Below are 56,211 nucleotides of genomic sequence, written 5' to 3'. Positions count from 1 at the left end.
ATGGTGACCTCCTTAATATATAAGTAACAACACTCTACTTCGCTTCACCTTAAAATTTTTGACATCCAGTGATGAATAGAAGCAAGAGTCCTTACATTCATCTTGTATCAATTTCTAAGAGTAAACCCACGAAGTTAGATAAAACTTTTTCTATATAAAAATGCAGCACAACTATAAATAGATAAGCAAATAGAATTTTAGCATTTTTTTGGAAGTTTTTCCACAGGCAAATTGTGAATTGTGGAAAAAAAATTCACAGAAGGGTATAAACTTATCCACATAGAGAAATAAAACGGTGGAATTCTCATTGTTTTTTTATTTATCCACAACAGTTTCTGTAAAACAAAATCAAGTAATTCAAGCTTTTTTTAAAGTTATACACAGTCGGAAAATAATTTGTGTATAACTTTTTAACAGCCTGTTTTTTTGTGCAAAACTGCAGAAGAAACTTAAAAAGAAATAGATGTCTCAAAAAAACTATCCACAAGTTATCCCTAAACTTTCCTCTTTTGTGGATAACTTATTTCAATAAGAAGAAAAATTTATTCCAGAAAATTTATTGACAAACCTACCTATTACTAGTTATACTATCAAAGTATGTCTATGTATTGATGGATAGTTACAATTTCAGGAGGTGGAACAAGAGATGAAAAGAACGTATCAACCAAACAAGCGCAAACGTCAAAAAGTTCACGGTTTCCGTAAACGCATGAGCACAAAAAATGGTCGCAACGTATTAGCGAGCAGACGTCGTAAAGGCAGAAAAGTTATTTCAGCATAATCTATGTTGACTTTAAATAACGAATCAAGTTTAAACTAAGAACCCTTTATTATCTTCACAATGTATGTGTGGAAATAATAAAGGGTTCTTTTGTTGTGAATCACTACGATTGGCTTCGCCAGAGTAGGTGATGAACAATACTTGGCGACCTTAGGGAGAGAAGTTATATTACTAGTGAATCACCAAACGCTTAACACCAAAAAAAAGTAGTATAGTAATGAACGAAAAGTAAGAGTATTAATCGAACGAAGATAATAGTTATGTTCTAAATCAAGAAGAACAGAGTGGTCCGTTGATGAACAATACTTGGCGATCAAAGGAAGAGAACTCACTTATTAATAAGTTACCAAACGCTTAATACTAAAAAAAGTAATCCAATATAGTAATAATCATACGAAAATAACAGTCTTATTCTCAATCACGCCATCTTGGTTCGATTTCTCCGATTTTTACAAGCTAAACGCTAAAAATTGAACCCATACTTATCTCAATGTAAACTAACCTCAAAAAATCTCTCAATGCCATAAAATAAAGTGTAAAAAAACAAAAAAAATGATAAGATATAAAATTAGAGTCATTAAGACCAAAATCTCTAGAGATTTTCCCTAAATTTTGAAAAAAAATGACTAAAATATGCTATCATTGTAGAGTGAGTAAAAAAGAAAGATAGAAAGAAACAAAGGGATGCAGATGAAAAAATCCTATAGAGTAAAAAAAGAAAAAGAATTTCAAGCAGTGTTTCAACATAAACAGTCCTGTGCGAACCGAAGATTTGTTGTCTATGTATTAGAAAAACCAGAGCAAAAGCATTTTCGGGTAGGAATTTCCGTAGGTAAAAAAATCGGGAATGCCGTTATGAGGAACGCTGTAAAACGTAAAATTCGTACGTCGATCTACCAACTAAAAGAATCAATCGATCCAACTTGTGATTTTATTATCATCGCAAGACCTGGTGTCGACAAGTTGACTTCTGAAGAAATTCATAGCAACGTAACGCATGTTTTAAAACTTGCCAAAATTTTGAAAATAAGAGAGGAATAGTTTTGTGAAGAAGTATAAACGCCTATTATTGATGGCAGGTTTGATTACACTTGTTTTTGTGTTGTCAGCCTGTGGAACAGCCCCAATTAATGAAAGCAGTACAGGAATTTGGGACCGCTATATTGTCTATTATTTCGCTGAAGCAATTAAATTTTTGTCCATTTCAGCAAATACGGGTATCGGGATCATTCTATTTACATTAGTGATTCGAATTATTTTGTTACCATTGATGCATTTCCAAACGAAAAGTATGCGCAAAACGCAAGAATTACAGCCAAAATTAAAAGCGCTACAAAAACAATATTCTTCAAAAGATCCAGAAACGCAACGTTTATTCCGTGAAGAACAGCAAAAACTATATGCTGAAAACAATGTAAACCCATATGCTGGTTGTTTACCATTATTGATTCAAATGCCAATCATGATGGCGCTATATCAATCAATTTCTCGTGTGCCAGAATTGAAACAAGGAAGTTTTATGTGGTTGAATCTTGGGAAACCAGACCCGTATTTGATTTTACCGATTCTTGCGGCAGTCTTTACATTTGCCAGCACATATTTAACTAGTATGAGTCAAATTGAATCAAATGCGTCATTAAAAATCATGAACTTCGTAATGCCAGTGATGATTTTTGTAATGGGTATGAGTTTAGCTAGTGGACTATCTCTTTACTGGGTAGTTTCAAATGCGTTCCAAGTAGGACAAACATTATTAATCAATAACCCATTTAAAATCCGTAAAGAGCGTGCAGAAGCAGAACGACAAGTGAAAGAACGCGAACGAGCATTGAAGAAAGCAATGAATCCTAAGAAAAAAAATAAGAAAAAATAAAAGGAGGTTTTCCAGATGCCGGTTTATGAGGGAAACACAATTGAAGAAGCAATAACTAAAGGGTTGGACGCACTGAATTTATCAAAAGAAGAAGTAGAGATCAAGGTAATAACAGATGCTAAAAAAGGTTTCTTGGGTTTCGGTAAAAAACGTGCTCAAGTCTCAATCGAGCCTACTGTCAGTGAACAAATCACAGAAGCTGTTGTAGAGACAGTCGAAGATGTCATTGTGGCAGACGAGGAAGTTAAAGTAGAGACAGCTGTTGACGAATTATTGGCCGCTAAAATGCCAGATACCTCTGGACCTAAAGTCTTGGAAAACCTAGAAGATGAAGAAGCGATCACTGAACTAGCGCTGTATTTAACAACTATTTCAAAAGAGTTGAATGCACCTGCTTTAGTTCGTTTAGAGCGTAAAGATGGTTTGTTGGTTTTTCATTTAGAGACAGATAAACAAGGGATTTTGATCGGAAAACACGGAAAAGTTTTAAATGCGCTTCAGTATTTAGCACAAGTTTTCGTCCATCGTGTTGCGGAAAATAAATTGTCTGTGGTAGTAAATGTTGGTGATTACCGTGAAAAACGTCAAGCGATTTTGCAACGCTTAGCAGAAAGAACGGCAGAAAAAGTTAAGCAAACTGGTCGTCCGGTTTTTCTAGAACCAATGCCAGCGTTTGAAAGAAAACAAATCCACTTTACTTTGAGCAAAGATGATCACATCAAAACGCATTCAGAAGGAGACGAACCTTATCGCTATCTGGTTGTTGAACCCGTGAAAAAATAGTATTAAACAATAAGTGCCTCTTTAAAATAAATTTTTTAAAGAGGCATTTATTGTTTAAATCAGATAATTATATAAAAAAAATACATTGACAAATACTACTAAACAAAGTATATTTTAAACGAAATCATTCTTATCAACGTACAAAATACGATGATAAAGTAGTTGGAGCATTCGTGCTTCTTCCAGCCTGATCCTTTTAGGATCAGGTTTTTTCTTTCTAATATTTAACCAATGGTTGTTTGTGTAAATTGAACGACTGTTCCATAAGCAAAAATTTCTACAACCCATTTTCCTTGATACTCTACATATTTCTCTTCAAAATGACAATTGATGACAGCATCAGCTTCGTATTCAAATGCAATCACTTTCAACTGACGATAAACCCCACTGAATACATCATTTGGATTGACATCTGGTGAAAATAAGTCTGTCTCGATTCGATCAGTTGCAAAAACAATATCTCGAACGATATATTTTTTGTTGACATTTCCCGTAGATAATGTGATTCCACTTAAACGATTTTCTAGTTCTTGTTCATTAAATTCATCTTTTTTATCTCGTTTCATCTTAGGAACCTCCTTAATTTATTAGGTTTATTTTAAAGATAAAACGGTAGAAATGCAAAATTTATGAATGATTTCAGTGAATAAACAATGTTGCGAAAAAAACAAAAATATGATATTCTATGTCAAGAAATTAATTGGAATTGATGCAGTGAAAGTGCTAGATCCAACCTGAAAAAATAGGGGTGGAGTGGGCGCTTTTTTTGTAGCCAAAAATAGATGTATACATAAGTAACAAAAGATACGAGTGGTTTAACGTAGTCATTATTACGAAAAAAACGGCTCAATCCATTAACGAAAGGAAGTCAGTCAACCATGCAACAAATTACGCTAGAATTTGATACGATCGCCGCAATTTCAACGCCACCTGGCGAAGGAGCAATCAGCATTGTCCGTTTAAGTGGTGATGAAGCGATTAAAATTGCAAATAAAGTATATCGTTCCGGCAAGAAGCAACTACTAGATGTTCCTACTCACACGATCCATTATGGTCATATCCATGATCCTAAAGACGACAGTTTGTTAGACGAAGTGATGGTTTCAGTCATGCGAGCACCAAAAACGTTTACGAGAGAAGATGTTGTTGAAATCAACTGTCATGGCGGTATCGTGGTCGTTAACCAGTTATTGCAACTATTGTTAAGAGAAGGTGCACGTTTGGCTGAACCTGGTGAATTTACGAAAAGAGCTTTTTTAAATGGTCGAATGGATTTGTCTCAAGCAGAAGCTGTGATGGATTTGATTCGGGCAAAAACGGATCGAGCGATGCACGTGGCGTTGGATCAACTAGATGGAAATTTATCCACTTTGATTCGTTCATTAAGACAAGAGATTTTAGAAACATTAGCCCAAGTTGAAGTTAATATTGATTACCCAGAATACGATGATGTAGAAGAATTAACGACAAAATTACTACTTGAAAAAGCTGGATTTATCAAAGCTCAGATCGAAGGTTTATTGACGACAGCGAAACAAGGAAAAATTTTGCGAGAAGGGCTAAGTACAGCCATTATCGGCCGTCCAAATGTAGGAAAATCGAGTTTACTAAATCATTTATTACGTGAAGAAAAAGCAATTGTAACAGATATAGCGGGAACGACACGAGATGTCATCGAAGAATATGTCAATGTGCGCGGAGTTCCATTGAAATTGATTGATACAGCAGGAATCCGAGAAACAGAAGACATTGTGGAACGAATCGGTGTAGAGCGTAGCCGTAAAGCATTGGCTGAATCAGATTTGATTTTGCTAGTTCTAAATCAACATGAGCCTCTAACAGAAGAAGATCGTCAATTACTAGCCGCAACAGAAGGCTTGAAACGTGTGATCTTATTAAACAAAATGGATTTAACGCCTCAATTAGATCGAGAAGAATTAAACCAACATGTTCATGACGAAGAAATTTTACCAGTATCTGTTTTATCCAATACTGGAATGGAACAATTAGAAATAAAAATCGCTGATCTTTTCTTCGGTGGACAAACAGGAGAAAAAGATGCAACCTACGTATCCAATACCCGTCACATTGCTTTACTGGATCAGGCAGCAATAGCGCTAGATGAAGTGATTAGAGGAATTGAAGCTGGAATGCCGGTTGACCTCGTTCAAATGGATATGACTCGCTGCTGGGACTTTTTAGGTGAAATTGTCGGCGATAGTGTTCAGGACGAGCTGATTACCCAATTATTCAGTCAATTTTGTTTAGGAAAATAGAAAGGAAGAGTCGATGAATCAATTTAAAGCAGAATCTTATGACGTAATCGTAGTCGGAGCAGGTCACGCAGGATCAGAAGCAGCCCTAGCATCCGCTCGTATGGGCAGCAAAACGTTGCTTTTAACAATCAATTTAGATATGGTAGCCTTTATGCCATGTAACCCCTCTGTGGGAGGTCCAGCCAAAGGAGTCGTGGTTCGAGAAATCGATGCGTTGGGCGGTGAAATGGGTCATAATATAGATAAAACATACATCCAAATGCGGATGCTAAACACAGGAAAAGGTCCGGCCGTTCGCGCCTTGCGCGCCCAAGCGGACAAACACGCTTACGCAACAGAAATGAAGCACACTATCGAGCGTACGGACAACTTATCATTACGACAAGGAATCGTGGAACGCTTGATCGTAGAAGGGGGTATTTGTAAAGGGGTTATCACAACAACAGGTGCACAATACCAGAGTAAAGCGGTAATCATTACAGCTGGAACAGCCCTGCGTGGAGAAATCATCATTGGTGAATTAAAATATTCCTCCGGCCCCAATAATTCATTGCCATCCATTGGTTTAGCCGATCACTTGAAGGAATTAGGCCTTGAAATGGATCGTTTCAAAACGGGGACACCACCTCGCGTGAAATCCAGTACGATCGACTATTCTGTTACAGAAGAACAACCTGGTGACGAACAACCAAATCACTTTAGTTTCAGTACGCCGGATGATGCGTATAATTTGGACCAACGTTCTTGCTGGTTGACTTACACGAATGAAGGAACTCATGAAATTATTCAAGATAATTTACACCGAGCACCGATGTTTACAGGAATTGTTGAAGGAGTAGGGGCACGCTATTGTCCATCGATCGAAGACAAAATCGTTCGTTTTTCTGACAAACCTCGCCATCAACTATTTTTGGAGCCAGAAGGATTGAACACTGAAGAGGTTTACGTTCAGGGGCTTTCTACTTCATTACCAGAAGATGTTCAAACTGATATCTTACATTCAATTGCAGGATTAGAAAAAGCTGAAATGATGCGTACAGGATATGCGATCGAGTACGATGTTGTTGTACCACATCAATTACGCCCAACCCTTGAAACGAAAGTAATCGATGGTCTATTTACAGCTGGGCAAACCAATGGTACCAGTGGCTATGAAGAAGCAGCGGGGCAAGGACTGATTGCAGGAATCAACGCGGCACTTAAAGTGCAAGGTAAAGATCCGTTTGTAATGAAACGTAGCGACGGTTATATTGGTGTGATGATCGATGACTTAGTAACAAAAGGAACAAATGAACCGTATCGTTTATTAACATCTAGAGCGGAATATCGCTTGATTTTACGTCATGATAATGCGGATTTACGCTTGACAGAACAAGGGCATGAAATTGGTTTAGTTAAAGAAGACCAATATACTGCCTATCTTGAAAAGAAAAAGGCTGTCGAAGCCGAAATCGCTCGGTTAAACGCAGTCAGAGTGAAGCCTACAGCGGATGTACAAGCATTTTTAGAAGCGAAAGGCTCCGTTCCGTTGAAAGATGGGGTTTTAGCAGGAGACTTCTTAAAACGCCCAGAAATGACCTATCGTGAAGTGATACAATTTATCCCAGCAACAGATGCGAAATTAGATGATAAAGTCATCGAACAAGTAGAAATTCAACTTAAATATGAAGGCTATATCAAAAAAGCCTTGGAAAAAGTCGACAAACTAAAACGCATGGAAGCCAAACGAATCCCAGAAAATATCGATTACGAAGCAATCAATGGATTAGCGACAGAAGCAAAACAAAAATTACAAAAAATCCAACCAGAAACAATTGCTCAAGCCAGTCGAATCAGCGGTGTGAATCCTGCTGATGTTTCGATTTTGATGGTTTATATCGAACAAGGCAAGATAGCAAAGGTGAAGACAGAAAAGGCTTGATACTAAGCCTTTTTTTGTTTCATGTGAAACATTTAGAACTCATTGAATGCTATATTGAATGCCATTTGTTTAAAAAGCCATATATTTTGAGAAATTAGCAACAGTCTCAGTTTGTTTAGTAGGTGTGACTTTAACATAAATATCAGTTGTTGTTTTTGTAGATTTATGACCTAAAATTTGTGCCACATCTTTTATACTTGCTCCACTCTCAAATAGTAAAGATGCATTTGTTTTTCTAAAATCATGTACTTTTATTATTTTCATATCTGGAAAGTGTTTCTGTACTTTTGCCATTACATGATTGGGGTAAGATTTTCCAAGATATTGTTTTTCTCTATAAAGTACCGATTGGCTAAAGACTACATTGTCTTCAAAATTATCATTTCTAATGCCCAGAGAGAGTTTACGTTGGAGGATGTTGTTTTTCCATTCTTTTAAGATAGATGCTGTACGATCGTCTATTCTAATTGTTCGATTAGATGAATCAGTCTTTGTAGACTGCACAAGTAGTTTGCCGCTCTGTAACTCCACAAGCGTTTTATCAATAGAGATTACTTGATTTTTGAAATCAATGTCTTTCCATTGTAAAGCCATAGCTTCACCTTTTCTTAAGCCTAAGAATGCTAATACTCTAAAGAAAGTAAAAGCTCGTTTGTCTTCTAACCTTTCTAGGCAGTCAAAAAATTCTTTTAATTCGTCTTTTGTGTAAAAGCTCTCGGCTTCATCTTTGTGGATCTTCAATCTTGATTTAGGTGTAACAGTTCTTATCATAGGATTATCCTTAACAACACCAATAAGTATGCCATATTTGAATACCATGTTTACATAGGTTCGTAATTGCTTGTAAGTAGCAAGTTGCGAAGCCCATTTGTTTAATACTTTTTGGCAATATAATGGTTCAATAGAATTTATTGAAAGTTCACCAAATTTAGGAAGTATGTGTTTATCAAAATGTATTCTAATTCGTTGTTGGGTGGTAGCTTTAATGTCTAATGAATGTTGATGAAACCAAATTTCGTAAAGCTGCTTAAATGTTTTAATCTTAGTAGAAGAATCATTATACTTTTTTGTTTCAAATTCATTGAGAATCTTATTGAGAACTTTTTTAGCCTCTTTTTTCGTTTTGAAGTCTCTTCTAGTAGTCTTTACGGACTTTCTAGTCGTTGGATCAATACCTAAATATGCTTGAAACATCCAACGTACAGAGCCATCCTTTTTTTTATATTGTTTAATAGTTGCCATATCTCTGTATCCCTTCTCTAGTTTAGTTTGACGTAGATGGTAATGATTCACTAGAGAGAAAACTATAACTATAGTAACTATGTTTTAAACATTAATCAATCATTGTTATAGCTTCACATCTCTAAAACTACCTTGTTTATGAATTGTTTTTTTTATTCTATATTGTTAAGCATAAAACGTTCTAATTCTTTTTTCTGATAATAGACACTGCCATCTTCTATCGGTTTGCATCTTTTTAAACCGTGTTGTTCATACTTATGCAATGTATTGATACTTATTCCATCATAATAATTTTCGACATTTTTTTGTTTAATAAATTCTGGTAAATTATTAGCTTGCATTTCGGCTCTTCGTAGCATGTCCATATGCACTTGTTTAATGTAATTAAACAGTTTTTGTTCAAATTCTGAACTAAACATAATTTTGTTCCTCCTTTTGTATGTTATAGTAATAATTTTTTTAAATTTGTTCGAACCAAATTTGTAAAAATATGATAACATGGAGAAAACGGTTGCAATACAAAAAATCATAAAAGAAAGCATTCTTTTTGCATTTAGGTAGTTTAAACCTTGTAACAAAGGTGTTTTAGCTTAAAAATTTTTTTATTTTGACGGTATATGTTTGTGAAATGAATATTTAAAAGTAATTTATACCATTCATTTTGAGTTTTTTTGTTTTGTTACCCAGATTTGTAATTAGAAGTTATATTTTATTTGTATATACTTTCCTTTCTGTTGTTATGAGATCAGATTAATCACATTGTCTACCGAGTTCTTAGTGGGAACCATTCTAAAACTATTAGAAATTGTTTACTGGTCTGTTCTCATTTTCAAAGTGTTTTTTCAACACAGGCAACACTTCTTACCATGATTGCAGTTGTTCCCATACATCATAAAGCGCATAAATATCTTGGTGACTAATTTCTTTAAGGGGTTGCTTATTTTCTATTTGAATTATTTTTTCACTCCTTCAATTTTTTAATACACGAAAAAACGGTATCAGTGGTTATTTCCTCACTAATACCGTTTCAATAACTTTTACATTTTCTAGTTGAAATGATTGTACACTCAAGAAACGGTCAAAAAGACTAGAAAAGTTCTTTGAATTTTTGTACAATAAATACAGCTAGCTTTCTGTTAGCTATTGGCAACTTGATTAGTGAGCTTGGACTTACTATTCAAGGCTCTATTTTCTCGATTCCCGTCGAGTAGTAGAGTGCCTTTTTTATTTATTAATCCTTTAAATATGATTTAACTATACTTTTTGATGCTGGAATTAAATCATCTTCAATATCAACATGCTTACCATTAATACCAGTGTATAAGCATTCATCACAAAATTTAATAATTTGACTTGTTTTACTAGCTGTTATGGTTAAACGCAAGTTACTATCATGACAACTGGGGCATTCCTCATCTGTCATATATGCACTTAAATCCCAAATAAGCGAAGCAACTTGATTAGATAGTTCTTCTTCATTTAAACCTTTGTTAATTTGATTCATATAGAATGGTATTGCAATCTCAAAATTGTCATCCGAGTGTCCTAAAATTAAATTTTTTGAATCCAATTTTTTAATTCCATCTAAATATTCTAAAGAAGTATATTTTAAAAAGATTGAATCATATTTATTAACATAGCTTATCAATTCATCAAAAAAAGTATCTAGATTATTAATAGAAAAATTGTTATAAATTCTTAAAATTTCTTCTTCCATATATCCTCCTATGGTTTTGGTATAGGATAAGTTGTAATTATATTACCTGCTTTATCCGTTATAATTTTTATCCATGTAGTAGGTTCTCCACCTAAGCTAGGTTTAACTGTTCCAACATTTCTTCCTACATCTACTATCCTTTCAAATCCCCCAGACTCTATTTGTTTCACAGGTGTATTTATAACAGGTTTTGACTGTAGAATATTCTTCAAATCTGTTTCAGGAATAGTAAACTGTCCAGCATTTTTTGATGGGTTAAAATGCCTATCTCTAACATGTTTCATTCCAGCATTTTTTGATGGACTAAATCTCGTTGGATTTTCTGCTACATTAATTCTTGACTGAACAACTCCCACATTCGGTTTCGGAACATCAGACCCACTGGCTTTCTTATTAGTATTTCTAGGTTTAACATTTTGCGTTTTCCCTACATTAACTACGCCTTTGACCATCACACCGATTGTAATCATGCTATTCGCTAACAAGGAAGCTTTTCCAAGCATTTCCGATTGAGTTAATTTCTTCCCTGTCACACTATCAATCCCCGTAGCTAATTCTTTTATCAAGGTCGCATTTTGTTCATAAAATAATTCATCTACACCTTTTTGACGATCGCCTTGAATGAAACTTAAGCCATATTTATCAATCATTCGGCTAAGCCATTTATTATAGGCAAGAGTTACATCAATATCTGCGGCTGTAGCGGAAGTCTTTCCTTTTTTCACCCACATCCACATTTTACCATACCCTAAATCAATTAATCTGTATTCTCGATCGCCTACATCTGGTTGTCTATCCTCATCGAGATCCTTTTCTTTCAATTGATTAAACCAGCTACTATCTACACCTGTAGGTAATTGATACGTCCCGTCACGATTAACAACTGTATTATTTAGTATCATGACACCTTGCATGGCAATCTTCATATCATTTAAGCTAGTGGCAAAAAGACTATTCGTTTGCGAAGAGAACTGATGTAGTTTTTCTAACTTTTTCTGTAATTCTCGGATATCCTCTTCAAACGTATTCGACATCCGATTCAAATTGTTTTGAACATCTAACAAGGCATCCAAGATTTTCGCAACAGGATTATTTCTCGACAACGCTCTAGCAACTGCTGCAGAAGCGTCAACAGACGCTTTCATTGCTTTTTTTGTCGCAATTTGTTGATTCAGCTTATCTTCGTCTAGCGTTCCTTCACTTGATATGTTCTGATCAGCGTTAGTATATGTTTGTAGCTCTTGCTCAATACGATCCATCGCTGATGTTACTTTACTAATAGTCGGTAAAACTAAGTCACTAAAGAGACCTTTTCCTGCGGTATAAGCAGCACCAGAGAGCGTTTTGCCATCTACTGCAGCAATCACTTTTTGACTACCTGCTTTTAGTTGTTGAGAAGCCTCTTTCCCACTTTGGAGATTCTTTTTTAATGCACTGATTAATTGTGCTGAGTCCGAGCTAGAATAAATTAATCCCAAGGAATTTCACCTCTTTTTCTATAGAGCTCTTCGGTTTCATCATCGAGAACTTTTCTTTGTTTCGTATAACTTTCAGAGAGTTCTTCCAAAGCTTCGCTTAATTGACGTTTAAAAAAGTGTTCTTGTTCTTCGGTTTTTCTTTGTAATCGAAGGTTTTCTGGGTTTTCACGAAACTCTTCATCATTTAGCATGCTAAGTGTGCGATACCCTCTCTGTAAATCATCTTGCAACTGTTGTAAACTATCTTCTATTTTTCGTTGGTCATTTTTTAAGTCATCAACGCTGTTTTCCTTCTCGATGATTAAACGATTATATGTTGCTCGTTCTTGTTCATTCTTATCCATGGTACAACCCCTTAAAACTTGATCTTACTATCTTCAATTGCCATGATTTCAGCTATCTTCGGAAATTTCTGACTCTGTTCTTTCACGCAATCAACTAGCTGCGATAAATCCGATAGTAATTGATTCGTCACTTCTGTTCCTTTTTTCATACTACTGATGTTGCTTTTACCTAGAGAAACGTGAGTTCCTTTATTCACGGATACAGCGTTAATTCCTGTGGTTGCTCTAGTAGCAGCTCCAACATCTGAAGCAATATTCACCATTCGTTCCCTCCTTAATCTTGAGCGTAGTTCAAGTTAATTTTACCATATAATCAAGATATCTGACATTCGTTAGAAAATTTTTTTACTTATTTCATTCATTTTTCTTAAGATAGTTGATAATTTTACTCTGTTTGTAGATTATATTAGAATTATCAGTTTAATTGTTCATACTACAGTTTTTTATTAATCTCCTAAACTCACATTTGCTTGTATTAAATAGCTTCTAAAATTATTTTGATTGCTTTATATTAATCAACACATTAATTTGTTGTACTACCAAAAATAAAACACCTAAAAGATATCCTTTAATAGGAACATCCTTTAGGTGTTCTTTTACTCAGCCGATGATGCAGTGCTACAAGCACTCATCTTTTAGAATTTTTAACTCTCTAATCAACCTCAGTAATTCTTTATACTCTTTGGCATTTAATTGCTTCTTTTGAAATGGTTTGCTTTTCTCTACGAGAGTCAGAAACTTATCTATTAGCTTCTGAAGGTTTTCTAATTCTTCAATCACAGGCCTCTTGTATTTTTCTCTCTCAAGTGAAGGGATATACTTTTTAGCTTCTCCATTCTCTTGTTGTACTACCTCTAAACTTTTACTCACCTGAATATAATTCTTCTTCGTGTTTCGACTATTTCGGTATTTGGAAGCAGTCTTTGTGCTAATGGATAGGTCATGTGCAATAGTTTTCAGTGTTACATTACTTTTAGCATACTTTCTTTGTAATAATTTCAGCAAAAAGCCTACTACAGAACGAAGTTTTCTATTCTTTATATACTTGATTGCTTTTCTGGTTTCATATACATCTTCATCTGTTAAGTACCTAAACATGCTTTGCTCTGTAGGTGTTACCTCTAATTTTTCTACTACATTTTTCCGTTTTGGAAAGGACAATGGTGCTTTATAATTTTTTATATACGCTACTTCTATATCCGGTAAAGGTTCAGAAAACACTTTTTGGTTTAAATAATCCAATGTTTCGTCAGAGCTCATTAGTTGTTTTAAAATAAACAACATATGATTACGGTGACCAATATCTACTCCTGTTTTTGCTCGATACTTCATTAAGTCTACTAAATCAGTTTTTAAATACTGTGCATAGTTACCTGGTTTATATTGTACCTTCTGTCTACTAATTTTTTTAGTATCTTTTTTAGTAATATGAAATTCACTAGGTTTCCGATCTTTGTATGTACCTAAAGCACGAGCAACATCAAATAAATCAAATCGATTCTCTGGGTTAAATGTAATGAACTCACACTTACTATTTGATTTAGGATTCCAACTACCAGGTAAACGCATTAATCGAGCATGATCTATTACTTTAGGGTCTCCACCTAAATCATCTTTTAGTTTTCTCATTGTTTTCTTCCACAAATTCAAACATTTAGATACCTTATGCTTATATTGTAGTATCCAATAGATATGAACTCCTCCTCCTGAGCGAATAATTGCTGTAGGATGTTGAAGCTCATCAGGCAGTTTATTCAGCCTAGGAAGTACTTGTTCAGTCATACAATTATCTATGTCTACATACAAAGCAGTCAAATGGAGAGAGCTTTTTTGCTCTCTCTTATAGACACTGTAAATGAATGGACTAAAAAATACATCCGAATATCGTTCTTTCCTATCTTTTTCAAGGTATTCACTTTTAAAATAGTTCTCTTCTTTCACCTCAAAATAGCGATGATAAGGAACTCTTTCTATTTTTGTAACAGGTTTTCCCTGTGTCAAAACATCGTCTTCTTCAATTCCAATTACTTCTTCTGTTAAAAACTGAACGATGACTACATAACCGTAAGTTAACCCATTTTTGAATAAGCTTAAAAACTCATTAGTCATGCTATCATCTGATTTATCATTAATCATATGAATACATCCCCTATTAATTTCGTTTTATAGCAAATTCGTGCGCACTTATTTAACTATAGATATATCATATCACGGATTTTAGGCCCTTTTACACTTTTGTAGATTTTTTTAAATTTACAAGTTGGAAGATTAAATAATAAATTTTAAATTGCATTAAGATTAGTTATTTTGTTCTGTATCTACATAACAATAGTACATATAATTACTAATCAATCTGATATAATCAAGTCGTCATCCGAAAAGCATTTTAAAGAAGCATATTTATCTCTCACAATATAGTAAATTTTCTCTCCCCGTTTATGTACACTATAATTCTCTACTTCCAACTGCTCTTTAATATAATAATACTATAATAGACAAGAAGTTCTTATATACTACCTGACTACGCTGCCTATAACATTATTCTATCAACACTTTCTTATATCTATTTACTATTTACTTATTAGTTACAAGATTTCCTGAAAATTATGTTATTCCCCTTCTAAAAGATAGCTTATCCAATGACTCGCTTTAAAGATGATGTAAGCTATCTAAAAAGTATAATTCTCCCTATAATATAAAAAACAGAAAACTGAAAATCCTTTTTACGAATTTTAGTCTTCTGTTCTATGTTTCTTAGGACTTACATCCCAAGTTCATTATAAGTTATGTTCAATAGCTTGTTTTAAATCTTTTGAAGATTTTCCTAACACAATTATATCCTTACCAAATTAGCTACAACTTCTCCAGCTTCTTGAAGTAAAATAGCTGGTTGTAATTTTTGAGTAGGTTCAACATATTCATAATCAACCCCTGCAAATGTCTTTAAAATAGCCATCATAATATGTCTCAGCCCTTCTGGGGGAATAGCCATCCCAATTTGCTTTCGAACACTTTCTTTCCCACCTTGGAAGTGGTAATGATCAGGAAAAGTTTGAAGACGAGCACGCTCACGATTCGTTAACGCTCGATTCTCAGTCCAATGGTACATATGCGTTCCTCCTCCACCAGAACCCGTTACCGTATATGAGGGTGTGTTTCTATTTAATCTTTTATATATATTACTCAATTTAGCACCTTTTACATTTAGACGATATTCTTCTGGAATATCTTCCACCCAAGCATTTCCTCCTTCTGGTATATAAGAAAGCATATTAACCGTTCTCGGATTATGGTTGGTAAATTCATGATTGAATGCATCGTTTGGTATTGGAGGCTCCAATATTGCTTCCAAGGAAGTCCTATATTGTTCAGGATAAGGAGTAGTGGGTGCAGGTACTTTAAACTCAACTCCCGCAATGGCTAAATCATTCCTGATACCAACAATAATAATACGATGGCGTGCCTGAGGGACACCATATTGTTCAAATTTATAAAAATGAGGTGTAAGCGTATAACCTGTTTCTTGTAATTCACGTACTATTTGAATAAATGCTTCACCTTCATTGGCGGATGAAAGACCGCCAACATTTTCTGCAATAAAGACTCTTGGTTGAAATTCTCGAAGCGCTTCTACACCATATTGATATAGTGGGCCGTAACTTCCATCAAGTCCTTTTTGCTCTCCAACCAATGAGTAATCATTACATGGAAAACCAAAAATCAAAGCATCAATATCTCCTAGAATATTGCGATCATGCAAATCGAACCCCCTAACATCTCTACAATAAACAGATGTGGCGTTTGGATCTTGTAATATATTTAATTTGTATGTTTCAACAGTATCGGGGTCATATTCATTGGCCCACTCGTGTGCGAACCCCCATTCTTCACCATTTTCATCTACAAATCGTGAAGTCATAGCTGCATACGCACCACCACCAGGGCCTGCAAACAGTTCTCCTGTATTAAATATCATTGTCGTCCTCCTTATATGCGAACGTAAGTTTTAGCATATGCTTATTAATATACTATACCTTAATCAAAAGAAGTGCAACAAAATTTAACTATTTTTCTTATGGGGGTGGATAAAAAGGTGCAAACAAGCTATCATTAATATATAAATATATGACTAACAAAATGAAAGGATTGATTGCATGGAAATTCTTTATTCAAATATACCTCCCATCACTATTGGACAGAATCAGAAAACTCTTGCAAATGAGATTAAAGCTAGCATAGCACTTTCAGATAAAATTGTTTTCGCTGTTGGTTATGTCTCGAGAAGTAGCTTAATTGAACTTGACCATTTAGTAGAAAAGTATGGGTTAAAAAATGTCACTTTGATTGCTGGTATGTATGCTACAGATGGAATCCCGGAAAGCATATATATTGAGATTACTAGATTGCATAATAAATGGACCCGTAACAATATAGGAAACATCCATTTGGTTAACAATATGAGTTACCATGGAAAGTTATATACTTTTTGGAAAAATGGAAGCATATTTAGAACAATTGAAGGGTCTGCAAATCTCAGTGTACTTGCTCCTACAGGAACAACATTACGTCAGTACGAGATATCTACTTCTATCAGCGATTCTCAAAAAAATATTGAATTTGGTAAACATATTGACATGTTGCAGAGTTCTTGCACATCTTTAGCATCAGATTTAGAAGGATTCCGAATTGTTCATGAACCAATTGAATTGTTGAATGGAATCGAAAATGTAACTGATCTTAAGGAAAGTGCTGTCAAGTCTTATCAAAGACTAGAAACAAATGTTACTGTTCGATTTCCAATCAAAGCTCCTTTCTTTGATAAACGTTTCAGCAATAATGGAAATGATTTTGCAAAGTCTAATATCAATGTTTGCTATGGTGCAGGTAGAAAAAACTCTAATGGCACATATAATCGACGTAATTGGTATGAAACTCAATTAACTGTTTCAAAAGATGTTTGGAGTTTACCTTCATATCCCACTGGCAAACCCTTCTTCGTCGTTACAGATGATGGTTATCATTTCGAAGCCCATACTACAAGTGCCAATCATAAGCAATTTACAGCTTATGATAGCGATCGTATTTTAGGCCGATGGATTAAAGGACGGCTTGTAGCTAATGGGTTGCTTTCTCCTATTGATGATGTAAACAAAGATAAGGATCTTTTGGGTGTTGTTACTTCAGAAATGCTTCAACAAGCTAGTATGAAAGTATTAGTCTTGACTAAAACAAATCGCCAAGAACTAGGGCGTGTATATGAAAGAAAAGTTAATGGTCGTTTGGATAAGAGTCAGTGGCATTATGAACCACTTGATGTATGGACCATAAAATTTGATAATGATGGAGGGAACAATCGATGACTTTTTTAGAAACTTATGTACAAAGTATTAGAGACAATAATCAAGATGAATTATCAGATTCTGTAAAGAAGACGGCTAATGATGTTGGTAATATGTATCTATCTAAATTCGATTATAGATCAAATCAGATAGGTATGTTACTTGGTAATGTTCAATCTGGAAAGACTGGGCAAGTCTTTGCTATAGCATGTGAAGCAGCCGACCAAGGTTTCCCTTTTTTTATTTTACTAACTACTGATAATACACGCCTACAGCAACAAACTTTTGAACGAACACAACAGGATTTAACTGAATTTGTTGTTTGCGACGAAAAAGAAGAACAAAAATTTAAAAACGCAAACGGAAAACCCGCAATACTTGTTTTAAAGAAAAATACTCGTATATTAAGAGAATGGGCAAACATCTTAAAAAACATGCAAAGTTTCAAGGGTAATCCACTGTTTATCATCGATGATGAAGCAGATGCAGCCTCTTTAAATACTAAAGTAAATCAGAATGATGTATCTACAATTAACAAATATTTAACTGAAATTCGTGATACAGCTATTGCAAGTATCTATCTTCAGGTAACTGGTACACCTCAAGCTTTACTGCTCCAATCGTTAAACACTGAATGGCATCCAACCTTTACTTACTATTTTGAACCAGGAAAAGGATACCTAGGGGGAAACTTTTTCTTCCCACCTTCAGGAGAGGTACCAAACTATATAAGATTTGTTGATAGTAAAACTCCAAAGGAGTGTATGAAAGAAGTCATAATCCGTCATCTAGTTGTGACAGCTCAATCTTTCTTAAGTGGTGAGAATGTATCTAATTGTCTGATGCATCCAGGTATTCGACAAACTTCCCACAAAAAGGCAAAAAGTGAATTGGAAGAGATGCTTTTATATCTGAAAACACATATTAATAATGTTGAAATCACCAAAATGATTGAATCTGAATATAATTTAATTAACCCCAAAAAAAGCTCTAAAGTTCTCTTTTCTGATTTAATTGATAAAATCCAAGTATTGTTAGACTCTTCTAATTATCAGATATTAACCCTGAATGGAACTAGTACCGATACCAGTTCTGATTACGAAACCGGGTGTAACTTTATTATTGGCGGAAATACACTTGGACGAGGTATAACTTTCAATCGATTAAACACATTTTATTATATTCGTACTAGTAAAAACCCTCAGGCTGATACAATGTGGCAACATAACCGTATGTTTGGTTATGATAGAGATCCTGGATTGGTTAGTTTGTATTGTACACAGGAGTTGTATCAGTTATTTAACGATATAAATGAAACTAACAATCACATCATTGATCAAGTAAAAAGAGGGGCAAAGTTCACTATTGCCTATCCAAACGGTCTTAACCCCACACGAAACAACGTATTGGATAAATCTATATTAGATATTGTGGTCGGAGGTTCTAATCATTTTCCACTTGAACCAGAAAACCATTCTTTCGAAGATATTACTGCAATGGTTAATAAATTTAAAGATGATGATGCTTCTATAAATGTTAGTTTAGGCTTAGTTATTCAGCTCCTGAAATGCTTCAAAACTGAGGAATCATTCAATTTAAAAGGTTATATCAATATTATTGAATCTTTATTTAAAAACAAACCCACAACTCAGGGTCGTTTGTTAGTTAGAAGAGATAGAGATATCACTCGTGCAACACGAGCATTACTTTCTTCTAATGACTGGAATGAAACAAATCAATATGAAGATCAATTTGTTTTAACATTGTATTGTGTAAAAGGTCAAAAAGAAAAAGGTTGGGGAGGGCATCCCCTGTGGGTACCCAATATCAAATTTCCAAAATCAAAAAACTTTTATATTATCGAATAAATTATTTTCAGTTAAACAAGAGAACGTTAACTCCAGTATGGTTTAACGTTCTTTTTCATAAACTAAACGCACTTAAAAATTTAACTTATGTACCCAACTGGCTTCCTCCATAATTGAATATTTTGATTTATCCATTTTATCTCTTTTTCATTTAGGCCTCTAGTTTTACCTGTCTCCTCATCCAACCCTAGTAAAAGCACTTTTCCTGCAAATTTATATTCATTACCAATAATATTTAACCCTATAAGATAATTTCCTTTTTTTAAAGCTCCGATATCATCTACCCACGCATCAATAGAAGATGTCAGTGACTGTACATCCACAGAATCTACATTCAAGCTTTTTTGAATAACATCTAAATCATTCTCATCATTCCATTTAATTTTGTGTGAAACTACCAGATCATTGCTTATATCAATTTTTATTGCATAAGACATTTTGCACCCCTCGATTCTAATAAATTCAAATAGTTGTAATTAATTTTATCACAAATCGATACGTACTAATCATCATTTTGACTAGCCGCTTCAATTCTACGTTTTACTCTTTGAATTGTACTCACACTCAATTTTGTCCTTTTTGAAACCTCGTTATAGCTCAAACCACTTCGCAACAACTCATAAGCATGACGTTTATCATCCGTTATTTGAGCTTTAGGGCGTCCTTCACGAAAGTTTGGATTATTTCTCTTAGCAAATGCTTTCCCCTCTTGTGTACGTTCTACAATCATATCACGTTCCATTTCGGCGACCGATAAAAGTGTACGCATAATCATTCGTCCAATTGCTGTATTTTCAATGGTTCCCAGATTAAGAACTTTAATCGTAATGTTCCTTTCCAGTAATGGCTCGATTATTTCTAATGCTTCTTTTGTATTTCGAGCAAATCGATCTAGCTTTGTTACCACAACTGTATCATTATCTTCTAAAGCTAATAATAATTTAGTAAACTCAGGACGATTAGTTTTAGTTCCTGTGAATTTTTCTTTGTAGATAGTTTCTTGTTTCACTCCTGATAGCTTTAATTGCTCCAATTGTTCATGTAATGATTGAGCAGTTGTACTTACTCGCGCATACCCAAAAATCATTGAAAACTCCCCTTTTTTCAAATTAGTTTCTGACCTAAGTTAATGACTAGTGATTAAGCTTGATGCTTCAATAAACAATTCGTTGGTCAAAAACTATTAAGTTTGTGACCATAGCTTTTCCGTTCAAGAATTACATACTAGTCATTTTTTGTTCTTCGAATTGAAATTACATATTACTAAAATTTTTATTAGGTGAGTTTGGGGTGAGTTTTGACCTGTTTCCTTTTTTTATTTCAAAATCCCTTATTTATCTAGCCATTTTTCGTCATTTATGCATTTCCCATTAAAACTCACCATCAACTCACATCTGCTTCCTCTTTAGGTTTAGAGATATTATGTTAAATTTATGTGTGTTTCCCCTTCTACAATGTAATTTCGAACCGAAGAGTTCTCAAAACTATCTTCTATAATGTAATTATCGTCCTCAAGATTTTATTCATTTTTATTATTATTTCTCTAAAATGTAATTCGTTCCCTCAACGTTTTAAATAATCTTCTTACAATGTAATTTTGATTCTCATACTTTTAGCGATTTTTTAATGCTGAACATGAATTTTTCTACTTCAGCATCCAGCAATATAATTTTTCTATTTATTTTTGATAGGAGATAATTCTACATGCACTTTATTTTGTATGTCACAATCTCTAAAACCTCATAAAGTAGCTCGATAGTCATATTCTAATTTCTGACAAGTTAAAGAGTTGCTTCAATAGTTCCATTGCAGATTGTTGATGGTATTCATCTTTCGTTTTTAGTACATATAAACAAATTCCATCTTTTTCCAACTGTAGTAGCTGTCCTCTTCATATACCACGAGCTGAAGTTTTTGATTGCGTAACGCTTGTTGAATTATCACTAGTTCATGCCATTCCTTTTCTTAAAATACAGGCTCTGAGAATGCTTTATACTTTCTTCTAATCGTTTCTGCATCTAGTTGATCGTCTATTACGTACCGTGGAAACAAAGCAACTAAATATAACAACAAACTTTCGATTTCTTCTGAACTAGTTAAATCAATTTCCATTAGTTTTTGTTGCTTCAAATATAGGTCTACAAAATATCCACCAACATGTGGAATAACAAATCGAATTTTTTGATCCCCGTATAGCAAGCGATAACTCGCTAATTGGTCTAATACCTGTTTATCCATAAACTCGTTTACTTTCATCTTACCACCTCTTACGATTCATTCTACCGCCATCTTTGAGTTACGACAGCCCCCTAAATATAATTCATATAAAAAAGTAGTAGCTTATCCGTTCTAAGCTACTACTCCCAAGTTTTCTGTTTGTCATATGTATTCTTTTGATACTCTTCTTTTTCTTTCTTTTTTGCAATCCGTAAGCGTTCTTGAGTTTGTTTTCTTTGTGCCCTAACTATTTTTGTCCGTTGTCTTTCTTCTTGACTAAAGAACTCACTATGTATCGATTTGCCCGTCCTCATGAACAGGTATATAGCTAAGCCAATAATTGCTAGACATGTAAGCCCAACTAGTAGTAGTCCTAAAATAATCTCCCTATAGATAATGAACACGATGAGTATAAAACTCCCTGTAATGAGCATTTTTTTGTTAGTTACCATGACTTTACTCCTCAATGTTAAAATGACTTTTGATAAGAAGTTCTGTTTCTGACCATAAATGATCGGATACGTAGAAGCCTTTTCCGATAAGTGCGATTTCACCTAAAGATAACCAGTAGTGAGCTAGCCCACCAGATAGTCTACGTTGAACGGTCAACTGAACTGGATGTCCTGCTGCAACCTCTTTTGCTTCCATTAATTTAATCCATTCATCCCTCGTAAAACAGTCCTTAAAGCTTGTCATTTTCGTTCCCCTCTCATATAGCTTAGAAGGACAAAGCAACCTTTGTCCTTCCTTTTTATCCCTTATTAATAAAACAGTGCAATCCAACCGTAACCGTTGTGTGTCATAGAATAGTTTTCTGTCCATGTCCCATTTTCAATATTCGCTGTCCAGTTCGCTTCAATGTATGCAATCATTGCATTCTTATCTGTCCAAGTACCTACAGCTCCATTATCTACTCCTGGAATCATGTCACCAGCATATACTTTTTCAGGTTCAACGGGTTTGCCTGGCTCTACCGGCTTCTCTCCACCATCAGTACCATTGTTTCCTTCTGGATTTATAGGTGTTTCTGGAGTTGTTGGTTGTGTTGACGTGTCAGTTTCCTCACCAGTGTTTGTTTCTGGTGTTCTAGTCGATTCATCAATAGAGGGATCGACTACTTCACCCGGATTTTGATTCGGATTTACTTTTTGCTGATCTGTAATAATCGTTTCGCTAACAACATCGCCAGCTCCATTTTTTACAGTTACCTTATCCTCATTAAAATAAATTGTTCGACCTACGGGTAATTTGTATTGCTCACCTAGAGATAGGTTAACGCTATTAATATCTGCTAAAGTTTGAACAGTCAAATTTGTACGCTGAGAGATCGCCCACAGTGTATCACCTAAGACCATCGTATAGCTTGTTTGTCCTTCAACTAGTTGAATAGTGTTTGGTAAGTTTGCTGTCCAACTCGTTGCCTCTGACGTCTGGCCAAATAAAAGACCTCCTCCTAATATAGCTGTACTTACTAAACTAGTAACAAGTGTTTTCTTCATTTACTTGTTTCCTCCTTTTATTATTCTTTACAAAAATATTATACTGCCTATTTTAATAAAAAGATACCATTAATTGTCATTTTAATTAAAATGACAATTATAATGAATGGCAGTTCATCTTTGTATCCCTGATAATTTCACTAAATAACCGAAAACAAGAGGTAGATATCATGGATGAAGAACAGGTAAAAGCTGTTGCTAATGAAGAGGCTAATCGATTAATCCAACAAATTACTTACTTAAGAAAGAAGCAAGGACTTACACAAGAAAAGCTTGCCGAGAGAGCAGGTATTAGCCGTAATACAGTAGTACAAATCGAACGAGGAAATGTAAAGGTATCTTTGGTCACATTTTGTGCTCTTCTAGAGGGGCTACAAATGACTTATTTAGATTTTTTTGGCGCTATTGAGGACGAGAAAGAGTTTGATAAACCTGAATCTAAGGAAGTTATCGACTTAGTTAAACAACTAGATATTCATCCTAACCGCTTAGAATATCTCTCTATACTTCGAACATTAATCAATATCAAATAGAAATCAAAACATTCCCTCATAGCTTTGTATGAAGGAATGTTTTTGAGTATTGAGCTTTCAATTTATTAATCTTGAGCTACCATCTACTGTATAAATTGAATGCTATATTGAATGCCATTGCAATAAAACTTATCGAATTATACTGCAATAAGAAACACAAAATTACCTAGTTTTCTCTGCTTAATGAAACACACTGAAGCGTAATGAAATCCTATTAATCGACTATATCGAACAAGGCAAGATAGCAAAGATAAAACCAGAAAATACTTAAGAAGTAAAAAATAAACTGAAATTAATAGATATAGTGAAAAGCTTGGGACCTGCATCTCAAGCTTTTTTTGTTTCATGTGAAACATTCTCAATTTACCAGCCTTAAATCAGAAGTTTGGGAGATTTTTAACAGTAAAGTAACAGTCGATTACCTTAAATATAGAGTAAGATCAACCTATCAATAAAAATCAAAACAAAGGAGTAAAATCAGTGCGGACAATAAAGACAATCAGCGATTTTTGGGAAGTAATCGATGAAATAAGAATAAAAAAAGAACTGAATTGGACAGAATTAGTTGGAGGAAAAGCGAACTTAGCTGCTAGTCAACATTGGAATCCTCCGTTGACGTATATTCTTCAAATACAAAAAAAGCTAGATATAGATATCCTGAATACGTTTGTTTATGAATTAGTTGAATCGGAACAATTAATTGGTAAAGACCCAGAAACGCCAAATAAAATGAAGTTGATTCACCAGTGGATTCAGTCTGACAATTGGATGGAGGATGAAGAAATCATCCAAAAAGTTCAAGAAGTTGCTAAAACGATTCTATAAAAAAATTAAAGGAGTAAGAAGATGGCTAATACAGAAAATATGATTAAATGGATGACAGACCGTAAAGGAACCGTCACGTACTCAATGAATGCAAGGCTAGGCCCTAATAGCTACGATTGTTCAAGTGCGGTTTACTTCGCTTTGATCAGCGGTGGTTTTTTTACTAGTGGAATGATAGGCAATACAGATACTCTGTTCTCACATTTGGAAAAAACTGGCTGGATACAAGTCCAAGAAGATGCCTCAGGAAATTATCCTGCTAAAAAAGGAGATATTTTTATCTGGGGAAATCGAGGAGCATCAGGTGGAGAGGCAGGACATACAGGCATTTTTTTAGATGATCAAGATCAGATCATTCATTGTAATTATGGCTATAATGGTATTACAGTCAACGATCACGATACGATTTGGGAAATAAACGGCTGCCCTACCTTAACTGTATATCGTTATGGAAAACCCGGAAACAGTCAAATAAAACCACAACCAAATCCTTCACAACCAATTTCTGTGACGAAAGAACAACAAACCGGCTTGATTTCAATGTCAGGTACATTTTATCCAGATAGAAAATTAGCAGTAAGTCAAGACACAGAACCAGATGAGGTGATAAGCCCCGCACTAGATTATTATTTACCTGGTATGGCAGTCCACTATGATTACTATCTTCATAGTAATGGCTATGTTTGGATCAGCTATATCAGTCAAGGAGGTGCTCGGCGCTATATTGCCGTTGGGCCAGATGATGGGCAGACCAATACAACTTGGGGAACAGGTTTTTTTAATTGATTAAAAGGTCTGTCAAAAGTAACCTTGCTATAATGATGGAAACGTCACGATAGATGGAGAGATAGTTAATGAAAACTAATTTTATAGAGAGTGAATTTGCTCCATTAAAAAGAGTTGTTTTAGCACAATCACAATTTTATTTGCCTGAAGAGGAGGACGAGTTAGATACAAGCTTTCTATCAGAAACAAACATAAAACTTTTCAAGAATAAAGTTGGTGATATAGGTGATCTTTACCCAGATATGCAGAAAAAATGGGAAAAAGAGCAGATGCTTCAATTGTTAGCCTCGTATGTTGTAGAAGTTATCAGGCGCGGAGGTTGACAACTTATGAAAAGACATTAGGAAAAGAGAGTGGACATAGCTATGCTAATTTTTTTTCCAGAGATCCGTTTTTCACACTTGGTAATTTCATCATTGAAGGCAACTTGAGGTTTGCTCACCGACGTTTGGAAATCTCGCCGATACGAGCTATTCTAAAGGAAGAATCCAAGTATGCAGAACACACCACAACCAGATATTTCCGAAGGATCAGAAAGTGAAACAGGGCCATTTCTAGAAGGCAAGCGATGTTTTGGTTTATGGCAAAAAATTATTTGTTGGATATTCAGGTTTGGCCAGCAATCAAAATGGAATCAATTGGCTGAAGACACTGTTAGCTCACTGGGACTATGAGGTTATACCAGTACGTTTGCATCCAGATATACTGCACCTAGATTGTGCTCTAAGCATGGTTACAGACGGGGTGATGATTTACTGCGAAGAAGCTTTTTTAGATCAGTTACCCAATGTGCTAGACAACTGGGATAAGATAACTATTTCTTTAAAAGAAGCCTCATTACTGATGGCAAATGGCCTTCCGATTAATGACTCTGTGTATGGACAGATCAGTCATTCACACAGTTGATCACAGCGTTGGAAAGTCATGGCGTCAAAGTAGAAACATTAGATTACGAAGTTTCAAGAATATTCGGTGGCTCTTTTAGATGTACAACACAAGCACTACTGAGAACAAGCTATTAATCTAGGAATTTACTCGAATTTTATAAAAAGATAAAATAACTTCAGATTTTTACCAAACAATCGTAATAAAGAAACCAAAATTTCGACACAAAATAGTCACAAATTAGAGTTATTATATGTTCATACCAAACAAACAACCCTAACAAAACACTTTTTCATTTTTTAACTCCTTTTCCCGCTCTTCCCCAAGAGCGGGTTATTTATTGTGAATCACTGTGATTGGCTATGCCAGAACAGATGATGAACAATACTTGGCGACCAAAGGGAGAGAAGTCCCCGAACTAGTGAATCCCCCCTCTATTACCCCCAAAACAAAAGAAATCTTGAGATAAGCCAAGCCAGAACAACCAGTGAACAAAACAAAGAGTTAAAAGGGAGAGAAGTCCCCGAACTAGTGAATCCCCTTCTATTACCCCCAAAACAAAAGAAATCTTGAGATAAGCCAAGCCAGAACAACCAGTGAACAAAACAAAGCGTTAAAAGGGAACACAATTACTATAATAGTCAGTCATTAAACGTTGTTTCAATATCTATATTCCCAAATAATTAAAAAATTAGAACCTGTAAAATAAAAAAACATCTAGACATGATCCTTCAATTTGAAGTCACTGTGTCTAGATGCTTTTGTTGTTCTTAGGTTAGTGTAACATTAATTGGGAAATGAGCACCTACCTACTATGTTTTCCTTTTTTTCTTCTCCAGAAAAGAAGAGATCCCGCGGCTCCAGAAATAAAGGTACCCAAACCTTGTCCTAGTAAAGATGTTTCTGATCCTGTGTTCGGTAGTCTTCTACTAAAACGAGTATCCGGAAGCCTAGATTTTGATGGATCTGCGACTAGATTAGTTTTAGAACGTGTAGTCTTAGGCAAAACGTCTGCTTTTTTAGGAGCTATTAACGATTCAGGTGCTTCAGATTGTTTTCCTGCTACAGGTGCCTTTAATGTTTTAGGTACCTTAGGTGCAGTAATGTTAATAGATCGCTCTACTGGTGGTTTAGCAAGGTCCACAGTTTCTGGTGCTGTAAGTGCTGGAACAATAGCTTCATCGTTTTTAGGTGCTTCTTCCAGTTCTTTAGGCCGTTCTAATGGGTCTACGTTTGTACTATCTTCTAGCTCGTTTAAATCAACAGGTGCTTCAGGTTGAATACTCCTTTCAGCTTCTTTGTTTTCCAATTCTACGTCCGTAATGTCTTTTGACTTACTTGGGGCGAGAACGGAATCAGTTGGAGTTGATGCCTGTTTTTCTGTTAAAGTTGGTAAATCGATTCCTTCGATACCTATCCAGTCTTTTATTAAAGCAGCAGAAGGTGCAAGAGATGAATTTATTGGCTTCATTATAGGTATTAATTTTGCAGGTACGTTAAAATCAGCTACTGGCGAGATAGGAGCAACTGACATATCTGGTACCTCTGGAATAACTGGAGCAGTGAGAGCAGAGACTGCTACCTTTTCTAGTTCTATTTTTTTTGATTCAAAAGTCAGTGGTGTCGTAACAGGATTAATGAGCTTTTGTCCGTTTATAATTCCAGTATATCCTTGAAAATTTCCAAAATAATCAGTTAACCATTCATAAATTGAAACACCTTCATCTTCTGAAAAAGGTAGATCTGCAAACATTTCTAAATTGTAGTCAAGTGCTCTCTGGAAACCAGGAGTAATCCCGTTAGCTTGGATTGGAATAGGATCTTTTTTATTGCCCATTTCAATGTTATTTCCTGTTGCTCTATTAAAGGCATCTATTTTATTTTTGAAATGTTCTTTAGCTAGGGTCCAGTTATCAGACACGCTTTTCAAATAAGTAGAATATGAAGAAGCTTTTTTAATAACATCTTCTACCGCTAATGTATAAGTAGACACAAACGTTTCCCAATCAGCCTCAGTGTTTAATGCATAGAGATCATCAACGCTATAGCCAATAGTTAAAAAGGCATCAGCTGGCTCTCTGTACTCTAAATTAATTTTAAGACTATTAAGAATAGGTTGCCAAGTATTGATATAATCATTGTTTGGGTCACCAATATTCTGAGAGCCCCATCCAGCACTATAAGTAACAAAAGCATTTTGAAATTCATTAAACTCCAAGTAATATTGTTGATAAGCTTTTGCGTAATTAATATTCTTCTCTGTGGCATCTTCTATATTCTGAATATCAATCGATATTTTTGTTTCAAAGTCTATCGGATCATATACATTTATAGTATTACCCTCTGGAACGATAGAGCTAGCATTGTAGATATCATTTTTAGCTTGATATTCTTCAATATCCGGCCAGGATGTATTTAATGTTCTAGATAAAGCGAACGTAGCTGTATTATATTTTATTTGCCATGTTGTTAAGTCAGTTGAAATATTTGCAAAATTTTCCTGCGTGATTTTATCATCTGGGAATTCTTTCATGACTTGATTCATAGTAGTAATAGCAACGTTAATTTGTTCTTCAGCAATCACGGCTTTCTTATAAGCCGCAAGTGCATCTTCATAAGGCTTTGCTGCTGTATTGAAACTATCTTTTGCAAGATCATACTTGGTTTGTAGATTATTAAAGAGCCCAATTGTTATATCATAGTCATTTTTAAGAGTTTTTAATTTTTCATGTGCTGCTTGATATGCAGTATCGGCTAATTTCCACGCAATATATGCTGCTTCGTATGATGTATTAACCTTATCGTATTCTTCGTGAAGTGTTGTAAAAGAATCTTCTATTTTTTCATATTCTTTTGAAACAGCGGTGTACTCTTCGTCATGTATTTTTTTTTCAGCTGTAACTTCGACCAGTATGCCTAAAGTTGTATTATAGGTTTTTAGTGTTTTTTCATATTTATTTTTAAGGTCAACGTAGTAAACAGCTAAGGCAGTATATTCTTTTTCGATAAGCTTAAAGGATTCTTTCGCTTTTGAAATTGCTTCTGATGCGATTTCAAAAGCTGTTTTAGCAGTACTAAACTCCGTTCCTAGAGCAGAAAATTGCTTTTTAACCGCTTCGTACGCTGTCATCGTTTCAGTATAGTGTGTTTTTAAATCAGAGTACTGTTTCTGCGTTTTTTTTATTATTTTTCCTAAATTAGTAAAGGATGTCTCAGCTTTTGAAAGATCTGATTTTAGTTGTGTCAATTCATTTTTCAACGTTTGATATTCTGGGAAAAGACGGTCATATTCAGCACGAGCTAGTTCATATTTTTTGGTTACAGCATCATATGTTTTGTTCGCCTCAATATATTCTGCTTCGGTCACATCGAAAGCTTCTGATCCACTTGTAAATTGATCAAAGAGGGTATCATAAGAAGCCTTTACTTGAGTAAATTGATCTTTTACTTCATCAGATTTTTTAAGTGCAACTTTGTAAGCTGTTTCTGTTTCAGCATAGACATTCATGACGTGAGTATAGTTAGCGTTGATTGTTTGATACTCTTTTTCTAATTGTTGATAATCATTCTTTGCGTTATCATTTTGTGTCACAAGATAATCGTATTTTTGCTTGATAGACTGATAAGCTGCAGTGATAGCTTGATATTCACCTGTTGCAGTTTCATAGGCTGTTTTGACTATTTGAAATTCAGCAGTTAGTGAATCTGCTTGTTCTTTTACTTGTTGGTATTCTTTATCGAGTTCATTGTAGCGTTCGTTGTTTTCAGTATAGGCTGTCAGTGCAACGGAATATTCTGCTGTACCTTCTTGATATTGCTTTAAAAGTGCTTCTGCAGCTACTCGTTTTTCATTATAGTGTTTCAGGTTAGTTTCGTAAGTAGCAAGGGTTGTATCATAATCTGTTTTTTGTTGATCATACGTTGTTTTAGCCACTTGATAGGTTTTTGTTTTCTGTTCAAATGCTGTTTTTCCTTTCTCATACGTTATGCGAGCTGTTTCATATTGGTTCACTAATTCGTTTAATTGAGTTGAGATCGTTTCATATGTAGTCTTTTTCTCTTCATAAGTTTGTTTTGTTGTGTGATAATCGTCTTTGATTTTATTGTACTCAGCCAGTTTATTTTCGTATTTACTTATTGAAGTCTTCAATGCTGATAAGCGTTTTTCATAGGTTGTTTTGTCAGTTAAGTAACTGTCTTTCGCTTCGTTATACTCTGTTAGTATAGCGTTATATTCCGCAAGCGCTAAATCATATTTGGCTTTAACTTTAATATAGCCAGGTTTAGCAGCTTCGAGTGCTGCTTTTAGTGTAGTATAGGATGCTACAGCCAGATTAAATTCTTTGGCTTTAGTCTCATACGTTGTTTTTTTAGAGTTATAAGTATTAAGCAATTTCTCATAAGAAAGCTTTTGTGCGTTATAGTCTTTTAATTGGTTATTATAACTGTCTTTTGCTTTATTATAGGCTGTTTGACTCTTTCCATAAGCTATTGCAGCTTCTTCGTAAATTTTCTGTTTTTTTTCATAGGCAACGCGTAAGGTTTCGTAGTCGGCTCTTTTTTTCTCTGCATCCTCGTTTAATGTTTCATATTTTGTTCGTTCGGCTAAATAGTTTTTTTGCATGCTATTAAACGTTTCTTCTGTTTGTTGATAAAGGTCTTTTTCTGCTTCATACGCATCTTTTGCTTCATTATAATCGTCAATATGTGCTTCATAGTTTGACTTGTTTGTTTCATATGTAGTTCTGCTTACTTCATACTTTTCAGTAGCCTCATCAAATTTTGTGAGCTGTATCTGGTAGGTTTCTTTTAATCCATCTAAAGTGGTTTTAAGTTGATTTGCGGTTGTGTACGTTTTATCTGCTTCATTTTTTAAGATATCATACTCTGCTAGTGACGCATTGTAACGCTGTTTGGTTGCTTCGTATTCATCTTTTGCAGTTATATACTCCGCTAATATAGTCTTATAATCTTTTTCCGAGACGGTTTGAGCTGATTGGGATTGCTTTACTTGTTTTATGGTTGCAGCTAAACTTTGTACCGGAGTAATTGTTGTTATGACAAGCGTACTTGAATACAATAAAAATTTAAATGAACCTTTTCTTAATGAATCATTCATTAATTTACACTTACCTTCCTTTTTTTAATATTATTATAGTAAAAATATAAAAACCAAAAGATAGTTATATTTATACAAATGTAATTATACAATATGTTTACGTGATATATTTATCATAATTTTCTCCACGATTCTAATTTTTTGATAAATAATGATAAAGAACAATGCACAGAGGAATTTCTTTGGAATTGGATAAAGAAGGATTTTGAAAAATATAATTAAAATTTATATTTAAATACTATTCTGTTTTTGTATTCTTTTTTTTCATAAAACAGGATTTAATTTTATTATTAATTAATTTTATTCGAAAAATAAAATTAAAAAATCTGGTTTTTAACTAACAAACGTAATAAAGAAACCAACTTTTTAACATAAAATAGTCACAACTTCAAGTTATTATATATTCATACCAACCAAACAACCCTAATAAAACACTTTTTCATTTTTTAACTCCTTTTCCCGCTCTTTCCCCGTAGAGCGGGTGTTTTATTGTGAAACACTATGAATAGTTTCGCAAAAAAAAGAGTTCAAAAATGAACTCTTTTTTTACCAATTTCGAAATATCCTAGAGACAGTAACCAATAAGACGAAAGCCACACCAACTAATTAGTAGCCTACACTGTAATTTGTTTTCTTAACTTCAAAAATGCGCTTGTTTGGGTTTCCAGTTTGTGTTAAGTCTCTGGTATCTTTACCTGCATGAACAATTGGTTTATAATTCGTTGCATTTGAATCGGAACTACCAAATGCGATGACGGATAAGTCATTTGTCTTTTGTTCAGGTGTTTTTAACCACGCGCTTAAAAAAGTTTCGCCGAAGACACTTCGGATTTGGAAATCATATTGGAACGACAGCTTTAACCCTTTATATTCAGTACCATCAAATGTGCGGTTCTCAAGATTACTAACAACGACTTTATTAGGATCTAAATCATTTATTGAAATAATAGGGTCAAGTCCCATTGTAAAGGCTACAATTTCCATATCTTTTTGATAATAGAAATAGAATTCGGGTTTTAACCATTTAGCAGTTGGAATTGTTTCTATGCCCATGTTGTATTCATTTTCAAACCCATAATTTCTAAATGACGTTTGAAACCCTACATTTCCTCCAGGTGCAGCAGATAAGCCATCTGAATATTGCCCGATGAAGGGTCTTGATTGTCCACTCTCATTAATGACTACGTTAAATCGACCAATCTCTATTCCTTCAGCATTTAAGATGGCTATAGATGCTTTATCAGCAATACTCGTGATAGCTCTAGCAATCAAACTAAACGTTCCATCGGATTTAACAATAGTAGTTTGTTGGCGTTTATTGTTTACGTATAAGCGAGCCTGAGCTGCTCCGCCGCCGTTAACAGTACCCGTGATATTTCGTTCTCCAAGAGAGAAGTCATTCAAGTTCGTTACTAATTTAATTGGATTGACTGCCACCTTGGCTTTTTGAACTAATTCACCCTCAACATCAAACCCCAACACTTCAACATAGTCTCTAAGGAATTGAATTTCATCATTAGTATCCAATGAAAATAGGCTAGTATAAGGTACTTCTTTTTCATCAACTATTGCAGTGTTTACGGCAAGTTTTACATCAGTTATTTCCCAATCTGCAAGTCCTGTGACAACAGAGTCTTTTTTTAAGGTAAATGCATCAGGTGTTAAAATCCATTCGCTTTCTTGAAGAAATACTTCAGATTCTTCAACAACAACCTTTTTATCTCTCTCTAATCCAAGAACGGTTACGCTATCTTCCATAGATTGAATACTATTCTTGATATCCAGTTCGAAAAAGTAATTGTCTTCTTTTGGAACATCCTCAATAACTCTTTCTGTTGTTATCAATTTTTCATTGACCCAAAGCTGAACCCAATAAATATTGCTTCCTTTTTTAACCTCACCAGTTACAAATAGACTCTTTTTTCCACCAACGCCAACTGGATCAGTAATAATATTTTCTGCATGATTTTTAAAGGCAGCAGCTGTATCAACGGGGGGTGTTTCAGCTGCTAAAACAGTTGATCCAGTATTATCCGGAAGAATGATACTTCCCAAACTTAACCCTAAGACAACACTTGCGGTAACAATCATTTTTTTCATTTGCTTTCTCCTTTCAAAGCTATTTATAACTATTATAAATTATTTATGTCATTTAGTAAATAAAAACGAACTGAGATAATTTGAATCGTGAATGTATTCAAATAAGAAAAATGATGTTTATTTATCGAAAGAATATTTTATTTGGCAGCAGTACACTAAAGAGGCTAAATGAGGTGAATGATGATTAATGAACAAAAATAAAACAGCACGTCTTAGAGATACACATAAAAAAGACAAACTTCTTGTTTTTCTAAATATTTGGGCTGTCACAATCGTCCACGAACTGACAAAGAAAAAGGTCGCATTAGTTCCAACGAGTAGTTATGCAATATCTGATTATTATGGGTATCAAGACTGTGAAAATATGCCTTTTGCTGAGATACTAAGTTATGTGAAACAGATGAATCCAGAATCTAACTACATCGTCGTACCTGTGTTTAGTTTCCGACGTGGTGAAACTTCTTCATATAAAGGATTGACTGTTGTGGTCGGAAGCCCTAACGAGATGCGAGCAGTCGGAAATTTGAATGGGGCGAATCAATTGGCAATCATTATTCCATGTCTTCGCGTGATTCAGACGGATGGTAGTTTGGGGGATATGGTGGTAGTGTAGAGCGAAAAAAGTGGTTGTTGAAGCATGAGTGGAGGTATGGTTCTATATAAAATCGTGATACAAGCCTCAGTTAGTGAAATCGAGAAGGGTGGAAAATAGTCAGTTTTTAAGAGCATTGTCACTCTTATTTATATTTTTATTTTATCCATTAAATTAGTTAAAGGATTGACTGTTAAAATCTACAGTATTAACAGAGTTACGAACCACAACCAAGGATTGCTCTAATTTTTCCCTACTTTCCCCTTGTATCAGGTGTTTGCCGTTAACTTTGTTCTTTTCTAGGCTTTTGAGCGTCTCTATTAAAATCATTAGATTTTTGATTTAACTTTTTGGGGGACGGTTTAATAGGTATAATTAGCTATCTTTTTTTGATACACTAAAGGTAGCAATGGGGGGAAGAAAAGTGAAAAAAGCGGCACAATACAATTCATACAACCAACCAGTCGGCTATCCAATAACCGACTGGTCTACAAGAGAATATCCGACAAAATCAATACTAGAAGGAACCTATTGCAGATTAGAAAAAGTAGATCCAGAGAAACACCTAGAAGATCTTTATCAAGTTTACGGACCGCAAAGTAAACCTAAAAATTGGACGTATATACCATTAGAAGGATTTGAAAATAAAATAGAGTTCAGTGCGTATCTTACATCGATGAGCCACTCAAAAGATCCATTCCACTATGCAATTATTGATAATGTGAGTGGAAAAGCGCTAGGAACAGTAGCTTTGATGAGGATAGACCGAGAACAAGGATCAATCGAAGTTGGTTTCGTTATTTATTCTGATCAACTGAAAAAAACGAGGATTGCTACAGAAGCACAATATCTTTTAGCTTGTTATGCACTAGATGTGTTAGGCTATCGACGTTATGAGTGGAAGTGTGATTCATTAAATGAACCATCTAGAAATGCCGCACTACGTTTAGGTTTTGTTTTTGAGGGTATTTTTCGGAATGCTTTAGTTTATAAAGAACGCAATCGCGATACTGCATGGTTTTCTATTATTGATAGTGAATGGCCGAAAACAAAAGCTCGGCTGAAATCATGGTTGTCGGTCTCGAATTTTACGGTTGATGGAGAGCAAAAAAAAACGGTTGAATGAGTTTTAAACTAAAAAAACTAATTTGAAGGGAATTCAATGAAATGAAAAATTCAGAAATCCAATTAACTACTATTACTAAGCCGATGAGTTTTAACGATGTAGCCCCAACTTTTTTGACAGATGAAACAATGAGTGAGAGAAAGCAAAAAATATTAGACAATATGAAAGCAGAAGATTTCGACGCCTTAGTAATTTATGCCGACAAAGAGCATGGGGGCAACTTTGAATATCTAACAGGTTTTATTCCACGTTTTGAAGAAGGATTGCTTGTTTTAGAGGCCACAGGTGAATGTACCTTAATTCTTGGTAATGAAAATTTAAAAATGGCAAAGGTCGCTCGGATCAAAAACAAATTGATTCATTCGCCATTATTTTCTTTGCCAAACCAGCCGATGGATAATGAAGCAAGATTAGAAGATATATTTGAAAGTATTGGCTTAGCTGAAAAAAGTAAGATAGGTGTTGTTGGATGGAAGATGTTCACGACAGCAGCATCAGACAACGACGCATATTTTGATTTGCCATATTTTATCATTCAAGCACTCTTAACTAGTAAAAACAGCCTAGCGATGCTAAAAAATGCTGCACATTTATTTATTCGTGGGGATATAGGAGCTCGTACAACTAACAATGCTAATGAGATTGCGCATTACGAATATGGAGCCAACTTATCTTCCAGTTGTATGTTAAATGCGATGGACGCAGTTGAAATCGGCGTAACTGAAGCATCTTTAGGTAATGAACTGACGGCAGAAGGACAAACCAATACCGTGATTACAATTGCTGCAACCGGACAGCGTTTTGAATATGGAAATGTGTATCCGACGCATAAGCAAGTAAAAATGGGTGATCCGTTGTCGTTAACGACAGCATTTAAAGGTGGATTGTCTAGTCGGACGGGTTTTGTAATAGAAAATCAGAGTCAACTTCCAGAAAATCAGCATGATTACTTGGAGAGAGTCGCGATACCTTATTATCAAGCTGTTACAACTTGGTTGGAAAGAATAAAAATTGGTAAGTTAGGGCAGGAGCTCTATCAAACCATTGAAAAAGTTTTTCCTCAAGCAGACTACCATTGGCACTTGAATCCTGGGCATTTAGTATCAGATGAAGAATGGATGTCTTCACCGATTTATGCTGGGTCACAGGAGATATTGAAGAGTGGTATGATTTTACAAATCGATATTATTCCATCTGTGACAGGTTATACTGGAGTTAGCGCCGAAGAATGTGTTGCACTGGCGGATAAAAATTTACAGAAACAACTCAGAGAAAATTATCCAGAGTTATGGCAACGGATAATTACAAGGAAAACCTACATCAAAGAAATATTGAATATTGATTTAAGTGAAGATGTCATTCCATTGTCAAATACAGTAGGGTATTTACGGCCTTTTTACCTCGCAAAAGACCAAGCATTTCGTTGTGTGAAGTAGTTTAACAAAATAAGGAGCTACAACTCATTTTTGAGTTTGGTTCCTTATTTTATTTTTGATACCTATTGTTACACGTGAAACATTTGTTCCATTCATTATGAAGTGACGTTATTTTTAAATAAAGAAGTGCCTGTATAGCTCTTTTGTTTTTGTCTAAAATTAGGAGAGAAAATTTCATCCTATATAATAGAAAGAAACATTTTTTTACAACTACCATAAATCTCGCTAAAAACATTGCAAGAAATTGCTATTTGCGTTAAAGTAAGAAAAGACAATTGTGAAACATTTTCTGTTTCACGCAAGGAAGGAAACCTATGACACCAGAAGAATTTAAACAACTATTAAGCCAAAAAGAAGTCCAATTATCAGAGCATCAAATGAACCAATTTGCTCGTTATTTTGAATTACTTGTTGAGTGGAATGAAAAAATGAATCTAACGGCGATCACAGAAGAAAAAGACGTCTATTTAAAGCATTTCTACGATTCAATTTCATTAGCGTTTTTTGAAGATTTTTCAACAAATAAATCGATTTGTGATGTAGGGGCCGGAGCGGGATTCCCGAGTATTCCGTTGAAAATTGTTTTCCCAACATTACAAGTAACGATTGTCGATTCATTAAATAAACGAATCACATTCTTAACTGAATTAGTCAATGAATTGAAGTTGGAAGAAGTCTCTTTGTACCATGATCGTGCAGAAACATTTGGACAAAAAGAAGAATTCCGCGGTGCTTTCGATTATGTAACCGCTCGTGCAGTTGCTCGTTTAAATGTGTTAAGTGAACTGTGCCTACCATTAGTCAAAAAGGATGGTTTTTTCTTAGCTTTGAAAGCTGCTAAGAGCGAGGAAGAAATAATTGAAGCGAAACCTGCAATCGCCATCTTAGGTGGTAAATTTCAAAAAGAAGTATCATTTGAACTACCAATCACAGAAGACGAGCGACATATCGTTGTAATCCAAAAGAAAAAAGAGACACCCAAAAAATACCCCAGAAAACCAGGATTACCAAATAAACAACCAATCAAATAAGATGGAGGGACACAAATGGCACGAATAATTTCTGTAGCGAATCAAAAAGGCGGTGTTGGAAAGACAACAACGACTGTAAATCTAGGTGCTTGTCTTGCTTATTATGGCAAGAAAGTGTTGCTGATCGATATTGATGCTCAAGGAAACGCTACAAGCGGTATCGGTGTACGCAAACCTGACGTTGCTACCGATGTTTATGATGTATTAGTGAATGAAGAACCAATCAAAAATGTGATTCAACAAACTTCTAGAGAAAATCTGGATATCGTGCCAGCAACGATTCAACTTGCTGGAGCTGAAATTGAATTGACGTCAATGATGGCCAGAGAATCTCGCTTAAAAGCAGCCATAGAAGAAATAAATGATATTTATGACTTTGTTTTGATTGATTGTCCACCGTCATTAGGACATTTAACGATAAATGCTTTTACAGCAAGTGATTCGATTTTGATCCCTGTCCAATGTGAATACTATGCGTTAGAAGGGTTAAGTCAGTTATTAAATACGATTCGTCTTGTTCAAAAACATTTTAATCCCGACTTACGTATTGAAGGTGTATTATTGACGATGTATGATGCTCGCACAAATTTAGGAGCTGAAGTCGTGGAAGAAGTTCGCAAATACTTCCGTGAAAAAGTCTACGATACTATTATCCCTCGAAACGTTCGTTTATCTGAAGCACCAAGTCATGGTTTGTCGATTATTGATTATGATCCCCGTTCACGTGGTGCCGAAGTGTACCAAGCACTAGCAAAGGAAGTGTTGGATAATGAGTAAAGGAAAAGGTTTAGGTAGAGGTATTGATGCATTGTTTCAAGATTTTGCTAGTTTGGAAGATGTAGATGTTCAAAAAGAAGAAGTCCTTCAAATTCCTTTAAATGAACTTCGTCCAAATCCATATCAGCCAAGAAAAACATTTGATGAAGCCTCTCTTCAAGAATTGGCGAATTCAATTCAACAATCCGGTGTTTTTCAACCAATTATTGTTAGAAAATCTGCTGTTAAAGGCTACGAGATCATTGCTGGTGAAAGACGTTTTCGCGCTTCAAAATTAGCAGAGAAAGAAGCAATCCCTGCAATTGTCCGAGAATTTGATGAAGAGGCAATGATGCAAGTTGCTGTTTTAGAAAACTTACAGCGAGAAGATTTAAATCCGCTAGAAGAAGCAGAAGCTTACGATATGCTAATGAAAAATTTGAAACTTACACAAGTAGAAGTAGCGGAACGTCTGGGCAAAAGTCGACCATATATTGCAAACTACTTACGCTTGTTAACATTACCGACTCAAGTCAAAGAAATGGTTCAAGGTGAAACCTTATCAATGGGCCAAGCAAGAACGTTACTTGGTTTGAAAGACAAAGACTTGATTTTAACATTGGCAAAACGAGTGGTAGAAGAAAATTTAACGGTTCGCCAATTAGAACAAATCGTCAATGATTTAAATGAAAATCAAGGCAAAAAAACATCTAAAAAAGAAAAGAAAAGTACGAAAGATAAACCATATTATATTCGTGAAAGTGAAGATCGCTTAATGGATAAATTTGGTACGACAGTTGCAATTCAAGAAAAAGAAGGCAAAGGTAAAATTGAGATCGAGTATCTTTCACAATCTGATTTGGCTAGAATTTTGGACATATTAGAGATTCATTTTGACGAATCTTGATGAATTAGGTAAATAAAAAAGCGTAAAGCAAAACTATTTTTAGTTTTGTTTTACGCTTTTTGCTATTTATACATTTATATTCGAAAATAACGTATTTTTTCTTATTTTTATATAGAATAAGAAAAATTTATAATTGTTTAAATTAAGCTGTATGAATGTTGTTAAATAGACAATTGGTTAGTTAGCCTATACAACGAGTATACAATAAAGAATTTGGACATGTCAATGAGTAATAAAAAATAACAATATATTTAATTTATGTATATTATAGCGTATTACGAAGACAAAATCATCATTTAACGTTAAAAGATTGATAACTTGCTACATTATTATATGAAAATTTAAGTATAGACTACTCTGCATTCCTGTAACTTATGATAAATAGTAGGGCTTAGTAAATTTACTTATTTTTTAACGCCGTCAAATGAACCGTCAAATATACTCCCTTAATTGAATATAAATAATGGAACTCATATTAGTAATATACGCAACAAAATAAAAAAATCATAAAAAAATAAAAGTGATCTTACATGAACAGATTAGTGATATTTTAAAATTTAATAGTCATTAACCACTTTAATTGTCTATTCTTTTTTTATAATTCCCTGAAAAATGCAAACTTCTATTAAAAGTCTGGTAAGAATATGGTCAAGTGTAATTGTATTTTAAGTGTGGTTGAAAGAAAATAAATGGAAAGAATAGTTACTAGTCTTCTTTTTAGATTTATAAAACCATAGTGATTCGTTTATTTTTATAAAAATAACTTTTTTTCACATATTTAATTGATTTTTCTTTTAATAGACCGTCTAGCAACCGTCAAAGGGAAAATAGAAATCTTTATATACCACATTTCATACTGATTTTTTCTTATTTTATATAAGAATAGGAAAATATCTAATATCTAATATTTATAGTTTTATATAGTACAAAATTTAAAAATTCGGTATCACCATGTACCTATCTTCTATGGAATTTCAAAAAAAATGAAAATGGTTGGAATTTACTATATATAAATTAAAAGGAGGATTTTCTTTATGAGGAAAAAAATTATTATATTGACTGACACACTAAGTGCAAACGGGTTGTTGCAGAATAGTTTGTTAAACATGGATTATGAAATAATGGTTTCAAAAGATATATTGACTCAACCAAAAGATAAGGAGTTCTATTTTCTGCAAAATTTTGATCTTATTATCTATCAGCAATCTATGTATAGTGGCTTAAAAGAGTCATTCTTAGATAATTTGGCATTACTGAATAAACCCATTGTTGTTTTAACATTTGAATCAGAACAGGTCAGCAAATCTAAGTATTTGAATAATGCGAATGTAAGTTTCGTTCGTTATCCAATATCCGTCACTGATTTAGCAAGTAAACTGGCTGCTATTTTTGAAGAAACGGCCAACCGTACAGGTAAAAACAGTCAAGAAAGAGCAGTAGATTCTTCTATGAATAATGAAGTCACTGCTCGAATCACACCAGCGACTTCAACATTAGTTAAGGTAAAAAAACAATATTCTTTCCAGTTAAAGGACCGAACATTGATTATCGATAACTGGCTGATTCCATTGACCAAAAAAGAACATCAAGTACTGGAACATTTTATTGAATCAGATCAAAGAGTTTTTTCAAGTCAGGCACTATGTGAAGCGATTTGGACAAATGCTAAACAAAAAAATAAACAGGCCTTGTTGAGTAATCTGATTAATCGCATCAAGCAAAAGATAATGGAAAAAACATCGATTTTTGAACCATTCATTTTAAATAAAAAGGGAATAGGCTATTACTTGAATCAAGAGTTTGTAGCACTAGATGAGCAAAATGATGAAAAAGTAAGAGAACTACTGGTAGGTAGCGTCTAACCTAAATAGATATGTAAAAAGGGGAGCAGGAGAATTGGCAATTTTTAATAAGAAAAGCAAAAAAAAAGGGAATATGATGATGAGTATGACGAATACTACGATGAGTATGACGAATACGACGAGGATGAGTATGATGAATACGATGAATATGACGACGAGGACGATGATGACGAATATGAAGAAGAGTCTTATGCACCTCCTAAAAAGAGCCGTCCGGAAACATCAACTAAAAGAGAGCGTTTGGAAACCACTATGAGAAGACAAGAGCAAGAAGCACAACAAGAACAAGCAGCTGTAATTGAACATTTAAACAATGAAAACCAACAGTTCCAAAAAGAAATGCAACGCCAAAAAACAATGGCAGAGCGCTTGAAGGCAGAAGTTGAAAACAAACAGCAAGAAATCGATCAATTAACAATGCGCCTTACAAGCTCATCTAAGTCTAAAGAAAGAATCTTTTCACTTGAAGACCAATTAAGACAGTCAGAGGAACTGAGAACCCAACTAGATGAACAATTGTTAGAAGAACGAAATAGAAGCGTTGAAATCGAAAAACAACTTCGTCAACAAGATCAAATGAAAAATCAAATTGCGGAAGTTTTGATGGAAGCAAAAGAAAAAGCACAACAAATCATTGAACGTGCAACTATTGAAGCAGATCGAACAGTAGAAGCAGCCAGACATGAAACTAAAAAAGCAGTGTCCGAGGCTTCGATCGAGTTGAAAATGATTAATCAAGAAGCTGCGAATTATCATACACGGATTCTTCGTCTGCAAAGTGAGACAAGTGTGCTTATGGAGGATTTGTTAAACAAATCAAGCCGACTAGCTGATCATTCACTAGATTAAGGGAGGGGATTAAGAAGTGGTTTATCAAAATATTATGGTTGACATTTATCAAGCCGCTTCTCCAGCAGTAGGCGAGCGCCTTTTTGATGATGATATGTTGCGTGATATCTATTATATTTGCGAAGAGATTTTTCAAAAGCGAAATAAAAGAATCCCCTACCCTCAAAAAGAAGTAGAAGAATATTTTGAAGAATTTCATACCATAATTTCTTTTTTTAAACATGTAGAGATTACCTTAGATTTTGTAGATCTTGATTGGTCTGGATTGTTAGACGAGCTGATTCATACCTTTCCTCAAATAGCTTGGATCGGTGGTTCTAAAGAAAAAGAAGATAATCGCGTCGTTTACTATATTGATTTTGTCCCTATTGCCTATCGAGACACTGGATTTCCCTTCATGGTCAATTTGCTGCAATCGCTGGATCAGCAGTTAATAGGTGATAGTGACGATGTATTGGAGTCGTTTGTCAATGAGATTGAAAGGCTTGTAACTAGGTTCATCAGACCGCTGAAAGACTCTAATCCGTCTAATACTATCTCCGAAAAAGAAGCAGAAATTGTAGAATATAGTGATGAAGATACTAGTACAAACTATTTAGTTAAAATGGAAGAAGCTGTTAGTAGAGAACGATACGCCAAAGAAAGAATGCGACTTGCCAACAAAAAATTGGAAGTTGTCATCGATCAAATGGAACGTCAAAATCTAGCTAGAGCCATGAAGACATTAAGTCAGTCAAATAGTGATGAGAATGAAGATTGGGATCATATATTAAAAGTTGACTTGAGAGAATATTCTCAGCTTCTACAAAAAGCTAAATTTCTAGAGCAGTCTTGGATGATGAATAAAGAATTAGTTACAAAGTCAGAAAAGATGACGATTTCGGATAATCAATTGACCTATGAAAGAGAACAGGTAAGGAGCTTCAAAGATTCCGTTTCTACCAACGAAATTTACTTGATTTTAGATGAGTGTAAGCTAATTGAGTCAAGAGTAAAAATCAAGAAAAAATCTTGGTTTCGTCAGCCACATGTTCGGATTATGAAGATGGATTATGACAGTATACTAAATAAAGCAGCTTATTTTGATCTTATCCAGGGAGAAAACTACTTACTTGAACAATTTGTGCTAAACGAGGAGTCAATCGCGGATGATTAAAATTTATTCCTCTTTTGTTTTCTAGAGAAATAACACGATTTGTTTGAAGAAATAAAAAGGATTGGGAATGGTTGGCTTTTCCCATCCGCACTACATAATGCATTTAATTATCGAATTAGGTAAAAATAAGATAAACAAGAATATCACCAAAATAGCAGAATCATCAATGACAAAAGAAAAAAGCGTATCAGCATTAAGAAGATCAATTGCAACAAATAAGTGGAAAGAATGTTTTGTCTTTACTATTCATTTGGTTTTCATATCTGTTATGTTTTATTCTTTTTTCAAATCTGTACATATAAGTTTTACTATGTAGGGAGTTTAAAATTCAATGATTAATAAACGAAAAACACTTCACCTGATTGTTGTAATGATAGGAGTTTTTCTTTTATTGCTAATAGCTATGACTACTAAATCCCAAACTGGATTAGCTGTTTCAGTAAAACCAATTTTACCCAAAAATCAACATAACTCAGAAGCAACATACTATGATCTTAGAATGGTCCCGGGTCAAAAGCAGGACTTAAAGTTGGAATTGACTAATACTTCTGATAAAGAACAAAAAGTTGTTTTACAAATCAATGATGCTACAACAAATGATGCAGGAGATATAGACTACTCTGATCGATCAAAAATAGTTCCAAGAGATAAAAGTTTAAGTCTTTCATTCAAGGATGTTGCGAGTGGAGAGGCAGAATTAACAATTCCTGCCAAAAAAACAGTTACAACCAAGGTCCATATACAAATGCCTGAGGAACAATTTGATGGCATGATATTAGGCGGCATTAAAGTTGTTTCATCGGAAAATGGCATTGAGGCGCAGGAGTCAAATAATAATCAAAAACAATCTAAAAAAACATATATCGTAGCAGTTAAACTAACTGAAACAGATACCCCTGTTGTAGCAAAATTAAACTTAGTAGAAGTCAATTATTTAAAAGAATCAAATCAAAATACTATAAAAGCAACTATTCAAAATGATCAAGCAATCAACTTGGAAGATATAGACTTCACAGCTGAAGTGTACAAAAAAAATTCAGATAAAGTGTTTACTAAAACGAAAGTAACCGGCTATCGAATGGCTCCTAATTCAACTTTTACATTTATAATTAACGATGAAAAACAAGAATTCCAGACTGGAAAATATCAAATTAATCTAACAGCCAAATCGAAAGCGACGAATCAAGAATGGAAATGGGATAAAGAGCTGGAAATCACAAAATCTGAAGACAAAAAAGTAGATCATTCTGTGGCTGGATCAGAAAAAGAGAAGATAATGCTTTATACCATCATTTGTGTGATTACATTTGTTTTATTATTGTTATTCTTATTATTGTTACTGATTTTAAGAAAACGCAAAGAGAACCTCTACGAAGAAGCTTTATCGTATAAAAGGAAAAAGCGAGAGCAGAATAATAAAAACATACAACGAAAGAAAAAAGTAAAAAGAAAGAAACGTGATGATACTAGGAAAAAACGTCCTACAGATTCCAAAAGATTAAAAAGATAAGGTTTCAAAGTATAAATAGGATGGTCATTATCTCAGCCTGAATAAGTTCAGGTGTAGAGGTTTTAGGAGTTGGAGGATATGAACGTAGCTGAAAGAAATACCCAAAAGCAGGGGAAAAAAATAATAAAAAAATACATTCTTCATCGAAAAGTTAATCCAAGACTTTTGGGAGTGGAGCTTTTTAACAAGCATCTCGTTACGCCGCATGAAGCATACTTGTCATGCAAATTGATTTTTAAAAAAGATGTTCACTCATTGATGGAACTTGAGCAAATCGCAAAAAAAATATATGAAACCTGGGTGAAAAAAAACGATGAATTGCCTATAAAAAAAATCAATGTTTTCACATCCACTGCATATATTGTATTAACGTTTACTATAGGGTTTTACGAAGAAGAACAAATAAAACATCTGCGTGAGTTAAAAGAATGTGCAAAAGAACTCATTGAAACGTATGATAATTTGATCAAGAAAGAAAAAGAAGCAGAGTACAAGAGAAAAGAAAAAGAACTCTATGGCGTTTTAGAAAAATTTAGTCAGCTAACCCAAAAAATGGAAGGCTTAGAAAATAGACTTGCCAAAAGCGAATCAATTGTTTTAGATTCTGGTGAATTGCTAAAAAATGAACTCACTAAAGTAAGTCAAACAATCAAAGAGCAAATGAGTCAAGCTGAATATAGCATGAAAGATAGTCAAAGGTATTCTGAACCAAAAAAACAAGTAGTGAAGAAAACAAAACCAAAGCTTGAAAGTACAGTTCACATAACAAAAAAGACCGAAATAGAAGAAAAAGCTCGAGTACGTAAATTTGTTTTTGATCGGTCCAAACAATATCAGGTAACTTTAAAAATGAAAAATTGGACATCAGAGATGTCGTCCAAAGAAAAGATACTTAAAGAAAACCAAGAGTCAACTAAAAAAGAAGATGTAAAAGCGTATGCCTCCAAAATTGAGATGGAAATTTTAACGTATTTTACAGAGAATAAAGAATTGAATAAAAAACGAATGGTGCCAAAAAAACAATTTTTGACTTTAAAAGCGAAAGTAGAGTTTATTGATTATTTATGGATGTTGTTGGAATTAGAAGGAAAAGAAGAAATTATCATTGCTGGTAAACTAAGTTGCAGAGAGCTTATCGAAGAGTTAGGTTTGTTTATGGAACGTGTAGAAAAAATTGCAACAGGACCGACAATTTTTAATTACTGGGTATATTGTTCACAAGAAATGTTGGTAAAATTAGAAGGATATGCAGTATTAAAAGATTTTTTAAGTAGTTCTTTAAAGCTAAGCAACAATACTTTAGTAAATGAATAATCATGATATTTAATAGGTGTATTTGGAAGAAAAAGGGGTGGTGTACAAGAAACTAGAGCAGTTTCAAATGTATAAGGCCTCTTTCTTTTTCTTAAGACGTTATATAAATAAAGTTTGTATAACAAATAAAATTGACATGTTACTTCCAAAATTTTACTTTTTTAGGAAAATTTTTGAAACTAAGTAAAAAACAATATAATGCATAATTAGTTAAGAAAACCAAACGTCTTGCGAATTTTTGTTTAGCTTGGTTGGAAGTAAATGAGAATGGGAATTAAATGCACCAATTGTAAACATGTGATTATCTATTGGGTAAAAATAACATAGAAATAATTAAAAGGTTGTAGTGATTTCATTTTCTTAAATTAAATTTTAGAAAGGATTTTAATTATGGCAAGAAGAGGGGAAAATATTTATAAAAGAAAAGATGGTCGTTGGGAAGGCCGGTACATAAAAGGTAGACAACAAAATGGAAAGATTCATTATGGCTATATATATGGCTATAAGTACTCAGAAGTAAAGCATCAACTTATCTTGATGAAGTACGAAAAACAGACAAATAGCAGTAAAAATTTACTACCGTATGAAGGGAGTTTACTAGACTGGACCACTTACTGGCTTGAGACGTTTGTTCGACCGAAAGTGAAAAGTAGTACTTATGCTAGTTACAAAAATAAAATGGATGTTCATGTATTATCAAGAATTGGCTCAATAAAGTTACAAAAATTAAAGCAATCGGATATTGATTCCTTGCTTCAAGAGATGGATCTGACATTGAAAGCTAGTTCAATCAGATCAATATTTTCTGTATTAAAAAATTGTTTAGGCAAGGCAATATCTTTAAACCTACTGGTAGAAAACCCGTGTATGGGACTGGAGCTTCCGAAAGCAAGAAGAAAAACAGTGAAAGCTTTATCCATCAAAGATCAAGCCAAGTTAGTCAAAGAAATTAATAGAAATCAGAAATTTTTCTCTATTATACTCGCATTACAGACAGGACTTCGAATTGGAGAAATTTGTGGGCTGAAATGGGAAGATATTGATTTTGAAAACAACACATTAGGTGTTAACAGAACGGTACTTAGAATTCAGTCGGAAGACAAAGCAGGAAGAAAAACAGAGATTGTGGAAATAACCCCTAAAAGTGAGAATTCTCAACGGAAAATTCCGATTGCTAAATCACTAAAGAAAAACTTACTGGAACTTCAAAAAGTATCAACTAGTGATTACGTTATTTCAAACAAGCATAAGGCATTAGAGCCTCGTACGATAGCGTATCGCTTTCAAATCATTCGAAAGAAAATTGGCTTAGAAAATTTTTCTTTCCATTCTTTAAGGCACACTTTTGCGACTCGCTGTTTAGAGGCTGGCGGAAATATTGCAACAATAAGCTCATTGTTGGGACACTCATCAACAAAAATGACATTGGATTGTTATACGAATTCATTTTTTACAGAAGAACGTCAACTGGTAGAAAAACTTGAGTTTATTTAATGTAAAACAGAGGTTAATCTTAGCTAGGAGGAATAAGACCTACGTTATATTCCAATCATGGAGTAGGTCTTTAGAGAAAATCAATAATCTTAATAGCAAGAAGAATAAATCTCATTCAATAACTGATCAAGATCTGAATAGTCTTTTTTTTCATTGTAATTAGTCAAAAAGAAAAAATGTTTTCCTCTTTTTTTGAGATAGGGACAATCTATATTACTAATAACCAGATCATAGAATTGGCTCGGGTCTAGTGGTTCTGCTTGAGCAAAAGTGGTCAAGCCAATATAGTTGATCCACTGGTCTGTAAATCTTTTTTTGTCTAGTAAGTCACCTTCGATAAAGATGCCAACAGAAATTTTCATCTTGACACACTCTTCATAAAAAAGTAAGGCATGAGTGTATTTTGTAATAAGAACGCTATCATGAGTGTTGTCTACAAAAACTACGGGATATTTTACTTTTAAGTAAGCAATAAATCGGCGAATCATTTCAGAGTGGCTCTTTTTTTCATGTATTGTATAATTTAGTTCTCCAAAATAATCAATATGTCCTTTAAAGATAAGGTGTCGGTAGTTAATAAAACTTAGGTAATAACGAAGGGTTGATTTGTGAGAATTGCTTAAGTGGGTATTTGGATAGCAGGTTTTCATAAAATCAAAAAATTCTTTATTCAGAGTCCGTATAAAAAAATCACTGGACTGTTCAATTAAATTAAGTTCATCTAAACAATGTGACGTAGCAGGAATGATTTCTTCACCTAGCATGAAGAGAAGTAATAAGATAGTTTCGTTGGGAAGCATTTTAAACGAGTAGTAAACTAAAAATGATTCAAGTGCTTCGTTGATTTTTTTAAATAAGTGAGACTTTTTAAGTGCATGTATAAATCTTTTTTGACTGTAAATATCTGATTTATTACTGAAAAAAGGTTCCTGCTGACTATAATCTTGTATATTTTTTTGTGCATGTCTTCTTTTTAAGAGACTTAAATAAATAATAAGTTTTTTTCGGGCCAGGACGGACATTGGGCTATCTAGTATCTGTTGAATAGTATTAAACGTTTCGTAAATTCTAGGATCAATAGTTGAAATTTTGAATCGGTATGCCGAATCTACACCAACGTAAAGGGAAACACAAAAAAATCGAATTTGTAATTCGGGACCAATTAGAGAACCATTTTGAATAGTTAAATCAAATTCATTTAATAATACGTTTAATTCGTTGATTTTTCTAAAGTAGGTGGAATAGCTAATGCCGATTTTTTCAGTTAAACGATTGATATCGATCGTTCCAAACAGCAGTAATTCTTCTAAAATTGTATATTTAGGTGCAAGGACGATCAATTCATTGTACAAAGTATGAAGAGAGTAATCTGGTTTCGTTTTAAAAATGATTGTTTGCTTGTCTAATTCGATGGAAAAACGACCATTTGATTTTTGGGCTGAGGTCATCAACTCTTCGAGTAGCTTTGATAAGAAGTAATTCCCTATATCTAAATGTTGTAAGAGTTCTTTTTTTGTTGCAGTACCACCAACATTGCTCAGGTATATTAATAGTTCAATTTGGTAAATTTCCAATTTTTCTAGTAAATCAAATTTTCTCATGGTAAGGCTCCTTTAAATATCAGTGTAGAAATAATGTTTAACTATGACTTAGTGAGTCATATTAGCATAAATAGTTTTGAGTTAGAGGTTACTACTCCCAGTTTGGATACTGTTCCTGATTAAAATTTGAGTATGAGTAGTAAGATTTTCAATATTATCCAACATAAACCGGGTAAATACAATTTTATTTAATTCTTTTTATTTTCGTCGTATTTTCATTTTATTTCGATAAATGCCACCAATTATTTTTATATCTTCTTATTCAATTTATAAAAAAGCGAGTCAATAAAATAGTTTTGCTTGATTGCCCAAAAAATGGTATTGTATCTTTGTATGTTTCTGTCTAGTTTTCTGACAGTTGACGATTATTTTAGAAGGGATATGTCTGTTATGTATGATCTTGGTGATATTGTAGAAATGAAAAAGCCCCATGCTTGTCAGGCAAATCGTTGGGAAATCATCCGAATGGGTGCTGATATTAAAATAAAATGTACGAACTGCGGTCATATCGTTATGATGACGCGCCGTGATTTTGAAAAAAAGATGAAGAAAATTTTGGAAAAAAAACTGATAAAGGATAGTGAATAATCAATGGCATTAACAGCTGGAATCGTAGGTTTACCTAACGTAGGGAAATCTACCCTTTTTAACGCAATTACAAAAGCAGGAGCAGAGGCGGCAAATTATCCGTTTGCAACAATTGATCCTAATGTGGGGATGGTTGAAGTACCAGATGAGCGCTTGCTACGTTTAACAGAGTTAGTGAAACCTAAAAAAACAGTACCAACTACTTTTGAATTTACAGATATCGCTGGGATCGTTAAAGGCGCAAGTAAAGGTGAAGGATTGGGTAACCAATTTTTAAGTCACATTCGTCAAGTGGATGCCATTTGTCATGTGGTACGTTGTTTTGATGATGATAATATTACCCATGTTGAAGGACGTGTAGATCCGTTAGCAGATATTGATACAATCAACTTAGAATTGGTATTAGCTGACTTAGACTCTATTACAAAACGTTATGCACGCGTTGCTAAAATAGCTAAAACGAAAGATAAAGATGCGGTAGCGGAGTTAGCAGTATTAGATAAGCTGAAACCAGTTCTAGAAGAAGGATTGTCTGCTCGAACAGTTGAATTTACTGAAGATGAGCAAAAAATCGTTAAAAGTCTATTTTTGTTAACAGCCAAACCTATTTTATATGTTGCAAATGTGTCAGAAGATGAAGTAGCAGATTCTGATAACAATCCATATGTACAGCAAGTTCGCACTTTTGCTGCAAATGAACAAGCAGAAGTAATTGTTGTTTGTGCACGTGCAGAAGAAGAAATCGCTGAATTAGATGATGAAGATAAAGCTGAATTTTTAGAAGCTTTAGGTATTGACGAGTCTGGTTTAGATCAATTGATTCGTGCAGCGTATGATCTGTTGGGATTAGCGACATACTTTACCGCTGGCGAACAAGAAGTTCGGGCATGGACGTTCCGTAAGGGGATTAAAGCACCTCAAGCTGCCGGAATCATCCACACTGACTTTGAACGTGGATTTATTCGTGCAGAGACGGTTTCATTTGATGATTTGAACACTTACGGCAATATGCAAGCAGCGAAAGAAGCAGGCAAAGTTCGTTTAGAAGGAAAAGAATATATTGTTCAAGATGGCGATGTTATGCTTTTCCGTTTCAATGTATAGTAAAAAGTTGCTAAAAACTGTTTTTCTCCCTAAAAAATGTGTTAGAATACTTTTTAGGTAAAGATTGACCCGTTGGCCACGGGCGAGGAGGACGCAAAAAATGGAATCAGAAACACTTCGAGACATTGTTTCAGAAAATCGTGAACTTGAACAAAAATTGACAAAGAGAAATGAACAATATATCTTTGACTTAAAAAAATCATTAGTTGCTGCTAACCTTTCAGAAGAAGCACAGACACTTGCTTTACATGATATTCTACCTCATTTAGTAGAAGGTCAAAAAAGTGGGAAAACAGCGCGTCAGCTTTTCGGAACAGTGGCTGAGCGTACGGAGTCTATCTTAAATAAACCAGAAGAACTGCCTGAATCTACCCCAGCTTTAATGTGGCTGGATAATACGTTATTACTATTTGGCGTAATGACAATCATGTTCTCAGTTATGATGATGTGGTCGAAAGGAAAGTCACAACCATTGGGTCTATTGACACTGGTGCTAGCATCGATGGCTGGAGGATATGTATTTTATTTAATGTATAAATATGTCTATCAATATGATCGTCCAGGAGTCGACAAATCAAAGCGTCCTGGTTGGTTCAAAACTGGTTTGATCTTAGTTGGAGCGATGCTTCTATGGCTCGTTGTCTTTGCGGGTTCTGCAATGTTGCCACTAATTATCAATCCTGTGTTAGACCCTGTAATTGTGATCATTATTGGAGGTATCGCTTTAGGTACTCGTTACTTATTAAAGAAAAAATACAATATGCGCAGCAGTTTAGCGCGTTAAAGAATAATAGTAGAGTCTTAAACAGAGCTGATGAGCGTTTTGTTTAAGACTCTTTTTGACTCTTTAACCAAGTAACTAGTTCTGTTAACTCAAAATCATTAAATGGTGATAAAGAAATTAGGCCAGCGGTGCAAACTAAAAGGGATCGTATTTGAAAGAAAAGCTTTAGCACGATACCATAGAGATTAAGAATGAAATTTGTAACGAATGTTCATTAGGAAGAGGTGGATGAATGAAAACATGGATGAACCGACATAGTCAGTTTTTGATTATTCTAAATTTTTTTATATTAAGTGTATTGTCTTTATATATTGTTTATCTTCAAAATGGTCATATTATGATTGGGGATGATTATCATTTTCATCAAAATCGGATCGAAGGCTTAGCATTATCTTTGGAGCAAGGGATGTTGTTACCAAAAGTGAGCTATTTTTTTATTGGCGGATATGGATACGCATCGAGTTTGTTTTATCCAGATTTTTATCTGTATTTTCCAGCTATACTACGTGTTTTTGGCTTTTCTCTTGCCAGTAGTTTTGTTGTTTTTTCGGTGTGTATAAACTTTTCCACATTTGTTTTAACCTATATATCTGGAAGGTATATGAGTTTGACGAAAATGAAAAGTTACTTGTTTTCGTTATTATATACGTTATCAATTTACCGTCTACAAGATTTTTTTAATCGTCAAGCTATTGGAGAGCTTTTGGCGATGGGCTTTTTTCCATTAGTTCTAGCCAGTTTGTATCTATTGAAAAATGGAAAAGAGAAGAAATGGCTATTATTGACAGTTGCTATGACAGGAATTGGTTTAGCTCATTTTATTTCATTGGAAATCGTCAGTATTTTTATAGGGCTGTACATTCTTTTCAATCTGAAGCGTTTTTTAAAGAAAGAGGTCATAGTTGCGATAGTAAAGGCTGCTGGAGTTACAATCTTACTGTTAGCGTTCTATCTAGTACCCGTTTTTGAGCAGATGAAGCATGTCACGTTCCAAGTGACAGCCAATCCGCTGACGTTGATTTCAGAGAGAAGTTACTCTTTGAGTGAACTAATAACTAACAGCTTTAAAAATAGCGTATTTCATAAATCCTCAGCAAATATTGGTGTTGTTCTGTTGTTTGGTTTGGCTATCTACACACTAATGCTTTTTAAGCGAAATTTACCTAATCGAGAGTTGGTTATTCTTGCGTTATTTTTTATGTTTATGACGACAGACCTTTTTCCTTGGAGCTTTTTTGACCATACACCGTTGAATACGATCCAGTTTCCCTGGCGTTTCTTATCAATTGTGACGTTGCTGTTAGCCTTTCTTATCGCAAATGACAATCTAGGATTATTTAAAAAATTTCCAAGTAGTCAGATAATCGTAGTGATGGTCATTTTCCTTGGAGTTGTATTGTATGAAAAAGAGAGTATTGATACTGAGGGGAAGCGTATCCTATCCTATGATGCATATGATCAAACTAATAGTTATTATATTGGCGCTGGACATGAGTATTTACCAAAAGAAGTTGATTATTCTACTATTAAAAAGAATAAAGAACGAAAAATTGTGTACGATGATGCTAAAATAGACATATCAAATGTTAAAATGGATTTTGATTCCGTTGCGTTCGACTATCACTCAATTGACAAGAAAAAAACGACAGTAACAATTCCATTTATCTACTATTATGGTTATCAAGCTAAAATAGTAAGTGAAGGTAGTGAAAAAATAATTCCAGCATCGCTAAACAAACAAAACGGATTAGTTGCTATTCCGTTATCTAAAAATGGCAGTGTCTCTATTTCTTATCATACAACTTTGGCACAAAAAATTTCATTAAGTATCTCTGTTTTGACTCTATCGACCTGTGTAACATGGAAGGTAGCGACTATGTATTCTATTAAGTTAAAAAGAAAGAAATAAGTAGAGTTATTCTTTTGATTCGGTTGCAAATAAATGAGAAAACACTCATGTTATGGAAAACGAAAAGAAAATATCTGTAATCAGGAAAATGCGGTTGACTTCCTTTTTATTATCTGTTATTTTCTTATATAAAATTAAATAGAGGAGTGGTCTAGAAAATGTCTAACTGGGAAACGAAATTCGCAAAAAAAGGTCTTACATTTGATGATGTTTTATTGATTCCAGCAGAAAGTCATGTGCTACCTAATGAAGTAGATATGAGTATCCAACTAGCAAAAAATATTAAGTTGAATATTCCTCTGATCAGTGCAAGTATGGATACTGTAACGGATAGTAAAATGGCTATTTCAATGGCTCGTCAAGGTGGTTTAGGCGTTATTCATAAAAATATGAGTATTGCGCAACAAGCAGATGAGGTTCGTAAAGTGAAACGTTCGGAGAGTGGCGTAATCATCGACCCATTTTTCTTAACGCCAACGAATTTAGTAGCAGATGCTGAAAATCTGATGAGCAAATACCGTATCAGTGGAGTACCGATTGTGGAGACGATGGACAATCGTAATCTAGTAGGAATCATTACGAACCGTGATATGCGATTTGTAACAGATTATCAAATGAAGATTGAAGAAGTAATGACGAAAGATAACTTAGTTACAGCCCCAGTTGGTACTTCTCTAAAAGACGCTGAAAAGATTTTACAAAAACATAAAATCGAAAAATTACCGATTGTTGATGAAAATAACCGTTTAAGTGGTTTGATCACGATCAAAGATATTGAAAAAGTAATTGAATTTCCAAATGCGGCGAAAGACGAGCATGGTCGTCTACTAGTTGCGGCAGCAGTTGGTGTTACAAGTGATACTTTTGAACGTGCTGAAGCTTTGTTGGATGCAGGAGTTGATGCAATTATTATCGATACAGCTCATGGTCATAGCGCAGGTGTGATTCGTAAGATCAAAGAAATTCGAGATACATTCCCAGATGCAACATTGATTGCTGGAAATATCGCAACAGCTGAAGGCGCTAAAGCACTTTATGATGTAGGTGTGGATGTTGTGAAGGTGGGAATCGGGCCAGGTTCGATTTGTACAACACGTGTTGTCGCAGGTGTAGGTGTTCCCCAATTAACTGCTATCTATGATGCAGCATCCGTTGCTCGTAAATATGGGAAAGCTATCATTGCAGATGGGGGAATCAAGTATTCAGGTGATATCGTAAAAGCTTTAGCTGCTGGCGGACATGCTGTTATGTTGGGTAGCATGTTAGCGGGAACAGATGAATCACCAGGTGAATTTGAAATTTATCAAGGTCGTCGCTTTAAAACATATCGTGGAATGGGTTCACTAGGCGCAATGGAAAAAGGTTCAAGTGATCGTTATTTCCAAGGTGGTGTCAACGAAGCGAATAAATTAGTGCCAGAAGGTATCGAAGGGCGTGTTGCCTATAAAGGTAGCGTATCAGATATTGTTTTCCAACTGATTGGTGGGCTAAAATCCGGTATGGGTTATGTTGGGGCGGCAGATTTAAAACAATTGCGTGAAGAAGCACAATTTATTCAAATGAGTGGGAATGGACTGAAAGAATCACATCCTCATGATGTACAAATTACTAAAGAAGCACCTAATTACTCTGTAGAACAATAAATCAAGAATAAAGAAAAAATTCCGATGTCGTATACAGCATCGGAATTTTTTTCTTTATTGAACAAGACGTTCGTCATTAGAACCATAATACATGTGGAGTGGTTTGGCTTTTTTTCCTAACAATTCTTTAGAAGGTAAAATCTCATAGCCCTCTGCATGTAAGTGGTCAATAACAGTAGATACAGCATCTACTGTTTCGGGATGAATGTCATGCATTAAAACGATTGTGTCATTATAGGCTGTCTCATCGATACGTTTAATGATTGCTTGTGCATTGTGGCTTTGCCAATCTTGTGAATCGACAGACCATTGAATAATCGGCTTACCAATGATTGCTGCCACATCTTTATTCACAGCACCATATGGCGGTCTAAAATCAGTTGGTAGCTTGCCAATAGCATGATAGATGGCTTTGTCAGTGTTTTGGACTTCCTCTTTCACCGTTTGTGCATCAATTCCGGTCAATTGTGGATGTGAGTAGGAATGGCTAGCCACTTCATGTCCTTCATCAGCCACTCGTTTAACAAGGGATTCATGTTTTACAACATTTTGACCCAGCATAAAGAATGTTGCTTTGACACCTTTTTCTTTTAGAATATCTAGAAGTCTAGGGGTAGTGTCAGGATTTGGACCATCATCAAACGTGAGTGAAATGTATTTTTTATCTGACTCTAAAGGTTTGGGTAACGCGTCTTTGATGGAATCAGCATCAATAAATTCTGGGTTTACGTAACCAGCAATTTCATTGTAAGGCAATGTGATTTCTGTTTTGCCAGTTGGATTTTCTGGTAGACCTAAGCTGATTTTATCAGAATAATAGGTAAAAGCAGTTCCATCTAAAGAAATACTGGGCATATTGAGTATACCATCAATAACCGCATTGCCATCTGGACTTTCAGAAAGCAATTTTTGTTGCACAACCTGCTGAATGGCTAAGGTATTTGCCTCACTCATAAAAATATC

General features: G+C 34.4%; 47 protein-coding genes and 2 pseudogenes (1 of these 49 running past the window's edge). 30 read left to right on the top strand and 19 right to left on the bottom strand.

Annotated elements, in window-relative coordinates; all coding sequences use genetic code 11:
* The first annotated feature begins 646 nt into the window (after positions 1-646).
* The 4 genes from rpmH (at position 647) to jag (ending at position 3,437) form a co-directional block, all read left to right on the top strand.
* Entirely contained in the window at positions 647-781 is a 135-nt protein-coding gene (rpmH, locus tag AC1PU0_RS16405) for a 50S ribosomal protein L34 (RefSeq protein WP_010762140.1), read from the top strand.
* 690 nt (positions 782-1,471) lie between these two features.
* On the top strand, positions 1,472-1,822 hold the full coding sequence (gene rnpA, locus AC1PU0_RS16400) for a ribonuclease P protein component (RefSeq protein ID WP_479998597.1): 351 nt from the start codon (positions 1,472-1,474) through the stop codon (positions 1,820-1,822).
* Positions 1,823-1,826: 4 nt separating this feature from the next.
* Positions 1,827-2,654, top strand: coding sequence for a membrane protein insertase YidC (locus AC1PU0_RS16395; protein ID WP_206849727.1), 828 nt, complete (start codon positions 1,827-1,829; stop codon positions 2,652-2,654).
* Positions 2,655-2,669: 15 nt separating this feature from the next.
* Entirely contained in the window at positions 2,670-3,437 is a 768-nt protein-coding gene (jag, locus tag AC1PU0_RS16390) for an RNA-binding cell elongation regulator Jag/EloR (RefSeq protein WP_206849726.1), read from the top strand.
* 224 nt (positions 3,438-3,661) lie between these two features.
* Here the strand turns inward: jag and AC1PU0_RS16385 are convergent, their stop codons facing one another.
* Positions 3,662-4,003 (bottom strand): hypothetical protein, encoded by a 342-nt coding sequence (locus AC1PU0_RS16385; RefSeq protein ID WP_206849725.1) that lies wholly within the window; start codon positions 4,001-4,003, stop codon positions 3,662-3,664.
* Between the two features lie 312 nt (positions 4,004-4,315).
* Here AC1PU0_RS16385 and mnmE point away from each other — a divergent pair, with 312 nt between their 5' ends.
* On the top strand, positions 4,316-5,713 hold the full coding sequence (gene mnmE / locus AC1PU0_RS16380) for a tRNA uridine-5-carboxymethylaminomethyl(34) synthesis GTPase MnmE (protein WP_479998596.1): 1,398 nt from the start codon (positions 4,316-4,318) through the stop codon (positions 5,711-5,713).
* Positions 5,714-5,726: 13 nt separating this feature from the next.
* Positions 5,727-7,634 (top strand): tRNA uridine-5-carboxymethylaminomethyl(34) synthesis enzyme MnmG, encoded by a 1,908-nt coding sequence (gene mnmG / locus AC1PU0_RS16375; protein WP_479998595.1) that lies wholly within the window; start codon positions 5,727-5,729, stop codon positions 7,632-7,634.
* Between the two features lie 69 nt (positions 7,635-7,703).
* On the opposite strand, the gene AC1PU0_RS16370 is transcribed toward mnmG, so the two are convergent.
* The 8 genes from AC1PU0_RS16370 to AC1PU0_RS16335 form a co-directional block, all read right to left on the bottom strand.
* Complete coding sequence (locus AC1PU0_RS16370) at positions 7,704-8,876, bottom strand: site-specific integrase (protein WP_438757789.1); 1,173 nt, start codon at positions 8,874-8,876, stop codon at positions 7,704-7,706.
* A 152-nt stretch (positions 8,877-9,028) separates the two neighbouring features.
* Entirely contained in the window at positions 9,029-9,295 is a 267-nt protein-coding gene (locus AC1PU0_RS16365; protein WP_438757791.1) for a hypothetical protein, read from the bottom strand.
* Between the two features lie 812 nt (positions 9,296-10,107).
* Positions 10,108-10,593, bottom strand: a complete 486-nt coding sequence (locus AC1PU0_RS16360; RefSeq protein WP_206850713.1) for a hypothetical protein — start codon at positions 10,591-10,593, stop codon at positions 10,108-10,110.
* Positions 10,594-10,601: 8 nt separating this feature from the next.
* On the bottom strand, positions 10,602-12,071 hold the full coding sequence (locus AC1PU0_RS16355) for a T7SS effector LXG polymorphic toxin (protein ID WP_479998594.1): 1,470 nt from the start codon (positions 12,069-12,071) through the stop codon (positions 10,602-10,604).
* Positions 12,062-12,415: a hypothetical protein gene (locus AC1PU0_RS16350; protein WP_479998593.1), complete on the bottom strand. Its 354-nt coding sequence runs from the start codon at positions 12,413-12,415 to the stop codon at positions 12,062-12,064. The genes AC1PU0_RS16355 and AC1PU0_RS16350 overlap by 10 nt, the downstream gene beginning before the upstream one ends.
* Positions 12,416-12,426: 11 nt before the next feature.
* Positions 12,427-12,678, bottom strand: a complete 252-nt coding sequence (locus AC1PU0_RS16345) for a hypothetical protein (protein ID WP_111247007.1) — start codon at positions 12,676-12,678, stop codon at positions 12,427-12,429.
* Between the two features lie 355 nt (positions 12,679-13,033).
* Positions 13,034-14,551 (bottom strand): DNA-primase RepB domain-containing protein, encoded by a 1,518-nt coding sequence (locus AC1PU0_RS16340; protein WP_479998592.1) that lies wholly within the window; start codon positions 14,549-14,551, stop codon positions 13,034-13,036.
* Between the two features lie 697 nt (positions 14,552-15,248).
* Positions 15,249-16,391: a DNA cytosine methyltransferase gene (locus tag AC1PU0_RS16335; RefSeq protein ID WP_479998591.1), complete on the bottom strand. Its 1,143-nt coding sequence runs from the start codon at positions 16,389-16,391 to the stop codon at positions 15,249-15,251.
* A 178-nt stretch (positions 16,392-16,569) separates the two neighbouring features.
* Here AC1PU0_RS16335 and AC1PU0_RS16330 point away from each other — a divergent pair, with 178 nt between their 5' ends.
* A complete protein-coding gene (locus AC1PU0_RS16330) occupies positions 16,570-17,775 on the top strand; it encodes a restriction endonuclease PLD domain-containing protein (RefSeq protein WP_479998590.1) in 1,206 nt (401 codons plus the stop codon).
* Positions 17,772-19,622 carry a Z1 domain-containing protein gene (locus AC1PU0_RS16325; RefSeq protein WP_479998589.1) on the top strand — a complete coding sequence of 617 codons (1,851 nt, stop codon included), beginning with the start codon at positions 17,772-17,774 and terminating at the stop codon, positions 19,620-19,622. The genes AC1PU0_RS16330 and AC1PU0_RS16325 overlap by 4 nt, the downstream gene beginning before the upstream one ends.
* An 80-nt stretch (positions 19,623-19,702) precedes the next feature.
* Here AC1PU0_RS16325 and AC1PU0_RS16320 read toward each other — a convergent pair whose 3' ends face one another.
* From AC1PU0_RS16320 to AC1PU0_RS16295, 6 genes are all read right to left on the bottom strand, one after another.
* A complete protein-coding gene (locus tag AC1PU0_RS16320; protein ID WP_479998588.1) occupies positions 19,703-20,059 on the bottom strand; it encodes a hypothetical protein in 357 nt (118 codons plus the stop codon).
* 65 nt (positions 20,060-20,124) lie between these two features.
* Positions 20,125-20,709, bottom strand: coding sequence for a recombinase family protein (locus AC1PU0_RS16315; protein WP_479998587.1), 585 nt, complete (start codon positions 20,707-20,709; stop codon positions 20,125-20,127).
* 878 nt (positions 20,710-21,587) lie between these two features.
* The gene (locus tag AC1PU0_RS16310) at positions 21,588-21,878 is read right to left on the bottom strand and encodes a hypothetical protein (RefSeq protein ID WP_479998586.1); all 291 of its coding nucleotides are present in this window, start codon (positions 21,876-21,878) and stop codon (positions 21,588-21,590) included.
* A 101-nt stretch (positions 21,879-21,979) separates the two neighbouring features.
* Positions 21,980-22,291 (bottom strand): hypothetical protein, encoded by a 312-nt coding sequence (locus tag AC1PU0_RS16305; protein ID WP_479998585.1) that lies wholly within the window; start codon positions 22,289-22,291, stop codon positions 21,980-21,982.
* Between the two features lie 4 nt (positions 22,292-22,295).
* On the bottom strand, positions 22,296-22,535 hold the full coding sequence (locus AC1PU0_RS16300; protein WP_479998584.1) for a hypothetical protein: 240 nt from the start codon (positions 22,533-22,535) through the stop codon (positions 22,296-22,298).
* A gap of 65 nt (positions 22,536-22,600) precedes the next feature.
* A complete protein-coding gene (locus tag AC1PU0_RS16295; RefSeq protein ID WP_479998583.1) occupies positions 22,601-23,338 on the bottom strand; it encodes a LysM peptidoglycan-binding domain-containing protein in 738 nt (245 codons plus the stop codon).
* Between the two features lie 170 nt (positions 23,339-23,508).
* Between AC1PU0_RS16295 and AC1PU0_RS16290 the strand changes: the two genes are divergently transcribed.
* From AC1PU0_RS16290 to AC1PU0_RS16275, 4 genes and pseudogenes are all read left to right on the top strand, one after another.
* Entirely contained in the window at positions 23,509-23,871 is a 363-nt protein-coding gene (locus AC1PU0_RS16290; protein ID WP_479998582.1) for a helix-turn-helix domain-containing protein, read from the top strand.
* Positions 23,872-24,351: 480 nt separating this feature from the next.
* Positions 24,352-24,696, top strand: coding sequence for a hypothetical protein (locus AC1PU0_RS16285; RefSeq protein WP_069653524.1), 345 nt, complete (start codon positions 24,352-24,354; stop codon positions 24,694-24,696).
* 21 nt (positions 24,697-24,717) lie between these two features.
* Complete coding sequence (locus AC1PU0_RS16280; protein WP_206849720.1) at positions 24,718-25,482, top strand: peptidoglycan amidohydrolase family protein; 765 nt, start codon at positions 24,718-24,720, stop codon at positions 25,480-25,482.
* A gap of 68 nt (positions 25,483-25,550) precedes the next feature.
* Positions 25,551-26,504 (top strand): annotated as a pseudogene (locus AC1PU0_RS16275) (dimethylarginine dimethylaminohydrolase family protein).
* A 668-nt stretch (positions 26,505-27,172) separates the two neighbouring features.
* On the opposite strand, the gene AC1PU0_RS16270 reads toward AC1PU0_RS16275, so the two are convergent.
* Both AC1PU0_RS16270 and AC1PU0_RS16265 read right to left on the bottom strand, forming a co-directional pair.
* The gene (locus AC1PU0_RS16270; RefSeq protein ID WP_479998581.1) at positions 27,173-31,486 is read right to left on the bottom strand and encodes an LPXTG cell wall anchor domain-containing protein; all 4,314 of its coding nucleotides are present in this window, start codon (positions 31,484-31,486) and stop codon (positions 27,173-27,175) included.
* Between the two features lie 606 nt (positions 31,487-32,092).
* A complete protein-coding gene (locus AC1PU0_RS16265; protein ID WP_479998580.1) occupies positions 32,093-33,586 on the bottom strand; it encodes an immunoglobulin-like domain-containing protein in 1,494 nt (497 codons plus the stop codon).
* A gap of 448 nt (positions 33,587-34,034) precedes the next feature.
* Here AC1PU0_RS16265 and AC1PU0_RS16260 point away from each other — a divergent pair.
* The 13 genes and pseudogenes from AC1PU0_RS16260 to AC1PU0_RS16200 all read left to right on the top strand — a co-directional run.
* A pseudogene (locus AC1PU0_RS16260) lies at positions 34,035-34,249 on the top strand (methylated-DNA--[protein]-cysteine S-methyltransferase); the annotation flags it as partial.
* A 353-nt stretch (positions 34,250-34,602) separates the two neighbouring features.
* The gene (locus AC1PU0_RS16255) at positions 34,603-35,304 is read left to right on the top strand and encodes a GNAT family N-acetyltransferase (protein WP_206849714.1); all 702 of its coding nucleotides are present in this window, start codon (positions 34,603-34,605) and stop codon (positions 35,302-35,304) included.
* Positions 35,305-35,345: 41 nt separating this feature from the next.
* Entirely contained in the window at positions 35,346-36,740 is a 1,395-nt protein-coding gene (locus AC1PU0_RS16250) for a M24 family metallopeptidase (protein WP_206849712.1), read from the top strand.
* A gap of 314 nt (positions 36,741-37,054) precedes the next feature.
* Complete coding sequence (rsmG, locus tag AC1PU0_RS16245) at positions 37,055-37,771, top strand: 16S rRNA (guanine(527)-N(7))-methyltransferase RsmG (RefSeq protein ID WP_069653546.1); 717 nt, start codon at positions 37,055-37,057, stop codon at positions 37,769-37,771.
* A 15-nt stretch (positions 37,772-37,786) separates the two neighbouring features.
* Positions 37,787-38,548 (top strand): ParA family protein, encoded by a 762-nt coding sequence (locus tag AC1PU0_RS16240; protein ID WP_010766686.1) that lies wholly within the window; start codon positions 37,787-37,789, stop codon positions 38,546-38,548.
* Positions 38,541-39,434, top strand: a complete 894-nt coding sequence (locus tag AC1PU0_RS16235; protein ID WP_111248235.1) for a ParB/RepB/Spo0J family partition protein — start codon at positions 38,541-38,543, stop codon at positions 39,432-39,434. The genes AC1PU0_RS16240 and AC1PU0_RS16235 overlap by 8 nt, the downstream gene beginning before the upstream one ends.
* Before the next feature lie 1,034 nt (positions 39,435-40,468).
* Positions 40,469-41,296, top strand: coding sequence for a helix-turn-helix domain-containing protein (locus AC1PU0_RS16230; RefSeq protein ID WP_069653548.1), 828 nt, complete (start codon positions 40,469-40,471; stop codon positions 41,294-41,296).
* A gap of 34 nt (positions 41,297-41,330) precedes the next feature.
* Positions 41,331-41,552 (top strand): hypothetical protein, encoded by a 222-nt coding sequence (locus tag AC1PU0_RS16225; protein WP_479998579.1) that lies wholly within the window; start codon positions 41,331-41,333, stop codon positions 41,550-41,552.
* Entirely contained in the window at positions 41,549-42,145 is a 597-nt protein-coding gene (locus tag AC1PU0_RS16220) for a hypothetical protein (RefSeq protein ID WP_479998578.1), read from the top strand. Before AC1PU0_RS16225 ends, AC1PU0_RS16220 begins: the two co-directional genes overlap by 4 nt.
* A gap of 16 nt (positions 42,146-42,161) precedes the next feature.
* Positions 42,162-43,301, top strand: a complete 1,140-nt coding sequence (locus AC1PU0_RS16215) for a hypothetical protein (protein ID WP_069653550.1) — start codon at positions 42,162-42,164, stop codon at positions 43,299-43,301.
* A gap of 331 nt (positions 43,302-43,632) precedes the next feature.
* Positions 43,633-44,811: a WxLIP family cell surface protein gene (locus AC1PU0_RS16210; protein WP_206849708.1), complete on the top strand. Its 1,179-nt coding sequence runs from the start codon at positions 43,633-43,635 to the stop codon at positions 44,809-44,811.
* 78 nt (positions 44,812-44,889) lie between these two features.
* Positions 44,890-46,125, top strand: a complete 1,236-nt coding sequence (locus AC1PU0_RS16205) for a hypothetical protein (RefSeq protein WP_206849706.1) — start codon at positions 44,890-44,892, stop codon at positions 46,123-46,125.
* 390 nt (positions 46,126-46,515) lie between these two features.
* Positions 46,516-47,619, top strand: a complete 1,104-nt coding sequence (locus tag AC1PU0_RS16200; RefSeq protein WP_206849704.1) for a tyrosine-type recombinase/integrase — start codon at positions 46,516-46,518, stop codon at positions 47,617-47,619.
* 89 nt (positions 47,620-47,708) lie between these two features.
* Here AC1PU0_RS16200 and AC1PU0_RS16195 read toward each other — a convergent pair whose 3' ends face one another.
* The gene (locus AC1PU0_RS16195) at positions 47,709-49,220 is read right to left on the bottom strand and encodes a helix-turn-helix domain-containing protein (RefSeq protein WP_206849702.1); all 1,512 of its coding nucleotides are present in this window, start codon (positions 49,218-49,220) and stop codon (positions 47,709-47,711) included.
* 390 nt (positions 49,221-49,610) lie between these two features.
* Between AC1PU0_RS16195 and AC1PU0_RS16190 the strand changes: the two genes are divergently transcribed.
* From AC1PU0_RS16190 to guaB, 5 genes are all read left to right on the top strand, one after another.
* The gene (locus AC1PU0_RS16190) at positions 49,611-49,808 is read left to right on the top strand and encodes a DUF951 domain-containing protein (RefSeq protein WP_025870734.1); all 198 of its coding nucleotides are present in this window, start codon (positions 49,611-49,613) and stop codon (positions 49,806-49,808) included.
* A gap of 3 nt (positions 49,809-49,811) precedes the next feature.
* Positions 49,812-50,912: a redox-regulated ATPase YchF gene (gene ychF, locus AC1PU0_RS16185; protein WP_069653556.1), complete on the top strand. Its 1,101-nt coding sequence runs from the start codon at positions 49,812-49,814 to the stop codon at positions 50,910-50,912.
* A 100-nt stretch (positions 50,913-51,012) separates the two neighbouring features.
* Positions 51,013-51,696 (top strand): DUF1129 domain-containing protein, encoded by a 684-nt coding sequence (locus AC1PU0_RS16180; RefSeq protein WP_206849701.1) that lies wholly within the window; start codon positions 51,013-51,015, stop codon positions 51,694-51,696.
* A gap of 232 nt (positions 51,697-51,928) precedes the next feature.
* Positions 51,929-53,605: a 6-pyruvoyl-tetrahydropterin synthase-related protein gene (locus AC1PU0_RS16175; protein ID WP_206834768.1), complete on the top strand. Its 1,677-nt coding sequence runs from the start codon at positions 51,929-51,931 to the stop codon at positions 53,603-53,605.
* Positions 53,606-53,763: 158 nt separating this feature from the next.
* A complete protein-coding gene (gene guaB, locus AC1PU0_RS16170; RefSeq protein ID WP_069653559.1) occupies positions 53,764-55,248 on the top strand; it encodes an IMP dehydrogenase in 1,485 nt (494 codons plus the stop codon).
* Between the two features lie 54 nt (positions 55,249-55,302).
* Here guaB and AC1PU0_RS16165 read toward each other — a convergent pair whose 3' ends face one another.
* Positions 55,303-56,211, bottom strand: the 3' portion of a protein-coding gene (locus AC1PU0_RS16165) for a polysaccharide deacetylase family protein (protein WP_206834769.1). It continues 588 nt past the right edge of the window; the window shows 909 of its 1,497 coding nt (coding positions 589-1,497); the start codon falls outside the window, past its right edge; the stop codon is at positions 55,303-55,305.

This window comes from Enterococcus sp. XAF26B05_ASV22 (genome assembly GCF_056727285.1).
The sequence above is the reverse complement of the archived record's forward strand: the minus strand, read 5'-3'. Positions and strand labels throughout refer to the sequence as shown.

What these genes read in the sequence shown, in the direction of transcription:
- rpmH (WP_010762140.1), top strand. Translation starts at nt 647, where the DNA reads ATGAAAAGAACGTATCAACCAAACAAGCGCAAACGTCAAAAAGTTCAC.
- rnpA (WP_479998597.1), top strand. Translation starts at nt 1,472, where the DNA reads ATGAAAAAATCCTATAGAGTAAAAAAAGAAAAAGAATTTCAAGCAGTG.
- jag (WP_206849726.1), top strand. Translation starts at nt 2,670, where the DNA reads ATGCCGGTTTATGAGGGAAACACAATTGAAGAAGCAATAACTAAAGGG.
- AC1PU0_RS16385 (WP_206849725.1), bottom strand. Translation starts at nt 4,003, where the DNA reads ATGAAACGAGATAAAAAAGATGAATTTAATGAACAAGAACTAGAAAAT.
- mnmE (WP_479998596.1), top strand. Translation starts at nt 4,316, where the DNA reads ATGCAACAAATTACGCTAGAATTTGATACGATCGCCGCAATTTCAACG.
- mnmG (WP_479998595.1), top strand. Translation starts at nt 5,727, where the DNA reads ATGAATCAATTTAAAGCAGAATCTTATGACGTAATCGTAGTCGGAGCA.
- AC1PU0_RS16370 (WP_438757789.1), bottom strand. Translation starts at nt 8,876, where the DNA reads ATGGCAACTATTAAACAATATAAAAAAAAGGATGGCTCTGTACGTTGG.
- AC1PU0_RS16365 (WP_438757791.1), bottom strand. Translation starts at nt 9,295, where the DNA reads ATGTTTAGTTCAGAATTTGAACAAAAACTGTTTAATTACATTAAACAA.
- AC1PU0_RS16360 (WP_206850713.1), bottom strand. Translation starts at nt 10,593, where the DNA reads ATGGAAGAAGAAATTTTAAGAATTTATAACAATTTTTCTATTAATAAT.
- AC1PU0_RS16350 (WP_479998593.1), bottom strand. Translation starts at nt 12,415, where the DNA reads ATGGATAAGAATGAACAAGAACGAGCAACATATAATCGTTTAATCATC.
- AC1PU0_RS16345 (WP_111247007.1), bottom strand. Translation starts at nt 12,678, where the DNA reads ATGGTGAATATTGCTTCAGATGTTGGAGCTGCTACTAGAGCAACCACA.
- AC1PU0_RS16340 (WP_479998592.1), bottom strand. Translation starts at nt 14,551, where the DNA reads ATGATTAATGATAAATCAGATGATAGCATGACTAATGAGTTTTTAAGC.
- AC1PU0_RS16335 (WP_479998591.1), bottom strand. Translation starts at nt 16,391, where the DNA reads ATGATATTTAATACAGGAGAACTGTTTGCAGGCCCTGGTGGTGGTGCG.
- AC1PU0_RS16330 (WP_479998590.1), top strand. Translation starts at nt 16,570, where the DNA reads ATGGAAATTCTTTATTCAAATATACCTCCCATCACTATTGGACAGAAT.
- AC1PU0_RS16325 (WP_479998589.1), top strand. Translation starts at nt 17,772, where the DNA reads ATGACTTTTTTAGAAACTTATGTACAAAGTATTAGAGACAATAATCAA.
- AC1PU0_RS16320 (WP_479998588.1), bottom strand. Translation starts at nt 20,059, where the DNA reads ATGTCTTATGCAATAAAAATTGATATAAGCAATGATCTGGTAGTTTCA.
- AC1PU0_RS16315 (WP_479998587.1), bottom strand. Translation starts at nt 20,709, where the DNA reads ATGATTTTTGGGTATGCGCGAGTAAGTACAACTGCTCAATCATTACAT.
- AC1PU0_RS16310 (WP_479998586.1), bottom strand. Translation starts at nt 21,878, where the DNA reads ATGAAAGTAAACGAGTTTATGGATAAACAGGTATTAGACCAATTAGCG.
- AC1PU0_RS16305 (WP_479998585.1), bottom strand. Translation starts at nt 22,291, where the DNA reads ATGGTAACTAACAAAAAAATGCTCATTACAGGGAGTTTTATACTCATC.
- AC1PU0_RS16300 (WP_479998584.1), bottom strand. Translation starts at nt 22,535, where the DNA reads ATGACAAGCTTTAAGGACTGTTTTACGAGGGATGAATGGATTAAATTA.
- AC1PU0_RS16295 (WP_479998583.1), bottom strand. Translation starts at nt 23,338, where the DNA reads ATGAAGAAAACACTTGTTACTAGTTTAGTAAGTACAGCTATATTAGGA.
- AC1PU0_RS16290 (WP_479998582.1), top strand. Translation starts at nt 23,509, where the DNA reads ATGGATGAAGAACAGGTAAAAGCTGTTGCTAATGAAGAGGCTAATCGA.
- AC1PU0_RS16280 (WP_206849720.1), top strand. Translation starts at nt 24,718, where the DNA reads ATGGCTAATACAGAAAATATGATTAAATGGATGACAGACCGTAAAGGA.
- AC1PU0_RS16270 (WP_479998581.1), bottom strand. Translation starts at nt 31,486, where the DNA reads ATGAATGATTCATTAAGAAAAGGTTCATTTAAATTTTTATTGTATTCA.
- AC1PU0_RS16265 (WP_479998580.1), bottom strand. Translation starts at nt 33,586, where the DNA reads ATGAAAAAAATGATTGTTACCGCAAGTGTTGTCTTAGGGTTAAGTTTG.
- AC1PU0_RS16250 (WP_206849712.1), top strand. Translation starts at nt 35,346, where the DNA reads ATGAAAAATTCAGAAATCCAATTAACTACTATTACTAAGCCGATGAGT.
- rsmG (WP_069653546.1), top strand. Translation starts at nt 37,055, where the DNA reads ATGACACCAGAAGAATTTAAACAACTATTAAGCCAAAAAGAAGTCCAA.
- AC1PU0_RS16240 (WP_010766686.1), top strand. Translation starts at nt 37,787, where the DNA reads ATGGCACGAATAATTTCTGTAGCGAATCAAAAAGGCGGTGTTGGAAAG.
- AC1PU0_RS16235 (WP_111248235.1), top strand. Translation starts at nt 38,541, where the DNA reads ATGAGTAAAGGAAAAGGTTTAGGTAGAGGTATTGATGCATTGTTTCAA.
- AC1PU0_RS16230 (WP_069653548.1), top strand. Translation starts at nt 40,469, where the DNA reads ATGAGGAAAAAAATTATTATATTGACTGACACACTAAGTGCAAACGGG.
- AC1PU0_RS16220 (WP_479998578.1), top strand. Translation starts at nt 41,549, where the DNA reads ATGAGAAGACAAGAGCAAGAAGCACAACAAGAACAAGCAGCTGTAATT.
- AC1PU0_RS16210 (WP_206849708.1), top strand. Translation starts at nt 43,633, where the DNA reads ATGATTAATAAACGAAAAACACTTCACCTGATTGTTGTAATGATAGGA.
- AC1PU0_RS16205 (WP_206849706.1), top strand. Translation starts at nt 44,890, where the DNA reads ATGAACGTAGCTGAAAGAAATACCCAAAAGCAGGGGAAAAAAATAATA.
- AC1PU0_RS16200 (WP_206849704.1), top strand. Translation starts at nt 46,516, where the DNA reads ATGGCAAGAAGAGGGGAAAATATTTATAAAAGAAAAGATGGTCGTTGG.
- AC1PU0_RS16195 (WP_206849702.1), bottom strand. Translation starts at nt 49,220, where the DNA reads ATGAGAAAATTTGATTTACTAGAAAAATTGGAAATTTACCAAATTGAA.
- AC1PU0_RS16190 (WP_025870734.1), top strand. Translation starts at nt 49,611, where the DNA reads ATGTATGATCTTGGTGATATTGTAGAAATGAAAAAGCCCCATGCTTGT.
- ychF (WP_069653556.1), top strand. Translation starts at nt 49,812, where the DNA reads ATGGCATTAACAGCTGGAATCGTAGGTTTACCTAACGTAGGGAAATCT.
- AC1PU0_RS16180 (WP_206849701.1), top strand. Translation starts at nt 51,013, where the DNA reads ATGGAATCAGAAACACTTCGAGACATTGTTTCAGAAAATCGTGAACTT.
- AC1PU0_RS16175 (WP_206834768.1), top strand. Translation starts at nt 51,929, where the DNA reads ATGAAAACATGGATGAACCGACATAGTCAGTTTTTGATTATTCTAAAT.
- guaB (WP_069653559.1), top strand. Translation starts at nt 53,764, where the DNA reads ATGTCTAACTGGGAAACGAAATTCGCAAAAAAAGGTCTTACATTTGAT.